The 56,328-nt window shown below is 57.0% G+C and carries 56 protein-coding genes, 1 other RNA gene and 1 other annotated feature (2 of these 58 only partly in view); of the genes, 27 read left to right on the top strand and 30 right to left on the bottom strand.

Annotated features, from left to right (window positions below):
* The 7 genes from sufS to EnteroDNA1_RS01420 form a co-directional block, all read right to left on the bottom strand.
* Positions 1–363, bottom strand: the 5' end (the start) of a protein-coding gene (sufS, locus tag EnteroDNA1_RS01450; protein ID WP_069302693.1) for a cysteine desulfurase SufS. 858 nt of this gene lie to the left of the window's left edge; only the first 363 of its 1,221 coding nucleotides appear in the window; its start codon is at positions 361–363; its stop codon lies beyond the left edge, outside the window.
* A complete protein-coding gene (gene sufD, locus EnteroDNA1_RS01445) occupies positions 360–1,631 on the bottom strand; it encodes a Fe-S cluster assembly protein SufD (protein ID WP_069302692.1) in 1,272 nt (423 codons plus the stop codon). The genes sufS and sufD overlap by 4 nt, the downstream gene beginning before the upstream one ends.
* Entirely contained in the window at positions 1,606–2,352 is a 747-nt protein-coding gene (gene sufC / locus EnteroDNA1_RS01440) for a Fe-S cluster assembly ATPase SufC (protein ID WP_033145303.1), read from the bottom strand. The genes sufD and sufC overlap by 26 nt, the downstream gene beginning before the upstream one ends.
* Before the next feature lie 9 nt (positions 2,353–2,361).
* Complete coding sequence (gene sufB / locus EnteroDNA1_RS01435) at positions 2,362–3,852, bottom strand: Fe-S cluster assembly protein SufB (protein ID WP_023335409.1); 1,491 nt, start codon at positions 3,850–3,852, stop codon at positions 2,362–2,364.
* Between the two features lie 8 nt (positions 3,853–3,860).
* Positions 3,861–4,229 carry a Fe-S cluster assembly scaffold SufA gene (gene sufA / locus EnteroDNA1_RS01430; protein ID WP_033145301.1) on the bottom strand — a complete coding sequence of 123 codons (369 nt, stop codon included), beginning with the start codon at positions 4,227–4,229 and terminating at the stop codon, positions 3,861–3,863.
* Between the two features lie 313 nt (positions 4,230–4,542).
* Positions 4,543–5,271 carry a MerR family transcriptional regulator gene (locus EnteroDNA1_RS01425; RefSeq protein WP_033145300.1) on the bottom strand — a complete coding sequence of 243 codons (729 nt, stop codon included), beginning with the start codon at positions 5,269–5,271 and terminating at the stop codon, positions 4,543–4,545.
* A gap of 188 nt (positions 5,272–5,459) precedes the next feature.
* Positions 5,460–6,680 carry a diguanylate phosphodiesterase gene (locus EnteroDNA1_RS01420; RefSeq protein ID WP_064672337.1) on the bottom strand — a complete coding sequence of 407 codons (1,221 nt, stop codon included), beginning with the start codon at positions 6,678–6,680 and terminating at the stop codon, positions 5,460–5,462.
* 336 nt (positions 6,681–7,016) lie between these two features.
* Between EnteroDNA1_RS01420 and ycgZ the strand changes: the two genes are divergently transcribed.
* From ycgZ to fdhF, 4 genes are all read left to right on the top strand, one after another.
* Positions 7,017–7,256 carry a regulatory protein YcgZ gene (ycgZ, locus tag EnteroDNA1_RS01415; RefSeq protein WP_029739771.1) on the top strand — a complete coding sequence of 80 codons (240 nt, stop codon included), beginning with the start codon at positions 7,017–7,019 and terminating at the stop codon, positions 7,254–7,256.
* Between the two features lie 4 nt (positions 7,257–7,260).
* Positions 7,261–7,581 (top strand): hypothetical protein, encoded by a 321-nt coding sequence (locus EnteroDNA1_RS01410; RefSeq protein WP_029739770.1) that lies wholly within the window; start codon positions 7,261–7,263, stop codon positions 7,579–7,581.
* A gap of 29 nt (positions 7,582–7,610) precedes the next feature.
* Positions 7,611–7,889 carry a biofilm/acid-resistance regulator YmgB/AriR gene (locus EnteroDNA1_RS01405; protein ID WP_048977426.1) on the top strand — a complete coding sequence of 93 codons (279 nt, stop codon included), beginning with the start codon at positions 7,611–7,613 and terminating at the stop codon, positions 7,887–7,889.
* A gap of 191 nt (positions 7,890–8,080) precedes the next feature.
* Positions 8,081–10,231 (top strand): formate dehydrogenase subunit alpha, encoded by a 2,151-nt coding sequence (gene fdhF / locus EnteroDNA1_RS01400; RefSeq protein WP_069302691.1) that lies wholly within the window; start codon positions 8,081–8,083, stop codon positions 10,229–10,231.
* Between the two features lie 88 nt (positions 10,232–10,319).
* On the opposite strand, the gene EnteroDNA1_RS01395 is transcribed toward fdhF, so the two are convergent.
* From EnteroDNA1_RS01395 to ydiJ, 3 genes are all read right to left on the bottom strand, one after another.
* A complete protein-coding gene (locus tag EnteroDNA1_RS01395; protein ID WP_003857766.1) occupies positions 10,320–10,514 on the bottom strand; it encodes a YdiH family protein in 195 nt (64 codons plus the stop codon).
* Between the two features lie 85 nt (positions 10,515–10,599).
* Entirely contained in the window at positions 10,600–11,010 is a 411-nt protein-coding gene (menI, locus tag EnteroDNA1_RS01390) for a 1,4-dihydroxy-2-naphthoyl-CoA hydrolase (RefSeq protein ID WP_048979481.1), read from the bottom strand.
* On the bottom strand, positions 11,007–14,063 hold the full coding sequence (ydiJ, locus tag EnteroDNA1_RS01385) for a D-2-hydroxyglutarate dehydrogenase YdiJ (protein ID WP_064672335.1): 3,057 nt from the start codon (positions 14,061–14,063) through the stop codon (positions 11,007–11,009). The genes menI and ydiJ overlap by 4 nt, the downstream gene beginning before the upstream one ends.
* A gap of 199 nt (positions 14,064–14,262) precedes the next feature.
* Here ydiJ and ydiK point away from each other — a divergent pair, with 199 nt between their 5' ends.
* Both ydiK and rprA read left to right on the top strand, forming a co-directional pair.
* Entirely contained in the window at positions 14,263–15,378 is a 1,116-nt protein-coding gene (ydiK, locus tag EnteroDNA1_RS01380; protein WP_064672334.1) for an AI-2E family transporter YdiK, read from the top strand.
* Between the two features lie 209 nt (positions 15,379–15,587).
* An RNA gene (gene rprA / locus EnteroDNA1_RS01375) (antisense sRNA RprA) lies at positions 15,588–15,695 on the top strand.
* A 5-nt stretch (positions 15,696–15,700) separates the two neighbouring features.
* Here the strand turns inward: rprA and EnteroDNA1_RS01370 are convergent.
* The 3 genes from EnteroDNA1_RS01370 to ppsA all read right to left on the bottom strand — a co-directional run bounded on the left by EnteroDNA1_RS01370 (position 15,701) and on the right by ppsA (position 22,092).
* Positions 15,701–18,076 carry a glycoside hydrolase family 3 N-terminal domain-containing protein gene (locus EnteroDNA1_RS01370; RefSeq protein ID WP_069302690.1) on the bottom strand — a complete coding sequence of 792 codons (2,376 nt, stop codon included), beginning with the start codon at positions 18,074–18,076 and terminating at the stop codon, positions 15,701–15,703.
* A gap of 3 nt (positions 18,077–18,079) precedes the next feature.
* A complete protein-coding gene (locus EnteroDNA1_RS01365) occupies positions 18,080–19,480 on the bottom strand; it encodes an MFS transporter (RefSeq protein WP_033145293.1) in 1,401 nt (466 codons plus the stop codon).
* Positions 19,481–19,713: 233 nt separating this feature from the next.
* Positions 19,714–22,092 carry a phosphoenolpyruvate synthase gene (ppsA, locus tag EnteroDNA1_RS01360; protein WP_023311316.1) on the bottom strand — a complete coding sequence of 793 codons (2,379 nt, stop codon included), beginning with the start codon at positions 22,090–22,092 and terminating at the stop codon, positions 19,714–19,716.
* Positions 22,093–22,427: 335 nt separating this feature from the next.
* On the opposite strand from ppsA, the gene ppsR reads away from it, so the two are divergent.
* From ppsR to EnteroDNA1_RS01320, 8 genes are all read left to right on the top strand, one after another.
* On the top strand, positions 22,428–23,261 hold the full coding sequence (gene ppsR, locus EnteroDNA1_RS01355; RefSeq protein ID WP_023311315.1) for a posphoenolpyruvate synthetase regulatory kinase/phosphorylase PpsR: 834 nt from the start codon (positions 22,428–22,430) through the stop codon (positions 23,259–23,261).
* Positions 23,262–23,413: 152 nt separating this feature from the next.
* Positions 23,414–24,460: a 3-deoxy-7-phosphoheptulonate synthase AroH gene (gene aroH, locus EnteroDNA1_RS01350; RefSeq protein ID WP_033145292.1), complete on the top strand. Its 1,047-nt coding sequence runs from the start codon at positions 23,414–23,416 to the stop codon at positions 24,458–24,460.
* Positions 24,461–24,669: 209 nt separating this feature from the next.
* Complete coding sequence (gene hemP / locus EnteroDNA1_RS01345) at positions 24,670–24,852, top strand: hemin uptake protein HemP (protein WP_033145291.1); 183 nt, start codon at positions 24,670–24,672, stop codon at positions 24,850–24,852.
* Between the two features lie 77 nt (positions 24,853–24,929).
* On the top strand, positions 24,930–26,912 hold the full coding sequence (locus EnteroDNA1_RS01340; RefSeq protein ID WP_049015958.1) for a TonB-dependent hemoglobin/transferrin/lactoferrin family receptor: 1,983 nt from the start codon (positions 24,930–24,932) through the stop codon (positions 26,910–26,912).
* A gap of 35 nt (positions 26,913–26,947) precedes the next feature.
* Positions 26,948–27,976 carry a hematinate-forming heme oxygenase ChuS gene (chuS, locus tag EnteroDNA1_RS01335; RefSeq protein WP_069302689.1) on the top strand — a complete coding sequence of 343 codons (1,029 nt, stop codon included), beginning with the start codon at positions 26,948–26,950 and terminating at the stop codon, positions 27,974–27,976.
* Entirely contained in the window at positions 27,973–28,794 is an 822-nt protein-coding gene (locus EnteroDNA1_RS01330; RefSeq protein ID WP_069302688.1) for a heme/hemin ABC transporter substrate-binding protein, read from the top strand. Before chuS ends, EnteroDNA1_RS01330 begins: the two co-directional genes overlap by 4 nt.
* A complete protein-coding gene (locus EnteroDNA1_RS01325; RefSeq protein ID WP_064672330.1) occupies positions 28,794–29,786 on the top strand; it encodes a FecCD family ABC transporter permease in 993 nt (330 codons plus the stop codon). The genes EnteroDNA1_RS01330 and EnteroDNA1_RS01325 overlap by 1 nt, the downstream gene beginning before the upstream one ends.
* Entirely contained in the window at positions 29,779–30,558 is a 780-nt protein-coding gene (locus EnteroDNA1_RS01320) for a heme ABC transporter ATP-binding protein (RefSeq protein WP_069302687.1), read from the top strand. Before EnteroDNA1_RS01325 ends, EnteroDNA1_RS01320 begins: the two co-directional genes overlap by 8 nt.
* Here EnteroDNA1_RS01320 and EnteroDNA1_RS01315 read toward each other — a convergent pair.
* Entirely contained in the window at positions 30,525–31,448 is a 924-nt protein-coding gene (locus EnteroDNA1_RS01315; RefSeq protein ID WP_033145286.1) for a LysR family transcriptional regulator, read from the bottom strand. The two genes, EnteroDNA1_RS01320 and EnteroDNA1_RS01315, sit on opposite strands and share 34 nt — an antisense overlap.
* A 140-nt stretch (positions 31,449–31,588) precedes the next feature.
* On the opposite strand from EnteroDNA1_RS01315, the gene EnteroDNA1_RS01310 reads away from it, so the two are divergent.
* From EnteroDNA1_RS01310 to EnteroDNA1_RS01290, 5 genes are read left to right on the top strand one after another with little or no spacing between them, the layout of a single operon-like run.
* Positions 31,589–32,296 carry a CoA transferase subunit A gene (locus EnteroDNA1_RS01310; protein WP_069302686.1) on the top strand — a complete coding sequence of 236 codons (708 nt, stop codon included), beginning with the start codon at positions 31,589–31,591 and terminating at the stop codon, positions 32,294–32,296.
* A gap of 2 nt (positions 32,297–32,298) precedes the next feature.
* Entirely contained in the window at positions 32,299–32,955 is a 657-nt protein-coding gene (locus EnteroDNA1_RS01305) for a CoA transferase subunit B (RefSeq protein ID WP_039262087.1), read from the top strand.
* 9 nt (positions 32,956–32,964) lie between these two features.
* Positions 32,965–34,146, top strand: a complete 1,182-nt coding sequence (locus EnteroDNA1_RS01300) for an acetyl-CoA C-acetyltransferase (protein ID WP_069302685.1) — start codon at positions 32,965–32,967, stop codon at positions 34,144–34,146.
* Positions 34,147–34,190: 44 nt separating this feature from the next.
* Positions 34,191–35,582 (top strand): GntP family permease, encoded by a 1,392-nt coding sequence (locus EnteroDNA1_RS01295; RefSeq protein WP_048979470.1) that lies wholly within the window; start codon positions 34,191–34,193, stop codon positions 35,580–35,582.
* A gap of 10 nt (positions 35,583–35,592) precedes the next feature.
* A complete protein-coding gene (locus EnteroDNA1_RS01290) occupies positions 35,593–36,363 on the top strand; it encodes a 3-hydroxybutyrate dehydrogenase (RefSeq protein WP_039262084.1) in 771 nt (256 codons plus the stop codon).
* Between the two features lie 40 nt (positions 36,364–36,403).
* On the opposite strand, the gene selO is transcribed toward EnteroDNA1_RS01290, so the two are convergent.
* From selO to thrS, 14 genes are all read right to left on the bottom strand, one after another.
* Complete coding sequence (gene selO, locus EnteroDNA1_RS01285; protein ID WP_069302684.1) at positions 36,404–37,846, bottom strand: protein adenylyltransferase SelO; 1,443 nt, start codon at positions 37,844–37,846, stop codon at positions 36,404–36,406.
* Between the two features lie 61 nt (positions 37,847–37,907).
* Entirely contained in the window at positions 37,908–38,624 is a 717-nt protein-coding gene (locus tag EnteroDNA1_RS01280; RefSeq protein ID WP_032657851.1) for an EAL domain-containing protein, read from the bottom strand.
* Positions 38,625–38,918: 294 nt separating this feature from the next.
* Positions 38,919–39,383, bottom strand: a complete 465-nt coding sequence (locus tag EnteroDNA1_RS01275; RefSeq protein ID WP_069302683.1) for an NlpC/P60 family protein — start codon at positions 39,381–39,383, stop codon at positions 38,919–38,921.
* 74 nt (positions 39,384–39,457) lie between these two features.
* Positions 39,458–40,213 (bottom strand): vitamin B12 ABC transporter ATP-binding protein BtuD, encoded by a 756-nt coding sequence (btuD, locus tag EnteroDNA1_RS01270; RefSeq protein WP_069302682.1) that lies wholly within the window; start codon positions 40,211–40,213, stop codon positions 39,458–39,460.
* Entirely contained in the window at positions 40,213–40,764 is a 552-nt protein-coding gene (locus tag EnteroDNA1_RS01265) for a glutathione peroxidase (RefSeq protein ID WP_033145278.1), read from the bottom strand. Before EnteroDNA1_RS01265 ends, btuD begins: the two co-directional genes overlap by 1 nt.
* 34 nt (positions 40,765–40,798) lie before the next feature.
* The gene (btuC, locus tag EnteroDNA1_RS01260; protein ID WP_069302681.1) at positions 40,799–41,779 is read right to left on the bottom strand and encodes a vitamin B12 ABC transporter permease BtuC; all 981 of its coding nucleotides are present in this window, start codon (positions 41,777–41,779) and stop codon (positions 40,799–40,801) included.
* A 103-nt stretch (positions 41,780–41,882) separates the two neighbouring features.
* Positions 41,883–42,182, bottom strand: a complete 300-nt coding sequence (ihfA, locus tag EnteroDNA1_RS01255) for an integration host factor subunit alpha (protein WP_003857805.1) — start codon at positions 42,180–42,182, stop codon at positions 41,883–41,885.
* Between the two features lie 4 nt (positions 42,183–42,186).
* Positions 42,187–44,574 carry a phenylalanine--tRNA ligase subunit beta gene (pheT, locus tag EnteroDNA1_RS01250; protein ID WP_058840787.1) on the bottom strand — a complete coding sequence of 796 codons (2,388 nt, stop codon included), beginning with the start codon at positions 44,572–44,574 and terminating at the stop codon, positions 42,187–42,189.
* Positions 44,575–44,589: 15 nt separating this feature from the next.
* Positions 44,590–45,573: a phenylalanine--tRNA ligase subunit alpha gene (gene pheS / locus EnteroDNA1_RS01245; protein ID WP_069302680.1), complete on the bottom strand. Its 984-nt coding sequence runs from the start codon at positions 45,571–45,573 to the stop codon at positions 44,590–44,592.
* A gap of 62 nt (positions 45,574–45,635) precedes the next feature.
* Positions 45,636–45,760: a sequence feature (Phe leader region), on the bottom strand.
* Complete coding sequence (gene pheM, locus EnteroDNA1_RS22265) at positions 45,711–45,755, bottom strand: pheST operon leader peptide PheM (RefSeq protein ID WP_001386830.1); 45 nt, start codon at positions 45,753–45,755, stop codon at positions 45,711–45,713. (Overlaps the previous feature by 45 nt.)
* A gap of 117 nt (positions 45,761–45,877) precedes the next feature.
* Entirely contained in the window at positions 45,878–46,234 is a 357-nt protein-coding gene (gene rplT / locus EnteroDNA1_RS01240; protein WP_000124850.1) for a 50S ribosomal protein L20, read from the bottom strand.
* A gap of 50 nt (positions 46,235–46,284) precedes the next feature.
* On the bottom strand, positions 46,285–46,482 hold the full coding sequence (gene rpmI / locus EnteroDNA1_RS01235) for a 50S ribosomal protein L35 (protein WP_003030583.1): 198 nt from the start codon (positions 46,480–46,482) through the stop codon (positions 46,285–46,287).
* 97 nt (positions 46,483–46,579) lie between these two features.
* Positions 46,580–47,122, bottom strand: coding sequence for a translation initiation factor IF-3 (gene infC / locus EnteroDNA1_RS01230; RefSeq protein ID WP_014069901.1), 543 nt, complete (start codon positions 47,120–47,122; stop codon positions 46,580–46,582).
* A 3-nt stretch (positions 47,123–47,125) separates the two neighbouring features.
* Positions 47,126–49,054, bottom strand: a complete 1,929-nt coding sequence (gene thrS, locus EnteroDNA1_RS01225; protein ID WP_008500657.1) for a threonine--tRNA ligase — start codon at positions 49,052–49,054, stop codon at positions 47,126–47,128.
* Between the two features lie 142 nt (positions 49,055–49,196).
* On the opposite strand from thrS, the gene yncL reads away from it, so the two are divergent.
* Complete coding sequence (yncL, locus tag EnteroDNA1_RS22635; protein ID WP_083239539.1) at positions 49,197–49,469, top strand: stress response membrane protein YncL; 273 nt, start codon at positions 49,197–49,199, stop codon at positions 49,467–49,469.
* A gap of 98 nt (positions 49,470–49,567) precedes the next feature.
* The gene (gene yniD, locus EnteroDNA1_RS22255; RefSeq protein ID WP_008500658.1) at positions 49,568–49,675 is read left to right on the top strand and encodes a small membrane protein YniD; all 108 of its coding nucleotides are present in this window, start codon (positions 49,568–49,570) and stop codon (positions 49,673–49,675) included.
* 80 nt (positions 49,676–49,755) lie between these two features.
* Here the strand turns inward: yniD and EnteroDNA1_RS01215 are convergent, their stop codons facing one another.
* The gene (locus EnteroDNA1_RS01215) at positions 49,756–50,514 is read right to left on the bottom strand and encodes a DUF481 domain-containing protein (RefSeq protein ID WP_069302678.1); all 759 of its coding nucleotides are present in this window, start codon (positions 50,512–50,514) and stop codon (positions 49,756–49,758) included.
* Between the two features lie 295 nt (positions 50,515–50,809).
* On the opposite strand from EnteroDNA1_RS01215, the gene pfkB reads away from it, so the two are divergent.
* The 3 genes from pfkB to EnteroDNA1_RS01200 all read left to right on the top strand — a co-directional run bounded on the left by pfkB (position 50,810) and on the right by EnteroDNA1_RS01200 (position 53,105).
* Positions 50,810–51,742, top strand: coding sequence for a 6-phosphofructokinase II (gene pfkB / locus EnteroDNA1_RS01210; protein WP_069302677.1), 933 nt, complete (start codon positions 50,810–50,812; stop codon positions 51,740–51,742).
* 106 nt (positions 51,743–51,848) lie between these two features.
* The gene (ghoS, locus tag EnteroDNA1_RS01205) at positions 51,849–52,139 is read left to right on the top strand and encodes a type V toxin-antitoxin system endoribonuclease antitoxin GhoS (protein ID WP_033145271.1); all 291 of its coding nucleotides are present in this window, start codon (positions 51,849–51,851) and stop codon (positions 52,137–52,139) included.
* A 105-nt stretch (positions 52,140–52,244) separates the two neighbouring features.
* On the top strand, positions 52,245–53,105 hold the full coding sequence (locus EnteroDNA1_RS01200) for a fructosamine kinase family protein (protein WP_029740438.1): 861 nt from the start codon (positions 52,245–52,247) through the stop codon (positions 53,103–53,105).
* 36 nt (positions 53,106–53,141) lie between these two features.
* On the opposite strand, the gene EnteroDNA1_RS01195 is transcribed toward EnteroDNA1_RS01200, so the two are convergent.
* Positions 53,142–53,678 (bottom strand): YniB family protein, encoded by a 537-nt coding sequence (locus EnteroDNA1_RS01195; RefSeq protein ID WP_023311291.1) that lies wholly within the window; start codon positions 53,676–53,678, stop codon positions 53,142–53,144.
* Between the two features lie 148 nt (positions 53,679–53,826).
* Here EnteroDNA1_RS01195 and hxpB point away from each other — a divergent pair, with 148 nt between their 5' ends.
* The 3 genes from hxpB to tcyP form a co-directional block, all read left to right on the top strand.
* Complete coding sequence (hxpB, locus tag EnteroDNA1_RS01190; protein WP_069302676.1) at positions 53,827–54,498, top strand: hexitol phosphatase HxpB; 672 nt, start codon at positions 53,827–53,829, stop codon at positions 54,496–54,498.
* A gap of 101 nt (positions 54,499–54,599) precedes the next feature.
* Positions 54,600–55,190, top strand: a complete 591-nt coding sequence (locus tag EnteroDNA1_RS01185; protein ID WP_014883483.1) for a metal-dependent hydrolase — start codon at positions 54,600–54,602, stop codon at positions 55,188–55,190.
* A gap of 127 nt (positions 55,191–55,317) precedes the next feature.
* A protein-coding gene (gene tcyP, locus EnteroDNA1_RS01180; RefSeq protein WP_008500667.1) for a cystine/sulfocysteine:cation symporter crosses the window boundary here: on the top strand, positions 55,318–56,328 show its 5' portion. It continues 381 nt past the right edge of the window; only the first 1,011 of its 1,392 coding nucleotides appear in the window; it begins with the start codon at positions 55,318–55,320; its stop codon lies beyond the right edge, outside the window.

Here is a 56,328-nt window from a genome sequence, read left to right as displayed (position 1 = left end):
CATCTGGGTGATGATAATGTTATCCCCCGCGTGGACCTGCGCGTTGCCCCAGCTGTTAGCGACAAGGTTGATCCCTTCGGTGGTTCCGCGCACGAAGACCAGCTCCTCAGGCGATTTTGCATTGAGGAAGGCGGCAATTTGCGTGCGCACGTTTTCCATACGCTGGGTCGCCTCGGCGCTCAGGGTATGAATACCGCGATGCACGGCGGCGTAGCCGTGGCGATAAAACTCGGCTTCCGCATCCACGACCGGGTTAGGCTTCTGCGCGCTGGCCGCGCTGTCCAGATAGGCCAGAGGAAGACCGTTTACTTCACGGGTCAGAACCGGAAAATCTGCCCGTACTTTCTCGACGGGAAAACTCATGCTTCGCCTCCAGGCAGACGCTGACCGATACGCGCCAGCACCTGCTGTTTCAACTGACCATCGTTCAGCGCTTCCGTCAGTTCGGCGGCAAACGCATAGATAATCATTTTCTGCGCCGCCTGCTGGTCGATACCGCGGGAACGCAGGTAGAACATCTGCTCGTCGTCGATGCGCCCGACCGTCGCACCGTGGCTGCACTTCACGTCGTCGGCGTAGATCTCCAGCTGCGGTTTGGTGTCCACTTCCGCCAGGCGACCTAACAGCAGATTGTTGTTGGTCATCTGCCCGTCCGTTTTAATGGCGTGCTGCGCCACGTTAATCAGTCCGTTAAATACCGCGCGCCCTTTATCACTCACGATAGTTTTGTGCAGCTGGCGGCTGTTGCAGTAACCTTTGTTGTGCTCCAGCCAGGTGCGCGTGTCGCACACTTCAGATTTAACCGGCATCGCCAGGCTGTTGATGCGCAGCGTGGTGTTTTCACCGTTAAGCTGCGTGCTGGTGTTGTGGCGCAGCACCGACCCGCCGAGCAGGAAGCTATGGCTGTACGATGCGGCATCCGGACCCAGCACAATGTCGTTATGGGCAAAGTGGTGGCTCTGCGGGTTCTCAAACGCCAGCTTGACGTGGTGAAGCTGGGCATTGGCGGCTACGTTCATCGTCAGACGCGATCCGGTAAAGTGGCGCGTCTCGTTGAGGCTGACGTAATGTTCGATTACCGTGGCCTCCGCCCCCTCCGCCAGCTCAAGATGGTGGCGATAGTGCGCGGTGTTGATTTCGTCGCCGTCCAGCCCCTGGGTGATGTGCATCAGCAGCAGCGGTTTTGCCGGACGCTGGTTACGCTTCACGGAGATATGCGTCACGCTGCGGGCCAGGCTCTCGGTCAGGTGGAGGAAAACCTCAGGCTGAACCGGGGCGCTCAGGGGCTGGCGATCGTCGTTTATCTCAATCTCAAATCCGCTCCCCTGAAGGGCGTCGCTCAGCTCCGGACGGAACTCACCGTCGACAAACACCAGGCGCACGGCATCCACGTTTACGGCCAGCGCGTCACGCTGCGCCGGGGTGAGATCCGCCAGACGGGTCACAAAATCGGCGTTCAGCAGGCCATCAAGCGGGGTGTATTTCCAGTTCTCATGCTTACGCGTCGGCAGGCCGAGACGCAGCATCTGCTGCAGATGCTGCTGCGCCTGCTCAGAGCGCGTGCCGCCCTGGGCTTCAAACAGCCGGTGCCACTGCTGGAGCGCATTACTGCTGTTCGGTAAGCCAGCCATAGCCCTGCTCCTCCAGTTGTTTAACCAGCGTGAAATCACCGGATTTCACAATACGCCCCTGGTAAAGCACGTGGACGTAATCCGGCTTGATGTAGTCCAGAATGCGCTGGTAGTGGGTGACGATAATGAACGAACGCTTGCCGTCGCGCAGGGAATTCACGCCGTCAGCGACAATCTTCAGGGCGTCGATATCCAGACCGGAGTCGGTCTCATCCAGAATGCACAGCTCGGGCTCCAGCACCGCCATCTGCAGAATGTCGTTACGCTTTTTCTCGCCGCCGGAAAAGCCAACGTTCACCGAACGGGTCAGCAGATCTTCCGGCATCTTCAGCAGCTTGATCTTCTCTTCCATCAGGTCCTGGAAGTCAAAGCGATCCAGCGCCTCCAGGCCGCGATACTTGCGCACCGCATTCAGCGCCGTCTGCAGGAAGAACTGGTTGCTGACGCCCGGAATTTCGACCGGGTACTGGAAAGCCATGAAGATGCCCTCTCCCGCGCGGTCTTCGGGCGACATCTCAAGCAGATCTTTGCCGTTAAACTCCACCGAGCCGTGGGTTACCTCATAATCTTCGCGCCCCGCCAGCGTCGCAGACAGCGTACTTTTTCCGGAGCCGTTCGGCCCCATGATGGCGTGAACTTCGCCCGGCCTGACGTCAAAATTGAGGCCACGCAGGATGGCTTTGTCTTCTACGCTAACCTGTAAATCTTTAATGCTTAACATGTGCTTTCCTTAACCGACGCTGTGTTCAAGACTAATGGCGAGGAGTTTCTGGGCTTCAACGGCAAATTCCAGCGGCAGTTCAGAGAACACGTCCTTACAGAAGCCGTTAACGATCATCGAGATGGCGTCTTCTTCACTGATCCCGCGCTGCAGGCAGTAGAAAAGCTGATCTTCCCCAATCCGCGACGTCGTCGCCTCGTGCTCAAGCTGGGCCGTGTTGTTACGGCACTCGACGTACGGGAAGGTATGCGCCCCGCAGTCTGCGCCAATCAGCATCGAGTCACACTGGGTAAAGTTTCGCGCATTGGTGGCCGTCGGCATGATTTTCACCAGCCCGCGATAGCTGTTCTGGCTATGCCCGGCAGAGATCCCTTTCGAGATGATGGTTGATTTGGTGTTTTTACCGATGTGGATCATCTTGGTGCCGGTATCGGCCTGCTGATGGCCGCTGGTCAGCGCCACCGAGTAAAACTCGCCGATGGAGTTATCCCCGCGCAGAATGCAGCTCGGGTATTTCCAGGTGATGGCAGAGCCGGTTTCAGACTGGGTCCACGACATCTTGCTGTTTTCGCCTTCGCACAGCGCGCGCTTGGTGACGAAGTTCAGGATACCGCCGGTATTGCCGTCGCCCGGGAACCAGTTTTGCACCGTGGAGTATTTCACCTCGGCATCTTTGTGGATGATGACCTCCACCACCGCCGCGTGCAGCTGGTAGCTGTCGCGAACCGGGGCGGAGCACCCTTCGATATAGCTGACGTAGCTGCCTTCATCCGCAACCAGAATCGTGCGTTCGAACTGGCCGGTTTTTTCGGCGTTGATACGGAAATAGGTGGACAGCTCCATCGGGCAGCGCACGCCTTTCGGCACATAGATAAAGGTGCCGTCAGAGGCTACCGCCGCGTTGAGCGCCGCAAAGAAGTTGTCGTTAGAAGGCACCACGGTCCCAATGTATTTTTTCACCAGTTCCGGATGATCGTGAATCGCTTCGCCGAAGGAGCAGAAAATGATCCCCTGCTCTGCCAGCTTCTCGCGGTAGGTGGTCGCCACCGAGACGGAGTCGAAAATGGCGTCCACCGCCACCTCTTTCCCCTCACGCACGGGCACGCCAAGCTGGTTAAAGGCTTCTTCCACCTCTTTGCTGAGGAAACTGTTCTCCGCACCGGTTTGCTGCACCGCGCCGGGCTGCGAGGCGCAGGTATCGTCACAGCTGCCGCAGGAGGGCGCAGAATAGTAGCTGTAATCCTGATAGTTCAGCTTGTCGTAGTGCGCTTTCAGCCAGTGCGGTTCTTCCATCTCCAGCCAGGCGCGGAAGGCGCTCAGGCGGAACTCCAGCATCCACTCGGGCTCGTTGCGTTTCGCCGAGATCGCCCGCACGACATCTTCGTTGATGCCTTTCGCCAGCTCATCGGTCTGCAGCTGGGTGAAGAACCCCTCTTTATAGTTGAGGTGCCCACCGCCCCAGGTATTTACTTCACTCGTTGCTTCAGTATTACGAGACATAGTACCGCCTATACCCCAAAGCTTTCGCCGCAGCCGCATTCGTTCTGGGCTTTCGGGTTATGAAATTTGAATAACTGGTTTAAGCCTTCGCGGACGTAGTCCACTTCGGTGCCGTCAATAAACGGCATGGCCTGCAGCGCGACGTACAGCTTCGCGCCGTCAGTCTCGAACACCAGGTCATCTTTCTCGGGTTCGGTGACGGTATCGAGCACGTAGCCGAAACCCGCGCAGCCGGTCTGTTTGACGCCTAAACGCACGCCAAGGATCTCGGGCTTTTTCGCCACCAGATCGTGAATATGTGCCGCCGCCGCTGGCGTGAGCGTTAAGCCGCGCCAGGCAAAATCGGCAGGATTAAAGGTTTCTGAATGCAGTTCCATAGGTCCACCTCATCTGATAAGCCATCAGGGCATAACACCATGTTAGTGATAACGATTATCACTTCAACCCTCTGTCAGCAGGGGCATTCGGCTAAACCGCCCTTTTTGCCTACTTTTATTAAGCATAGACCCTGTGAGAGGATGCAGTCAGGATGGATGTATTTGTTCAATGCATTGATTAATAATGCATTTCGTCGCGGCATTTATGACAGGGAAGAGAAAAGTAAAATATGCATCGGAAATGCCTATTTTTGAGATAGCTTTTGCTCAGAAAATGACAAAAACAAAAAAAGGCCCTCAAGGCCTCTGTTAATCAGTGATGAAATGAGACAGCAAACCCCTGTTCACGCCAGTGGTCGAGCTGTTCCTGCTGGCGAGGCGTTGGGGATTTCCCCGTCCAGACGAAGATTTTTTGCCCAGGGAACAGTTCAGGACGCGGCGAATCAATAGGTTCCGCCAGGACGTCAATGTGCCATCCCTTCTGCGATAAGCGCGCGGCTTCCAGCCACAGGTGGGTGCGGTCATCGCATTCCCAGCCAATCAGGAGGGCGTCTTTACCAGCTTTTTTGCGGGATTCCGCCAGGCTTGCAATCGCGAATTCGATCAGGACGCCGTCAAACAGGCTCGCCATGTGGCGCACGGTGTTTTGATCCTGATTCATGCGCTGACGAACGGGAGAAATAATATTGTCAATCAGCGCATCTATCGCGTGATCGCGGCGGAATTCGCCCATTTTGGCGCGCAGCTTTGCCGGGCTGGCGTAACGCAGAACGGTCATCATCTCTTCCTGGAACGAGACCCAGTTGCCCTGAGTCAATACTTCTTTGTTTTCCAGCAAGGCTTTGACTTTTCCGACCGAGACGCCGCTTTTCATCAGGCGCTTGATCTCTTCTATGCGGAGGATATCTTCATCGTCAAACTGACGATGACCCCCTTCGCTGCGCTGCGGCTTCAACAATCCATAACGGCGCTGCCAGGCACGCAGCGTAACGGGGTTGATACCGCATCGTTCGGCCACTTCGCCGATACTGTAATAGGCCATTAACTCCCTCACGCTCAGAACTTCCATACCTAACTGCACCAACCTTATCAGATTGTACACACCATTTGTATAACTAAGACCGCATTTTGCTCAGGTGAATGGGCTACTCCTCCCTTCACCTGTTAATACATTGTTGTATAAAAATTACCATTCGTACAGTTAACTCTGCCGTAATGTGTACAGCTTTATCAGAAGTCGAACTTTTTCTCCGGCCACGCAATCGCGGGAATACCGCCGTGTCGCGGGCTGGCAAAAAGATGTCCCTGGAACTGGGAAATCCCGGCGGATTCCAGCCACATCCACTCTTCAGCCTTCTCTACTCCTACCGCGCAGAACTGGATCTCAAGCGAGGAGCAGCATTTAATAATCGCCTGAATAATGGCCTGTCGGGGGCCACTTTTATGCACGTTCGCGACCAGATCGCGATTAATCTTAATTCTGTCCGGCTGGAACTGCGCCAGCAGCTGCAGCCCGGCAAAACCGGCGCCAAAGTGATCGATCGTCACGCTGATACCCGCGCTTTTTAACTGCCTGACCGAATCCGTGAATTCATCAAAACGGGAAATGGCTTCGCTCTCGGTGAACTCCACCACAATTTGCTCGGGTACAAACCCATTTGCTTCAATCGCGGTGAGCAGGAAATCCACGGCGTTGGGAATGTTGACCAGCGTCATGGGCCGCAGGTTGAGGGATAACGTCTGATCCTGTAGCCCCAGCGCGCTGGCCATGGAGAGCGCCACCTGCTTGCTGTGTAAATCAGAGGCGTACACCTCGTCACGCGGCAGATTAGCAAAGTAATCTCCCGGTGCGCCGCCGTCAGGCGTGCGGAGAAGCGCCTCCCAGGAGACGACCTGCTGCATAAACGGATCGACTATCGGCTGGAACGCAAAGCTGCAATCCGCCCCTTTCGCGACCACTTCGGGCTGCGCGGACAGGCGCGTTTCTTCGCGAACGAACTCCCAGGAATCCGCAGGCGGCAATTCAAAATAGTTCGCTTTTTCCGTGGCCTCGACAAAGGTGCGGAAAAACTGCAGCGGGCGGTCATTATACGTCAGCTGATAGCGTGTCGTCCCCCTGTTGAGCACCTGCTGCAGCACTTCTTCCCTGTCGAAGTGGCGCAAATCAAAAAGCTCCATGCCCACGTTGCCAAAACGCCGGACAGGTCCATGATCGCGCATCAGCTCCACCACGTTATGGTGGCGCGGGTCGCTGCAGATCTGCTCATAGATAGCAGAGACGTGTTCCACTGGCCCTTCAAGCAGCTGAAAAAAATGTGTGCCGTTAAACAGCAGGATCCCCGTGACATTGGATTGCCGGTTTTTACTATTTGCTGCAGCGACCATGGCTTCCAGCGCTTTCACTGGAACGTCCTCGCAGATATGGCTGCGGTAAATGATGGTTGTGAGCATGCGATTCCTGGGGTTAGGGTTTTGGCCACAAAAAGGTGGATAAGTATCATTTATAGCACATTCATTGCCTGACAAATAATTTACATCTCAATCATTTACGGCAGTTAATGAAACATTTTTCTGCGCTGTACAACTTACCAGTGTCAGACCTTTTTGTACAATATATCCTGTAATATTACCGGTTCATACCAACTAATTAACCACCTGAAAATAAAGCAATTTATAAAATATATCATAAAAATATTAAAAATCTGTACATTTTAAGTGTACAGATTTAAGAATTGTGTATACCTTAATTGTAACGTTAGTGATTACAAAATTTTACAGGAGCGAAACATGCAGCAGAAAGGTTACGCCACAGATTCCGCAGCAGCGATCGCACAGTACTTCGAAAAGGCGGCGCTTCCTACTCAGCAGGAGACGCTGGGCCAGGTGGTTGTCGAAATCCTCAGCGACGGGCGAAACCTGAATCGCAAATCGCTCTGTACCAAACTGCTCAGCCGCCTCGAAAGGGCCGATGGTCCGGAAGAGGAAGAGCACTACCACATGCTGCTTGGTCTGCTCTTCGAACGGTAACGTGATGAATAGCAGTGACGCAGACCGACTGATCGACACGCTTATCGGTGAAGCCGTTCTCTCTCTTCTGAAAGAGCGGGGGCCAGTAACAACCGAAGGATTGCTGCAGCGTCTGCGGGTCATGAAAGAACATGAAAAGGATCCCCGGCGGCGGGAGACACTTGCGGTGGTGATTGCCGAGATCGGCTCAAACAGCATCGCCTTTAAACGTCGCAGAACCGCGCAAGGACGAACGAACAGAGAGGGACCTCTCAACGATAACAGAGACAATGTAGTGCCTTTATTTGGAAGTGGAAAACCGTCCGACCCCAAAAAAATACATTGACTGCAATTTAACAGCTACGGTGAGAACAAATGAGACAAAATATTCAGCTTCAACCCGAATACCACTCTGCTTTTTTAGACAGTGCGCTGGCGGAATATTTCCGTCATGCAGGCGATCGTTTTGCTGAAGAGTCCGCTATTTTTTCTACTGCAGTACGCTGTGTTCTGGCCTCCGAAGGCCATCTGTCCAACAAAGCGATAATCCTCTGGCTCATTCAGACGCTGGAAGCGACCCACGATGTTGTCCAGGCGGATGTAATTCGCAAGACGCTGGAAATTGTCGTAGGCTACACCATGGACGACCTGTAATTTCACGGCTACTCATCCTGCTTTCGTGTCATCGTCAAAACTGACGAATGTTCTGACGATGACACGCGTCTTTCCCGCTTAACACCCTGTTAAATCAGCAAAGCCAACCTGGCACGGTTCCTGCTTACCTCTGCTTACGGGACTGGGTTTTCCAGTCAACTTTGCTTCATTTCTTAACAGGTCTGTTATTGATGAAAAAGATCGCCAGCGTCTGCCCCTACTGCGGTGCAGGCTGTAAATTAAACCTTGTCGTTGAAAATAACCGTATCATCCGTGCCGAAGCCGCAGAAGGCGTCACAAACCAGGGCACCCTGTGTCTGAAAGGCTTTTACGGCTGGGACTTCCTCAACGATACCCGTCTGCTCACCCCGCGCCTGACCCAGCCGATGATCCGCTACCATAAAGGCGAGGCATTCACTCCCGTTACCTGGGAAGAGGCTATCCGCTACACCGCGCACAAACTCAGCAGCATTAAAGCGCAGCACGGGCCGCGGTCGATCATGACCACAGGATCCTCTCGCGGAACCGGCAATGAAACAAACTATGTGATGCAAAAATTTGCCCGCGCGGTGCTTAACACCAACAACGTGGACTGCTGCGCGCGCGTTTGTCACGGCCCTTCCGTGGCCGGTTTACAGGAAACGCTCGGCAACGGGGCGATGAGCAACTCAATCAACGATATTGAAAACTCAAAATGCCTGCTGGTGTTTGGCTATAACTGCGCGGACTCCCACCCTATCGTCGCCCGACGCGTGCTGAAAGCGCGGGAAAACGGCGCAAAAATTATCGTCTGCGATCCGCGGCGCATTGAAACGGCGCGCATCGCCGACCAGCATCTGCAGCTGAAAAACGGCAGCAACATGGCGCTGGTAAACGCCTTTGGCTACGTGCTGCTGGAAGAGGAGCTCTACGACAAAAGCTACGTGGCGCGCTTTACCGAGGGGCTTGAGGCCTATCGCCAGACGGTGAAAGACTATGCGCCGGAGAAGGTTGAGCATCTTACCGGCATTCCCGCCCGCGACGTTCGCCAGGCGATGCGCACCTTCGCGGCGGCCCCTTCCGCCACCGTGATGTGGGGGATGGGCGTGACCCAGTTTGGTCAGGCCGTGGATGTGGTCAAAGGGCTTTCCAGCCTGGCGCTGCTGACCGGCAACCTCGGGCGCCCTGCCGTCGGCGTCGGTCCCGTGCGCGGGCAAAACAACGTTCAGGGCGCCTGCGATATGGGCGTTCTGCCAAATATGTTCCCCGGCTATCAGGATGTGACCGATCCGGCGGTCAGGCAGAAGTTTGCCGATGCCTGGGGAATTGACGCCAATAAAATGGACGATCGGGTCGGGACGCGCATTACCGAGGTGCCTCATCTGGCGCTGGAAGGCAAGGTCAAGGCCTACTACATCATGGGGGAAGATCCGCTTCAGACCGAAGCCGATCTCGGTCTCGTTCGCAGCGGTTTTGAGGCGCTCGACTTTGTGGTGGTTCAGGACATCTTTATGACCAAAACGGCAGAAGTGGCGGACGTTCTGCTTCCTGCCACCTCCTGGGGTGAACACGGCGGCGTCTTTACCTGTGCCGATCGCGGATTCCAGCGTTTTGGCAAAGCCATTGAGGCCAGCGGCAACGTGAAGCGCGACTGGGAGATTATCAGCCTGCTCGCCACCGAGATGGGCTACCCGATGCATTATGACTCCAACCAGCAGATCTGGGACGAGATGCGCGAGCTGTGCCCTCTCTTCTACGGCGTGACGTATGAAAAAATGGGCGAGATGGGCCACGTGCAGTGGCCGTGCCCGACGCTGGATCATCCGGGAACGCCGTACCTGTACAAAGACAATCAGTTCGACACCCCAACCGGTAAAGGGCAGCTCTTTGCCGCCCCGTGGCGCGCGCCGGCGGAAACTCCGGACGCGGATTTCCCGCTGGTGCTGTGTACGGTCCGTGAAGTGGGGCACTACTCCTGCCGCTCGATGACCGGGAACTGCGCCGCGCTGCAAAGCCTGGCCGATGAACCGGGCCGGGTGCAAATGAACCCTGCCGATGCGGAAAAGCTGGGCATCAAGGAGGGCCAGCTGGTCTGGGTGCGTTCGCGTCGCGGCAAAGTGATTACCCGCGCCAGCATTAGCGAGCGTATCAACGCCGGGGCGGTCTACATGACCTATCAGTGGTGGATTGGCGCCTGCAACGAGCTAACCCAGGATAATCTCGATCCCATCTCAAAAACGCCGGAAACGAAGTATTGCGCGGTGCAGCTGGAGGCGATTGAGGACCAGCGCTGGGCGGAGGATTTTGCGGCGTCGGCGTATCAGTCCATGAAGTCGCGGCTGATCAACGCCGTCAATGTCTGAGGAAAATATCGGGTGGCGTCACCGCCGCCCGATACTGAATTTCAGACACAAAAAAGGCCGCACTCGCGGCCCTTTTATTCTCATGTACTCAATGGACGTGAACGCCCAACCGCCAGGCAAAATAGATCTCTTCTTTCAGTTCATTCGAAGAGAGCGCCAGCAAATCTGTAAATTCCAGCTCAAGCTGTTTCAGCTTTTTCAGGTACTGCGCCGGAGACAGGTTGCTCTTATCGCGACGTAAATATTCAATTGCCAGCTGTGTTGGGGTTATTTCAGTATCCATGATGTCCTCGCTTATGTACAAAACCTGACCAGTATATCACAACAGACTGGCTAGTTTTTGACCAAAGGCAAAACATCTGAAAACTTTACACAACCGCCGTGGTCAGCCGCGACGAGCAGCACAGGCGATCCTGCTCATCGAGAATATCTATCTGCCACACCTGATGGCGGCTTCCGGCGTGCAGCGCGCGGCAAACACCGCGCACGCGCCCGCTGCGCACCGAGCGAATGTGGTTAGCATTCACCTCAAGTCCAACAACCTTCTGCTCCCCGTCGGTACAGAGATACCCCGCCACCGAGCCCAGCGTTTCGGCCAGCACGACGGAGGCCCCGCCGTGCAATAAACCAAACGGCTGGTGGGTGCGACTATCGACGGGCATGGTGGCCTCAATTTCATCGTCGCCAATGCGGATGAACTGGATATCCAGCAGCCCCACCATATTCCCCTCGCCCATGGCGTTCAGCGCCTGCAGCGTCACGGCACGTTTCCAGATCATCCAATTATCTCCAGTAAAGCCTGCAATGGGTGACGCACACCGTTACCTTCTACCCGTTTTACCTGGCTGCGGCAGGAGTAGCCCGTCGCCAGACAGCGGTTTCGCGGCAAACGCTGCATCGCCTGATGCCAGGACAGCTCATAGATGCCGAGCGAGTTGGCGTGGTTTTTCACTTCGTGTCCGTAGGTTCCGGCCATCCCGCAGCAGCCTACGTTGACGCTCTCCAGCTTCGCACCGAAGCGGGCAAAAACGGACGCCCACTGCGCGGGGGCACCCGGCAGCGCGGTCACTTCCGTGCAGTGGCCGAACAGATACCACGGTTCACCGCTGACGTCCTGAACGGCTTTATCTGCCAGCGCCACCGGAAGCCACTCGTGCACCAGCATGACGTTGAAATCGCCGCGCTTATCGCCCAGCGTCTGCTTGTATTCATCGCGATAGCAAAGCACCAGCGCCGGATCGACGCCGACCATCGGTATCCCGAGTTGCGCCACGCGGTTTAAGAAGTCAGACGTTTTCTGCGCGGTCTTCGCAAATCGGTTCAGGAAACCTTTAATGTGCTGCGCCTTGCCGTTGGGAGAGAACGGCAGCACAACCGGCTGGTAGCCCACTTTCTCCGCCAGACGGACAAAATCGGCCACGACCTGCGCATCGTAGTAGCTAGTGAACGGATCCTGCACCACCAGCACCATACTGGCTTTTTGCTCCGGAGCGAGCGCCTCCAGCTGTTCCAGAGTCATGTTCGCCGAACGGTGACCGACGAGCTGGCGCTGCAGAGACGGGACCGACAGCAGCGGCAGATCGACCATGCCGATGTGTTTTTCGGAGAGCTTGCGCACCAGCGGCTGGTTGATAAAGAAGTTGAAGGTCTTTGGCGCACGCGCCATCAGCGGCGCGTAGCTTTCCACCGTCGCCACCAGATGGTCGCGCACCGGGCGGAGGTATCGGGTGTGGTAAAGCTGCAGGAAACGCGAGCGGAATTCCGGCACGTCGATTTTAATCGGGCACTGGGTGGAGCAGGCTTTACAGGCCAGACAGCCGGACATCGCCTCTTTCACCTCATGGGAGAAATCATACTCGCCCTTGTTGGCATGCCAGCTGTTGCGGGTGCGCTCAATCAGCGAGCGCAGGCTGGCCCGTTTTTCCGGCAGCTCCTGCTCCAGCTTGAGCGGATCCACCCCGCGGTCGGCCAGCAAACGCAGCCACTCGCGCACCAGCGTCGCCCGCCCTTTCGGCGAGTGAATACGGTTGCTGGTGATTTTCATCGACGGGCACATCGGGCTTTTCACATCAAAGTTAAAGCACAGGCCATTGCCGTTGCACTCCATCGCGCCGCGCCAGGACGAGCGCACCGCAATCGGGATCTGCCTGTCGTACGTGCCGCGCTTGACGGCATCCACCTGCAGCATCGGGGCATCAACACCCTCAGGCGGGCAGATTTTACCCGGGTTGAGGCGGTTATGCGGGTCGAAAGCCGCTTTCACCTTACGCAATTCCGCGTAGAGCTGTTCGCCGAAGAATGCCGGGCTGTACTCCGCGCGGAACCCTTTCCCGTGCTCCCCCCACAGCAGACCGCCGTATTTGGCGGTTAAGGCCACCACGTCGTCGGAGATCTGCTTCATCAGGATCTCCTGCTGCGGGTCGCACATGTCCAGCGCCGGACGCACGTGCAGTACCCCGGCGTCGACGTGGCCGAACATGCCATAGCTCAGGCCGTGGCTGTCCAGCAAGGCGCGAAACTCCACGATGTAATCCGCCAGATGCTCGGGCGGCACGCAGGTATCTTCGGCAAAGGGAATGGGCTTCGCCGCCCCTTTCGCATTGCCGAGCAGGCCCACGGCTTTTTTACGCATCGCATAGATACGCTCAATCCCGGCCAGATCGTTACAGAGCTGCCAGCCGATCACGCCGCCTTCACCCTGCGCAATCAGCTCGTCCAGACGCTGGCAGAGCGTGGTCACCTGGCTCTCAATCAGCTCCGCATCATCGCCGGCAAATTCCACAATGTTGAGACCGAGCATCTCTTTGTCCGGCACGTCGGTAATGAGGTCGCTTACGGAGTGCCAGACAATATCTTCCCGGGCAAGATTGAGCACCTTAGAGTCGACGGTTTCCACCGACAGCGCCTGCGCTTGCACCATAAACGGCGCATTGCGCAGCGCGGAGTCGAAGGAGTCATATTTGACGTTCACCAGACGGCGCACTTTCGGCAACCGGGTGATATCCAGCCGCGCTTCGGTAATAAACGCCAGCGTTCCTTCGGAGCCGGTCAGCACGCGGGTTAAATCAAACTGGGTCAGGTCATCGTTAAAGACGTGACGCAGATCGTAACCGGTCAGGAAGCGGTTCAGCTTGGGGAATTTATCGAGAATAAGCTGGCGGTTGTCGCGGCAGCGTTCCAGCACGGTGCGATAGATGCGCCCGCTGGCGGTGTTGTCTTTGCCCAGCGTTTCCGCCAGTTCGACCGGCATCGGCTGGGTATCGAGAATATCGCCGCCCAGCAGCACCGCACGCACGCCCAGCACGTGATCGGAGGTTTTACCGTAGACCAGCGAGCCCTGCCCGGAGGCATCCGTGTTAATCATCCCGCCAAGGGTCGCGCGGTTGCTGGTGGAAAGCTCGGGGGCAAAAAAGTAACCGTAAGGCTTGAGATACTGATTAAGCTGATCTTTGATGACGCCCGCTTCGACCCGCACCCACCCCTCTTCCGGGTTGATCTCAATGATGCGGTTCATATAGCGCGACATATCAACAATGATGCCCTGGTTCAGCGCCTGACCGTTGGTTCCGGTGCCGCCGCCGCGCGGCGTGAAGACCAGCGAGGCAAACCGCTCCTGCGTGGCCAGCCGGGCGATAAGCGCGACGTCGGCCGTTGAACGGGGGAAAACCACGGCATCGGGAAGAAGCTGGTAGATACTGTTATCGGTCGCCATCGTCAGCCTGTCGGCATAGTTCGTGGCGGTATCACCTGTAAAACCCTGTTGCTCCAGTGCCTGCAAAAAATTAAGCACCAGCTGAACGACGCCAGGTGCCTGAGAAATCTGTGGGATCATGACTGTCGACCCTAATTAGAGTTGTATGAAATCGTTTGCGTGTATCTTAAAAGTTTTATCACATTTTTTTCTTATAATCTCTGCTGAATTACAGGCAGAATTCGCCTGTTAAAAACCGCTGAGATCATTAATGATTAAAGAGACGCGGTTTTCCGTTCCCGCCAGTCGTACTGGCGTTCTTTTAAGGAAAGTTTCATTTATGGTCAATGTTCGCCAGCCCAGGGATGTTGCGCAAATTTTGCTGTCGGTGCTGTTTCTGGCCCTCATGATTATTGCGTGTCTGTGGATTGTTCAACCCTTTATTCTCGGCTTTGCGTGGGCTGCGACCGTTGTCGTGGCCACGTGGCCTTTGCTGCTGCGCTTGCAGAAGCTGCTGTTTGGCCGCCGCGGGCTCGCCGTGCTGGTCATGACGCTCCTGCTGTTCCTGCTGTTTATCATTCCGATTGCCCTGCTGGTAAATAGCCTGGTGGATTCCAGTGGCCCGGTTATTCGCGCCATTAGTAGCGGCGACCTGACGCTGCCGGATCTCGCCTGGCTGAACAGCATTCCGCTGGTGGGCGCCAAACTCTACAGCGGCTGGCATAGCCTGCTGGAGATGGGCGGCAGCGCGCTGATGGCAAAAGTCCGCCCGTATATTGGCACCACCACCACCTGGTTTGTCGGGCAAGCGGCGCATATCGGCCGCTTTATGATGCACTGTACCCTGATGCTGCTCTTCAGCGCCCTGCTCTACTGGCGCGGCGAGCAGGTGGCTTTAGGCGTTCGTCACTTTGCCACCCGCCTGGCGGGCAAACGCGGTGACGCGGCGGTGCTGCTGGCCGCGCAGGCCGTGCGCGCGGTTGCGCTGGGCGTGGTGGTCACCGCGCTGGTGCAGGCGGTGCTGGGCGGGATCGGTCTGGCGATTTCCGGCGTACCGTACGCCACCGTGTTCACCGTGGTCATGCTGATGACCTGTCTTGCGCAACTGGGACCTCTGCTGGTGCTGGTTCCCAGCATTATCTGGCTCTACTGGACGGGCGATACCACGTGGGGAACGGTGCTGCTGGTCTGGAGCTGCGTGGTCGGCACCATGGATAACGTGATTCGTCCGATCCTCATCCGCATGGGCGCAGACCTGCCGCTGATCCTGATCCTCTCCGGGGTCATTGGCGGATTGATTGCCTTTGGCATGATTGGCCTGTTCATCGGCCCGGTGCTGCTCGCCGTCACCTGGCGTCTGTTCTCTGCCTGGGTGCATGAAATTCCGCCGCCGGGAACTGACCCGGACGTGATTTTGAGCGAACTGGAAGAGCTGGAAGAGAAGAACACGCATTAAGGTATGCTGCCGGGTGGCGTTAACGCTCACCCGGCCTACACTTTCCCGCATGATACTTAAACACTGCTAAAGTATTTATTCGTTGCTCACTGGTCAGACCCGCCTTTTCAGCAGTAAGTCTGCTAATAACCTCAAGAATTCTTTACGTCTCTTTAACTATTGAGACGAATCCGATCGACGCTAAATAACACAATGCCTACTATTAGCACACGGTTATAAATCAACACCTTGATTTATAAGCATGGAAATCCCCTGAGTGAAACAACGAATTGCTGTGTGTAGTCTTTGCCCATCTCCCACGATGGGCTTTTTTTTATTCTGACTACGCGCGTTGAACCTCACAGGTACTGAGCATCCGCCACTCAGCCGGCAACACCCGCGTTTCCCCTGTCGCATTGACCATCACCGTCTCGCGGATATCCGCCGACGATGCGCCAACCTGCAGCTCAAACTCGCCCGGCTCGACGATGCGTTTTCCGTCGCGACGGGTGAAGTTGAACATCTCAACCGGCAGCGTGAAGGTGAGCGTGGCGGTTTCTCCCGGCGAGAGCGTGACGCGCTGGAAGGCCTTCAGCTCCTGAAGCGGCCGCACCTGCGTGGCGACCTTATCCCTGACGTAAACCTGCACCACCTCGCTGCCGCTGCGCTCTCCGGTATTGGTGATATCCACGCTCAGCCTCACCTCACCGTCGACCGGTACGCTGCTTTCGGCGACGCGGACAGCGCCCCAGCTAAACGTCGTCCAGCCGAGGCCGAAGCCAAACGGGTAACGTGAGCCGAAATGGAACGCAAACGGCGTGCCGCCGCTTTTGAGCTTGTGATTGTAGTAATACGGCATCGCACCGGCGCTTTTCGGTACGCTCACCACCAGACGACCCTGCGGCTCCGCACGCCCGGTTAACACGTCCGCAATCGCCCAGCCCCCTTCCTGCCCCGGCGCCCAGGCCATCATCAGCGCCGCGACCTTATCTTCCAGACCCTGCAGGTTGTATGGACGCCCCCCGGTCATCACCACAATCACCGGTTTACCGGTGGCGACCAGCGCTTCCAGCAGCTGTTGCTGCACGCCCGGCAGGTTCAGGGAATCGGTATCGGAACCTTCCCCCACGGTACCGCTCTGGAACAGCCCGGCGAGATCGCCCACGCAGGCCACCACCACGTCACTCTCCTGCGCGGCGTTCACGGCCTCGGGGATCGGGGCGGTACTTAGTGAAACCGGCGACTGCTGCATCGGTTTGCCGCCGCTGTCGCCAGGGAAGACCGGCGCGCCCGCCATCCGTTTTTCGATGATGTGGCACCCTTTGGCATAGCGGACGTTCGATGCACCGAGATACTGCTCCAGCGCCGCGCGCGGGGTCGTGACCTGCGAGGTCTCTTCCACCATATCGCTGATGATCAAATGCACCGGGAAGCTGTAGCCGCTGAGTAATGCCAGCGGATCGTCTGCCGTCGGCCCCACTACCGCCACGCGGGGTTTGCCCCCGAGCGGTAAAATGCCGTTGTTTTCCAGCAGCGTGATCGATTTCGTCGCCACCTCCCGCGCGGCCTGGCGGGTCATATCGTTTTGCAGATCGATACCGTTTTCATCCGCGTACGGCTTTTCAAACAGGCCAAGGCGGAATTTTTCCGTCAGCGTACGCGCCACGATCTCGTCGACCTTCGCCATAGAGATCAGCCCGCGCTCTACCGCTTCCGCCAGATGCCGCGCGCAGTCGTCTTTCGGCAGCTCAACGTCCAGCCCGGCGTTGAACGCCAGCGCAGCAGATTCGGCCGCATCGTGGGAAATCCCATGGTGCTGGTGCAGCAGGCTTACGCCGCCGTAGTCCGCGACAATAATCCCGTCGAACCCCCACTGCTCTCGCAGGACGGTGGTCAACAGGAAGCTGTCGCTGTGCCCCGGCTGGTTATCAATATCGTGGTACGCGGGCATCACCGAACCGGCGTTTGCCAGCTTGACCGCCATTTCGAACGGCAGCAGGAAGGTGTCGTTCAGCTCGCTGAACCCCAGGTGGACCGGCGCATGGTTGCGCGCTCCTTCGCTGAACGAATGCCCCACGTAATGCTTGAGCGTCGCCAGCAGATCGCGCTTATCGCCCTGTAAGCCCTTCACGTAGGCGGTCGCCATTACGCCCACCAGCCAGGGATCCTCCCCGAAGGTCTCTTCCGTTCGCCCCCAGCGCACGTCGCGGGATACGTCCAGCACCGGTGCCAGCCCCTGCTGGCAGCCGACGGAGCGCGCCTCTTTGCCAATCTGCTCTGCCGCCCGCTGCACCAGCTCCGGATCCCAGGTCGAACCGTAGTTCAATGACGACGGGAACAGAGTAGCATCTTTGCACAGCAGCCCCACCAGACACTCTTCATGGAACAGCGCCGGGATGCCGAGCCGCGTCTCTTCCATCATAATGCGCTGCAGGCGGTTCGCCGCGCGCACGCCGGTCTTCGCGTCAACGATGTGGGTGCCCAGCGGCCGCGTGATCTGCCCGACGCCGAGCTTCAGCCGTTCGCTGAGCGCAGCCTGCTCGCTCACGCCGGCGAATTCGTCACTCAGATCGCTGCGCTCGCGGTGGTTACCGTTTTCATCGAGGATCAGCCAGTACGCGTGCATCTGGGCGAACTTCTCTTCCGGGGTCATGCGCGCCAGTAAATCGGCGACGCGCTCGTGCACGGGACGTCCCGCGTCCTTATAGATAGTCGTCATGTTTTACTCCTGTAGTGCGGAAGGGGTTGCCGGGCGAAGCTGCCCCGCTTCGGGTCTGACTTCACGCTTGCTGGCCAGCTCCCTGGCGATGGAATCCACCAGCCGGCTGTTGAGTTTGTAGATAGCAAGCAGCGCGACCATGCAGAGGAACAGCGCGCAAGGGATAAGGGTGAACAGCGCGTTGATGGTCGAGAGAACGCCTGGCGCCTGGGTTGCCTGGCCCGGGGCGTAATCCACCATGCCAAGCACCCAGCCGACGACCGCCCCACCCAGCGCCAGGCCAAACTTGATGGCAAACAGCGCGGTGGAGAAGACCAGCCCGTCCAGACGACGACCGCTGCGGTGCTCTTCGTAGTCGACCACATCGGAGAACATGGTCCACTGCAGCGGCGTGGTGAGGTTTTGAATAAAGCTAAAGACGATGTTAAGGCCAAAGATTAGCCACACCTGTGAAGGAGGCAGGAAGAAAATCAGCGCGCCGAAGATAACGAAGGAGATAATCGTCCACTGGTAGGCGCGCACGCGGTCAAATTTTCCCAGCAGCCGTTCAGATAATAATGCGCCGCTTAAGGAGGCCACCATGCCGGAAACAATAAAGGCAAAAACCAGATCCGGGCGCAGCAGCACATAGTTCACGTAATACATGGTGGCGGAACCGCGCGTCACCACCGCCGTTAACAGCAAAATATTAAACAGAAACACAATCCGCCACTGGCTGTTCCCGGCCAGCAGTTTTAAATCGGTGAGCATGGAGCCGGAGGTATCATTGCGCGGAGAATAACGCTCGCGGGTCATCAGGAAACAGCAGAAGAACAGCACAATTCCCAGCAGACCCATCAGGCTCATGGCATAGAAATAGCCTTTCTGCACGTTGCCCTGGCCTAACAGTGAGACCAGCGGCAGGGCAATAACCGTCACGATCAGCCCGCCGATAAACGACAGGCCAAAGCGCCACGACTGCAGAGAATGACGCTCGCGCGGGTCCAGCGTCAGCGCGCCGGGCATGGCGCAGTAAGGCACGTTAATCGCGGAGTAAATCAGGCTTAAAATCGCGTAGGTCACGCAGGCGTAAACGATTTTTGCCGTCGGCCCAACGTCCGGCACATAGAAGGTAATGAGGCAGCTCACGCCAAACGGGATAGCAAACCACAGCAGCCAGGGACGGAAACGTCCGTGACGCGTCCGGGTGCGGTCAACCAGTGCGCCAATGCACGGGTCGACAAACGCATCGACCACGCGCACCACTAAAAACATGGTGCCCATAATCGCGGCGGGCAGCCCAAATACGTCTGTATAAAAATAAGCGAGAAATAAGGTTGCCGTTTGCCAGACCAGCGCGCTGGCCATATCGCCTAAGCCATAACCTATTTTATCTTTGGTACGCAATACAGAGGAGAGAGTCATTGTTATTTGCCTTTTTATCAGGTTAAAACGTATTTCAACCAGTTGCGCATCTTCTTAAGGGAAATGCGCAGTAAGGCTCAAGTATTAGCAACGGTTTGCGCGCTAACAATTGTCTAAATTGACAGACAAATTATGATATTTGGTTTTTTACTTTATTTGTGATGGGGAGCAAATAAGAAATGAAATAAAAAAGGCGAGGAATAATATCCTCGCCTTTTCGGGTCAGCGTGGCGTTACTTGTTCAGTTCCGCCAGGCTCAGCCAGGTTTGCACCACGGTGTCCGGGTTCAGGGACAGGCTATCGATCCCCTCTTCCATCAGCCATGCGGCAAAGTCTTCATGGTCGGATGGACCCTGACCGCAGATCCCGACGTATTTACCCTGCTTCTTCGCCGCGCGGATGGACATGGAGAGCAGCGCTTTCACCGCCTCGTTGCGCTCGTCGAACAGCTCGGAGACCACGCCGGAGTCGCGGTCCAGACCCAGCGTCAGCTGCGTCATGTCGTTCGAGCCGATAGAGAAGCCGTCGAAGTGCTCCAGGAACTGCTCGGCCAGCAGGGCGTTGGACGGGATTTCGCACATCATGATGATCTTCAGCCCGTTCTCGCCGCGCTTCAGACCCTGACGCGCAAGCTCGTCCACCACCGCTTTCGCCTGATCCACGGTACGCACGAACGGGATCATGATTTCAACGTTGGTCAGCCCCATGTCGTTGCGCACGCGTTTCACCGCCTCACACTCCAGCGCGAAGCAGTCGCGGAAGCTGTCGGACACGTAGCGTCCGGCCCCGCGGAAGCCCAGCATCGGGTTCTCTTCTTCCGGCTCGTAGCGCTCGCCGCCTACCAGGTTGGCGTATTCGTTAGACTTAAAGTCAGACAGACGCACGATCACGCGTTTCGGATAGAAGGCGGCGCCCAGCGTCGCGATCCCTTCGGTCAGACGGCCGACGTAGAACTCTTTTGGTGAGTCGTAGCCTTTCATCATCTCGCGGATTTCGTTCTGCAGCTTCGGATCCTGGTCGTCAAACTCCAGCAGCGCGCGCGGGTGAACGCCGATCATACGGTTGATGATAAATTCCAGACGCGCCAGGCCAACGCCTTCGTTCGGCAGGCAGGCGAAGTCAAACGCGCGGTCCGGGTTGCCGACGTTCATCATGATCTTCAGCGGCAGGTCCGGCATGGTATCCACACTGGAGCTCTTCACGCTGAAGTCGAGGATATCGGCGTAGACGTAGCCGGTATCGCCTTCGGCACAGGAGACGGTCACGTTCTGCCCGTCCTTCATGCGTTCGGTGGCGTCACCGCAGCCGACAACCGCGGGAATGCCCAGCTCGCGGGCAATGATCGCCGCGTGGCAGGTACGACCGCCGCGGTTGGTGACGATAGCCGCCGCTTTCTTCATGATCGGTTCCCAGTCCGGGTCGGTCATGTCGGTCACCAGCACGTCGCCTGGCTCAATACGGTTCATCTCGCTGATGTCGTGGATCACTTTGACCGGACCGGCACCGATGCGGTGACCGATGGCGCGGCCTTCCGCCACGATTTTACCCTGCGCGTGCAGCGTATAACGCTCCATCACCTGACCGCGCGAGCGGACGGTTTCCGGACGCGCCTGCACGATAAACAGCTTGCCGGTGTTACCGTCTTTTGCCCATTCGATGTCCATCGGACGGCCGTAGTGTTTTTCGATCTGCACCGCCTGCTTCGCCAGTTCCTGCACTTCGGCGTCGGTCAGGGAGAAGCGGTCGCGCTGCTCCTGCGGTACATCTTCAATTTTAACCTGCTTGCCATGCTCCTGGGTCGGGGCATAGATCATGCGGATTTTTTTCGAGCCCATGGTGCGGCGCACCACCGCCGGACGGCCAGCGGCCAGCGTTGGCTTGTGGACGTAAAATTCGTCAGGGTTTACCGCGCCCTGCACCACCATCTCACCCAGCCCCCACGCGGAGGTGATAAACACCACCTGGTCGAAGCCGGATTCGGTATCAATGGAGAACATCACGCCGGATGAGCCCACGTCCGAGCGCACCATGCGCTGCACGCCAGCAGAGAGCGCCACGCCGCGATGGTCGTAGCCCTGGTGCACGCGATAGGAGATGGCGCGATCGTTGAACAGGGAAGCAAACACGTGCTTCACCGCCACCAGCACCGCATCGTAACCCTGGACGTTCAGGAAGGTTTCCTGCTGCCCGGCAAACGAGGCGTCCGGCATATCTTCTGCGGTCGCAGAGGAACGTACGGCAAAGGAGGCCTGCGCATCGTCAGCTGAGAGCTGGTTGTACGCGTCGTGAATGGCTTTTTCCAGTTCCGGCTGGAAAGGTGTGTCGATGATCCACTGGCGGATCTGCGCCCCGGCTTTGGCAAGCTCGGTTACGTCATCAATATCCGTTTTATCCAGCAGGTCGTAAATGCGCTGGTTAACACCGCTCTGGTCTAAAAACAGGTTAAAGGCATCGGCGGTGGTGGCAAACCCGTTCGGTACGGAGACACCCATACCCGACAGATTTGTAATCATTTCACCCAGGGAGGCATTTTTGCCCCCAACTCTGTCTACATCATTCATGCCGAGTTGGTTATACCAAAGCACCAGCGGTGACGAGCCATTGTTGGACATCGAAACAATCCTTTTGTGATATTTGATCGGAGTAAGTAACACCTGACTACGTATTTATACTGGCATATTTATTTCCGCTAAAAAAACGGTGAATCGTGTAAGCAATTTAAAATTTCAACTTTTCGGATACTTTCCCATCAACGATTAACCCGATGATTCCTCTATATTCAGCCAGAAACCCCAAAAATAAAGTCGCTATTTGAAAAATGAAATCCACTTTTCAGGAAAATCAAAAATAGTGTTTCATTCATAATTAGGATAAGTTCTTTGCTGTGTAATTTACTTTTTTAATTTATGCTTTCAGACAATTAGGTCTGATATTCAGGGTGAGTAAAATGGATAGTGCTGTCGATCGCCACGTTTTTTATATTTCTGATGGTACGGCGATCACCGCCGAGGTGCTGGGCCACGCGGTGATGTCGCAGTTTCCCGTCTCGATTAACAGCATCACGCTGCCGTTTGTCGAAAACGAGAGCCGCGCCAAAGCGGTGAAGGACCAGATTGACGCCATCTACCAGCAGACCGGCGTCCGCCCGCTGGTGTTCTACTCTATCGTGATCCCCGAGATTCGCTCCATCATTCTGCAAAGTGAAGGCTTCTGCCAGGATATCGTGCAGGCGCTGGTGGCGCCGCTGCAGAGCGAGCTTAAGCTCGACCCGACCCCGATTGCCCACCGAACCCACGGGCTGAACCCCGGCAACCTGACCAAGTACGACGCGCGTATCGCCGCTATCGACTACACCCTGGCCCACGACGACGGTATTTCGCTGCGAAATCTCGACCAGGCGCAGGTGATCCTGCTTGGCGTGTCGCGCTGCGGCAAAACCCCGACCAGCCTTTATCTGGCGATGCAGTTTGGCATTCGCGCCGCAAACTACCCGTTTATCGCCGACGATATGGATAACCTGGTGCTGCCCGCCGCCCTTAAGCCGCTGCAGCACAAGCTGTTCGGCCTGACGATCAACCCTGAACGCCTTGCGGCCATCCGCGAGGAGCGTCGCGAGAACAGCCGCTACGCCTCCATGCGCCAGTGCCGGATGGAGGTCTCCGAAGTGGAAGCGCTGTACCGCAAAAATCAGATCCCGTGGCTGAACAGCACCAACTATTCGGTTGAAGAAATTGCCACCAAAATTCTCGACATTATGGGGCTTAATCGCCGCATGTACTAATATGCTAGTACATTAGCTCAGATTCAGGTATCATCACCTGCAACCACGGGGCGGTGTCGCCCCGAACTTGAAATCAGCAGGGATTGGTTTAAGGTGATGCCCATCACTTCCCGGTAGTCTGCCGATGAAGCAAAAATTTTCTGAGACATTCCATGAATAAAACCGATGAACTCCGCACTGCGCGCATTGACAGCCTGGTCACGCCGGCTGAACTGGCACAGCGGCATCCCGTTTCCGCCGCCGTCGCGGAACATGTGACGGCCTCCCGCCGCCGCATTGAAAAAATCCTGAACGGTGAAGACAAACGTCTTCTGGTGGTGATTGGGCCTTGCTCCATCCACGATCTGGATGCCGCGATGGATTATGCAAAACGACTCCAGGGACTGCGGGATAAGTACCAGCATCGCCTTGAGATCGTGATGCGCACCTACTTTGAAAAACCACGCACCGTGGTGGGCTGGAAAGGCCTGATTTCCGACCCTGACCTCAACGGCAGCTATCGCGTTAACCACGGCATCGAGCTGGCGCGGAAGCTGCTTTTACAGGTCAACGAGCTGGGCGTTCCGACGGCGACCGAGTTTCTCGATATGGTGACCGGGCAGTTTATCGCCGATCTGATCAGCTGGGGCGCGATTGGCGCGCGCACCACCGAAAGCCAGATCCACCGTGAGATGGCCTCTGCCCTCTCCTGCCCGGTCGGCTTTAAAAACGGGACCGATGGCAACACCCGTATCGCGGTTGATGCCATCCGCGCTGCCCGTGCCAGCCACATGTTCCTGTCGCCGGACAAGAGCGGTCATATGACCATCTACCAGACCAGCGGTAACCCTTACGGGCATATCATTATGCGCGGCGGGAAGAAACCCAATTACCATGCCCAGGATATTGCGGCGGCCTGCGAAACGCTGGCCGAGTTCGACCTGCCGGAACATCTGGTGGTGGATTTCAGCCACGGCAACTGCCAGAAGCAGCATCGCCGCCAGCTGGACGTCTGCGATGAGATCTGTCAGCAGATCCGCAGCGGCTCGACCGCCGTTGCAGGGATTATGGCTGAGAGCTTTATCAAAGAAGGCACGCAGAAAATCGTTGCCGGACAGCAGATGGTTTACGGCCAGTCGATCACCGACCCGTGCCTGAGCTGGGAAGACAGCGAACTGCTGCTGGAAAAGCTGGCAGCTGCGGTAGATTCTCGCTTCTGATGTTATTGTCGGGTGGCGCTGCGCTTACCCGACCTACGATTGTGCCCTTCTCCCTCTCCCTGTGGGAGAGGGTCGGAGTGAGGGCATCAGACCGCACCTCACCCCCAAATTTGATCCCCTCACCCTTTTTTCACAAAAATGCTTGCCGTCAATTTGCACTTTATTGATAATGATTATCATTGTTACATTGATTGCCATTTATAAACATTATGTCACGTACGGATAACAGCGCGGCAACGCCAGAAAAAACACACACAGCGCCAGCCCCCGCCGAGCGTCGCATTGACAGCAAAACCCTCCTCGGCGATGAGGGACGGGTCATTATCGAGCATGACGGACAGCGCTATCTTCTGCGCCAGACCCATGCCGGAAAACTGATCCTCACAAAATAAACAACACCTAAAAATACGCCAGCCACCCAGGTGATACCCAGGCAGCCAGCGCTTTTCACTTCTTATGGAGAGTTGCTATGCCACACCTGCCTTCCGCATCTTTACGTCCGTCACTTCTGGCGCTGGCGATTGCCAGTACCCTACCGGGCGTCGCGTTCGCCGCCACAGACGACATTACCGTCACCGCCACGGGCAACGCCCGCAGCACCTTTGAAGCGCCCATGATGGTAAGCGTAATTGACGCCAGCGCGCCGGAGAAACAAACCGCAAGCTCGGCGGCCGACCTGCTGCGTAACGTCCCCGGTCTGACGCTGGACGGCACTGGGCGCACTAACGGGCAGGACGTCAACCTGCGCGGCTATGACCGTCGCGGCGTGCTGGTGCTGGTTGACGGCGTGCGTCAGGGCACCGACACCGGTCACCTGAACAGCACCTTTCTCGATCCCGCGCTAATCAAACGTATCGAGGTGGTCCGCGGCCCGTCGGCCCTGCTGTACGGTAGCGGCGCGCTGGGCGGCGTGATCTCTTATGACACCGCCGATGCCAACGATCTGCTCGAACCGGGTAAAAACAGCGGCTACCGCGTGTTTGGAACGGGCGCAACGGGCGATCATAGCCTCGGGATGGGGGCCAGCGCCTACGGCCGCACCGATACGCTTGACGGTCTGGTCTCCTGGTCCAGCCGGGATCGCGGTGATGTCCGCCAGAGCGACGGTGCAACCGCGCCTAACGACGAATCCATCAACAACATGCTGGCGAAAGGCAGCTGGAAAATCGACCCCGCCCAGACCCTGAGCGGCTCCCTGCGCTACTACAACAACGCCGCTCAGGAGCCGAAAAACCCGCAAACCACCGGGGCGGACAGCAGTAACCCGATGACCGACCGCTCCACCATCCAGCGCGATGCGCAGGTTGGCTACCACATTTCACCGGAAGGGTACGACTGGCTGGACGCCGACGCGAAGGTCTACTGGTCCGAAGCGCGCATTAATGCCCAGAACGTCGACGGTAGCGGTGAGTTCCGCAAGCAGACCACCAAAGGCGGCAAGGTGGAAAACCGCACCCGTCTGTTCAGCGACACCTTTGCAGCACACCTTCTGACCTACGGCGGGGAATACTATCGTCAGGAGCAGCATCCGGGCGGGGCAACCACCGGCTTCCCGGACGCGAAAATCGACTTCAGCTCCGGCTGGCTGCAGGATGAGATCACCCTGCGCGATCTGCCTGTTACCCTGCTGGGCGGCACGCGCTATGACAGCTACCGCGGCAGCAGCGACGGCTACAAAGATGTGGATGCAGACAAGTGGTCATCCCGCGCCGGGTTAACCATCAGCCCAACCGACTGGCTGATGCTGTTTGGCTCTTACGCGCAGGCCTTCCGCGCGCCGACCATGGGCGAAATGTATAACGACGCCAAACACTTCTCCATTGGCCGCTTCTATACCAACTACTGGGTGCCAAACCCGAACCTGCGCCCGGAAACCAACGAAACGCAGGAGTTTGGTTTTGGCCTGCGCTTTGACAATCTGATGCTTGCCAACGATGCGCTGGAGTTTAAAGCCAGCTATTTCGACACCAAAGCCAAAGACTATATCTCCACCACCGTCGATTTTGCCGCCGCGACCACCATGTCGTACAACGTTCCGAACGCCAAAATCTGGGGTTGGGATATGATGGCAAAATACTCGGCCGATCTCTTCAGCCTCGATCTGGCCTACAACCGCACGCGCGGGAAAGACACCGATACGGGCGAGTACATCTCCAGCATTAACCCGGACACCGTCACCAGCAAGCTGGATATCCCGGTGGCGCAAAGCGGGTTCTCCGTCGGCTGGATCGGTACTTTTGTCGATCGCTCAACGCATATCAGCGGCAGCTACAGCAAGCAGCCGGGCTATGCGGTCAACGATTTCTACGTGAGCTACAAAGGCCAGGAGCGGCTCAAAGGCGTGACCACTACGCTGGTGCTGGGCAACGCCTTTGACAAAGCGTACTGGTCACCTCAGGGCATTCCGCAGGACGGTCGTAACGGCAAGATTTTCGTAAGCTATCAGTGGTAATTCCCTTCGGGGCAACTATTCAGAAGGAAGAGACAATGAATCACTACACGCGCTGGCTTGAGCTAAAAGAAGCCAATCCGGGTATGTACGCGCGCGACGTCGCGGGGTTAATGAACATCAGTGAAGCAGAGCTGACCTTTGCCCGCGTAGGTCACGACGCCTGGCGACTGCGCGGTGAAATCCGCGAGATCCTGGGCGCGCTGGAGGCGGTGGGCGAAACCAAATGTATCTGCCGCAACGAATACGCCGTACACGAGCAGGTCGGGAGATTTACCAACCAGCACCTGAACGGCCACGCCGGGCTGGTGCTGAACCCGCGCGCGCTGGATCTGCGCCTGTTCCTCAACCAGTGGTCGAGCGTGTTTCACATCAGTGAAGCCACCGCACGCGGCGAGCGGCAGAGCATTCAGTTCTTCGATCACCAGGGCGATGCCCTGCTGAAGGTCTACGCCACGGACAACACCGACGTTTCCGCCTGGGGCGACGTGCTGACCCGCTTTATCTTTGCCGACAACCCGCCGCTGGCGTTGAGGATAGCCGATGCTCCGGCTCATGCAGAAAACGCAAATGCCGCTCTCGTGGATAACGAGTGGCGCGCCATGACCGACGTTCATCAGTTCTTCAGCCTGCTCAAGCGCCATAACCTCAGCCGCCAGCAGGCGTTTCGCCTGGTGGGTGACGATCTGGCCTGCCGGGTAGAAAACACCGCGCTGGCGCAGCTCCTGGAGACGGCGCGTCGGGACGGTAACGAAATCATGGTCTTCGTCGGCAACCGCGGCTGCGTGCAGATCTTCACCGGCGCGGTGGAAAAGCTGGTGCCAATGAAAGGCTGGCTGAACGTCTTTAACCCAACCTTTACCCTGCATCTGCTTGAAGGATCCATTGCGGAAACGTGGGTCACGCGCAAGCCGACGGCTGACGGGCATGTCACCAGCCTGGAGCTGTTTGCCGCCGACGGAACGCAAATCGCCCAGCTGTACGGCCAGCGTACGGAAGGCGAACCGGAGCAGAGCCAGTGGCGCAGCCAGATTGACTCCTTAACGGCGAAAGGGCTGGCCGCATGAAACGGTGGCTTGCCCTGCTTAGCGCCCTGCCCCTGCTGGCGTCTGCGGCGCCGCAGGAGAAAATCGTTACCCTCGGCGGCGACGTCACCGAGATTGTCTACGCTCTCGGCGCGGCGCCCTCGCTGGTGGCCCGCGACAGCACCAGCCAGTGGCCGCAGGCGGCGAATTCGCTGCCTGACGTGGGCTATCTGCGCCAGCTCAATGCGGAAGGGATCTTATCCATGCGCCCCACGCTGGTGCTGGCCAGCGCTCAGGCGCAGCCGTCTCTGGCGCTAAAGCAGGTTGAGCAAAGCCACGTCAGGGTGATCGCTGTTCCTGCCAGTAACGACCTGAACGTCATTGACGAAAAGGTGCGGATCGTCGCTGAAGCGACGCACCGCGAGGTCGAGGGGGAGGTCCTGCGCAGCACGCTGCGCCAGGCACTGTCGGCGCTTCCCGCGTCGCCGCTCAATAAGCGGGTACTGTTTATTCTCAACCACGGCGGGATGACCGCCATGGCCGCCGGACAACAGACCGGCGCGGATGCTGCCATTCGTGCGGCGGGGCTGCAGAACGCGATGCAGGGGTTTACCCTCTATCAGCCGCTGTCTCAGGAAGGCACGATAGCCAGCCAACCCGATCTGGTGGTGATTTCTCAGGACGGTCTCAAAGCCCTGGGCGGTGAAGCGAATCTGTGGACGCTGCCCGGCCTGGCGCAAACCCCGGCGGGACGGAACAAGCAGGTGCTGGCGATTGACGATATGGCGCTGCTGGGCTTCAGCGTGCGAACGCCGGAAGCCATCCAGCAGCTGCGTGCCAAAGCGGAGCTGCTGCCCTGATGTCCCGGCGGATCGCCTTATCGTTATGGATGCTGACCGCGATCCTGACCATCATGACGCTCGCAGCGACCGGGGTTGGGGCATTACATCTGCCGATCAGCCTGCTGTGGAACGGCACCGACGAGGCACTGCGTCAAATCTGGCTGACGATCCGCCTGCCTCGCGTGCTGCTGGCGCTGGCGATCGGCGGTTCACTGGCGCTGGCGGGCTGCGTGATGCAGGGGCTGTTTCGAAATCCGCTGGCGGACCCGGGACTGCTCGGCATCAGCAGCGGCGCGGCGCTCGCCGTTGCGCTGTGGGTGGTTCTTCCGCTCTCGCTGCCTGCACTGGTGATGCTGTATGCCCCGATGCTGGCGGCGTTTCTCGGCGCGCTGGCCGCCACCTTCGTGATTTTCCTGCTCAGCCGACAGCGTGACGCTTCCCTGTCGCGCCTGCTGCTGGTGGGAATTGCCATCAACGCCCTGTGCGGCGCGGCCGTCGGGGTGCTGTCATGGCTCAGCAATGATGCCCAGCTTCGCCAGCTTTCACTCTGGGGAATGGGCAGCCTCGGCCAGGCGCAGTGGTCAACGCTGCTGGCCGTCGCGTCGCTGATGGTTCCCACCGCGCTCGCGATCTGGCGTCTGGCAGGCGCCCTCAACCTGCTGCAGCTGGGCGACGAAGAGGCACATTACCTCGGCGTGGAGGTTGCCGCCGTGCAGCGGATCCTGCTGTTGTGCAGCGCCCTGCTGGTGGCCGCCGCCGTTGCGGTCAGCGGCGTGATCGGCTTTGTCGGCCTGGTGGTGCCGCACCTGGTGCGCATGTGGCTGGGAGCCGACCACCGGGCCGTGCTCCCCGGCTCGGTGCTGGCCGGCGCGTTGCTTCTGCTGGTTGCCGATACGCTGGCGCGCAGCCTGGTCGCACCGGCGGAAATGCCGGTCGGCTTACTGACCAGCCTTCTCGGCGCGCCGTGGTTTCTGTGGCTTATCTTTCGTCGCGGAGGTGCGCATGGCTGAACGCTATTGTGCTGAAAACCTTGTTTTTCGCGCCGGACAACGCACGCTGATTGACGACGTGTCGCTGACCTTATCTCAGGGCGAGCTGGTGGCGCTGATTGGCCCCAACGGCGCCGGGAAATCAACGCTGTTGCGGCTGCTGACCGGCTACCTTAAACCTGCGGGCGGACGGTGCAGCCTGGCGGGCACACCGCTTGCGGCCTGGCAGCCGCACAGGCTTTCCCGCTACCGGGCGGTAATGCGCCAGAACACGCAGCTCGGATTTGACTGGCCGGTTGAGGCGGTCGTCGGTATGGGGCGAGCGCCCTGGACCCGCACGCCTGAAGCGACGGTTATTGAGGAGGTCATGGCCGTCACCGGCTGTTTACCGCTGGCGGGCAGGCAGTTTGCCGCACTCTCCGGCGGCGAGCAGCAGCGCATCCAGCTCGCCCGCGCGCTGGCTCAGCTTTGGTGCGACGGCGCGCCGCGCGGCTGGCTGTTCCTTGATGAACCCACGTCTGCGATGGATCTCTATCACCAGCAGCATCTGCTGCGCCTGCTGAAATCCCTGACCCGTCGGGGTCATCTGCACGTTTGCGCGGTGCTGCACGACCTTAATCTGGCGGCGCTGTGGGCGGACCGCATCCTGCTGCTGCATGACGGCAGAATCGTGTCCCAGGGAGCACCGGAAACCGTTTTGCAGGCCGACGCGCTGGCGCGCTGGTACGGCGCGCAGGTTATCGTCGGCAGGCATCCGGCTCACGCCGCGCCGCAGGTGTTTCTCGCCCCCTGATTGGGCTGGTAAAAATCTTTCAGCGTTTCCAGCAGGGCATGCGCCGCTTTAGAGAGCTGCGTGTGCCCTGGATGGATCGCTCCAATGCACTTTTCTATCGGCGGGTTATCCAGCGGAATACAGACCGCGCCCAGCGCCGTCATCTGCGCCTCGCAGAGCGCCGGAACGGCGCTGCCGCCCAGCCCGCTCGCGACCATTCGCCCGACCGTCACCAGCTGATGACTCTCCAGCGCCACGTCCAGCTTTCTGCCGCTTCGCGCCAGCTCCTCCTCCATCATCAGACGTACCGCCGAAGGGCGCTGCAGGGTGATGAAATCCAGCGTCAGCAGCTCTTCCCATGACAGGCGCTTCTTGCCTGCCAGCGAGGAATCTTTCGGCACAATGGCAACAAACCTGTCGAGGCCCAGCGGGGTAAACAGCAGGTTGTGCGTTGGCGCGGGCTCAAAGGCGATGCCCATCTCGACCCGCCCTTCCCGCACCATCTCTATCACCTGCTCGTTAATGACATCATGCACGGTGACGTTGATCCCGGCATGGCGATCGCGAAACGCTTTTAGCACCTCGGGCAGGACATTCGCGGCAAACGACGGCATGGCCGCGACCGAGATTTTACCGCGCTGCAGGGTAAAGCACTGGTGCATCGCCTCTTCGACGTTATCCCAGTCAGCAAGCAGCTGACGCGCCATCGGCAAAAACGTCTCCCCCTCCTGCGTCAGCGCGACCTTGCGCGTGCTCCGCTGCAGCAGCGGTCCGCCGAGCGCATCCTCCAGCGCTTTAATCGTCAGGCTCAGGGCCGGCTGGGAAAGATTCAGCCGTTCGCTGGCGTGCGCGAAATTGAGAGTGTGAGCTACCGCTAAAAACGCGCGTAACTGTTTGACACTCATTCTCATTTTTCATCCTGTTAACTAATTGAAAAAATTTAGTTAACAGGAAATTAATAAAAAAACCAAATGAGTGGGTCACAAATTCAAAATTAACAAATGAGTCGCCGCCCCTAATGATACCGGCACGGATAACGGGAGGGATAACTATGGCGGGACTGGACAAGCGCGTCGGCAGCTATGCGCAGGCGCTGGATGGGCTGACGGACGGAATGACCTTGCTGGCGGGCGGCTTCGGCCTGTGCGGGATTCCGGAGAACCTGATTGCAGAGGTCAGACGCCGTCAGGTGAAAGATCTGACGGTGGTATCAAACAACTGCGGCGTGGACGGTTTCGGTCTCGGGATACTGCTCGAAACGCGGCAGGTTCGCAAAGTGGTGGCCTCTTACGTCGGCGAGAACGCCCTGTTCGAGCGGCAGGTGCTGAGCGGCGAACTGGAGATTGAACTCACGCCTCAGGGCACGCTGGCGGAAAAGGTGCGCGCGGGCGGCGCGGGCATTCCGGCATTTTACACGGCCACCGGCTACGGCACGCCCGTGGTTGCCGGCAAAGACGTGCGCCAGTTTTCGGGGAAGCACTACATCCTTGAAGAGGCCATTACCGGCGATTTCGCGCTCATTAAGGGCTGGAAAGCGGACTGGTACGGCAACGTTGTCTATCGGCATACCGCGCAAAATTTTAATCCGCTGATGGCAACGGCGGGCCGGATAACGGTCGTCGAGGTGGAAGAGATAGTTCCCCCGGGCGAGCTGCCCCCGTCGGCCATTCATACCCCGGGAATTTACGTCGACAGGCTGATTGTCGGCCAGTTTGAAAAACGCATTGAACAGCGCACCCTGCGCGCGGAAGGAGTCTGACGATGTTAACCCGTGAACAGATGGCCATGCGCGTCGCCCGCGAGCTGCGCGACGGGTATTACGTCAACCTGGGGATCGGCATCCCTACCCTGGTGGCGAACTACATTCCGGACGGGATGGATGTGATGCTCCAGTCAGAAAACGGACTGCTGGGGATGGGGGCTTTTCCTGACGAGCAGAGCCTTGACGCCGACATGATCAACGCCGGTAAACAGACCGTGACCGCGCGCACCGGCGCGGCCATTTTCGACTCGGCCCAGTCGTTTGCCATGATCCGCGGCGGTCATGTGGATCTGACCGTACTGGGCGCGTTTGAAGTGGACGTCGAGGGCAATATCGCCTCGTGGATGATCCCCGGAAAGATGGTGAAGGGCATGGGCGGCGCGATGGATCTCGTCGCCGGGGCGCAGAACATCATTGTGGTGATGACCCACGCCTCGAAAAGCGGTGAGTCTAAGCTGCTGCCGCGCTGCACGCTGCCGCTCACGGGCGCGGGCTGTATCCGTCGGGTCCTCACCGACCTCGCATTACTGGAGATCGAGGACGGCGCGTTCATCCTGCGGGAATACGCCCCCGGCGTCAGCATCGACGAAATTGCGGCTAAGACAGCCGGGAAAATGATTGTGGCGGACAACGTTCGCGAGATGCGCTTCAACTGAGGACTCACGATGAAAGAAGTCATAATTGTCGGGGCAACGCGAACCCCCATTGGCAGTTTTCGCGGCTCGCTATCGTCCCTTTCAGCGGTTGAGCTGGGGGCCGTCGCGGTGCGGCACCTGCTGGAGAACAGCGATCTTCGCGAAGAACAGGTAGATGAACTGATTTTCGGACAGGTGCTGACGGCGGGATGCGGGCAAAACCCGGCGCGTCAGACGGCCATCACCGCCGGATTACCCGTCAGCACGCCGGCGACAACGGTCAACCTGGTGTGCGGCGCGGGCCTAAAAGCGGTGCAGCTCGCCGCGCAGGCGATCCGCTGCGGCGACGCGAACGTGGCCATCGCTGGCGGTCAGGAGAGCATGAGCAACGCCCCCTATCTGCTGGACGGCGCGCGTTCAGGGCTGCGTTTTGGCCATACGGGACTGCAGGACAGCATGCTTACCGACGGTCTGTGGGACGCGTTCAACGATTATCACATGGGGATCACCGCTGAAAACGTCGCCCGGGAGAATGCCATTTCCCGCGAGCAGCAGGACGCCTTCGCCGCCCGGTCGCAGCAAAAAGCGGCCTTTGCCATCGAAGCGGGTCGGTTTGACGCCGAGATAGCGCCGGTGACGGTAAAACAGGGCAAAAAACCGCCGGTTATCGTCAGCCGTGACGAACAGCCCCGGCCTGGCACCACCGCTGAGCAGCTGGCGCAGCTGCGCCCCGCCTTTCTGCAGGCGGAAGGCACGGTGACGGCCGGAAATGCGTCAACGCTCAACGACGGTGCCGCCGCGGTGCTGCTGATGAGCGACGAAAAGGCGAGGGAGAGCGGTTTGCCGATCCTCGGTCGCATCGTGAGCTACGCCGTGACGGGCGTTGACCCGTCGGTAATGGGCATCGGACCGGTCAGCGCCTGCCGGACGGCGCTGGCGAGGGCGGGCTGGACGCTCGATGACGTGGATCTCGTTGAAGCCAATGAAGCCTTTGCCGCCCAGGCGCTGGCGGTAGGCAAGCAGCTCGGCTGGGATGAGCGCAGGGTGAACGTTAACGGCGGCGCTATCGCCCTGGGTCATCCAATTGGCGCCTCCGGCTGCCGCATCCTCGTGACGCTGTTGTACGAAATGCAGCGCCGTGACGTCAAAAAAGGGCTCGTCACCCTGTGCGTGGGCGGCGGGCAAGGCATTGCTCTGACCGTCGAGCGTTAAGCATCTCGTTGATACCCGAATAATAATTAAAGTGAGGAGTCGTAATGAGCGTGTTAATTGCCCTGGCGGCGCTGGCGCTGCTGATGCTGGCGGCCTATCGCGGATACAGCGTTATTTTGTTTGCGCCGATTGCGGCGCTCGGCGCCGTGCTGCTGACCGATCCGGGTGCCGTCGGCCCGACGTTTACCGGCCTGTTTATGGAAAAGATGGTGGGCTTCGTCAAGCTCTACTTCCCGGTGTTCCTGCTGGGGGCCGTTTTCGGCAAGCTGATTGAGCTTTCCGGTTTCTCACGATCTATCGTCGCGGCCGCGATTCAGATCCTCGGTCGTCGCCACGCCATTCCGGTGATCGTCCTGGTGTGTGCGCTGCTAACCTACGGCGGCGTTTCACTGTTCGTGGTGGCGTTTGCAGTGTATCCGTTTGCCGCGGAACTGTTCCGCCAGAGCGGCATCCCCAAGCGGCTGATCCCGGCCACCGTGGCGCTGGGCGCGTTTTCGTTTACCATGGACGCCCTGCCCGGCACGCCGCAGATCCAGAATATCATCCCCACCAGCTTCTTTGGCACAAACGCCTGGGCCGCGCCGTGGCTGGGGCTTATTGGCTCTCTGTTTATTATCGTCTTTGGCCTGCTCTGGCTGGAGCGCCAGCGTCGTAAGGCGTTCAATAACAACGAGGGCTACGGCACGGATCTGAAAAATGAACCCGAGACGCCGGATAACATTAACCTTCCGCACCCGCTGATTGCTATCTCCCCGCTGCTGGTGGTGGGCATACTGAACCTGCTTTTTACCCGCTGGATCCCCGGCTGGTACGGTACGACCCACGAGCTTACCCTGCCCGGACTGGCGAAACCGATTGTGACCGAGGTGGGAAAGATCACCGCCATCTGGGCCGTGGAAGCGGCGCTGATCTCCGGTATCGTGCTGGTGCTGATTTTTGGCTTTCGCAATATCCGGGGGCGTCTGGCTGAAGGCAGCCGGACCGCGGTGAGCGGCGCCATTCTGGCGGCGATGAATACCGCCTCTGAGTACGGTTTCGGCGCGGTTATCGCCGCCCTGCCCGGGTTCCTGGTGTTATCCAAAGCGCTGGCGGCCATCCCCAATCCGCTGCTGAATGAGGCCATCAGCGTGACGGTGCTCGCGGGGATCACCGGCTCGGCGTCCGGGGGGATGAGTATTGCCCTCGCCGCCATGTCAGACTCGTTTATCGCCGCCGCCCACGCCGCCAATATCCCGCTTGAGGTGCTGCACCGCGTGGCCTCGATGGCGAGCGGGGGGATGGATACCCTTCCCCATAACGGCGCGGTGATTACCCTGCTGGCGATTACCGGCCTGAGCCATCGTCAGGCCTACGGCGGCATTTTCGCTATCACCCTCATTAAAAGTCTGGCAGTGCTTTTTGTCATTGCCGTGTTCTATCTGACCGGCATTGTGTAAGGAGAGAAAGATGAATCTGAACGGTAAGACCGCGCTGGTAACGGGCTCGACCAGCGGCATTGGACTTGGGATCGCCCGCGTGCTGGCGAAGGCCGGGGCGCAGCTGATCCTCAACGGTTTCGGCGACAGCGAATCAGCAAGAGAAGAGATTGCGCAGCTGGGCAAAAAGCCGGGCTATCACGATGCGGATCTGCGTGACGTGCTGCAAATTGAAGCCATGATGCGCTACGCCGAATCGCAGTTCGGCGGCGTGGACATTCTTGTCAACAACGCCGGGATACAGCATGTCGCCCCGGTTGACGCGTTTCCGGTGGAGAAATGGAACGACATTATCGCCATTAATCTCTCCTCGGTATTTCACACCAGCCGGCTGGCGCTGCCAGCCATGCGCGAGAAAAACTGGGGGCGCATCATCAATATCGCCTCCGTTCACGGGCTGGTCGCGTCAAAAGAGAAGTCAGCCTACGTGGCCGCCAAGCATGGCGTAGTGGGCTTTACGAAATCGCTGGCGCTGGAAACCGCCCGCACCGGTATTACCGCCAATACCATCTGCCCCGGCTGGGTACTGACGCCGCTGGTGCAACAGCAAATCGACCAGCGCATCGCTGAAGGCGTCCCGCCGGAGCAGGCTCGCGATCGGCTTCTGGCAGAGAAACAGCCTTCGGGCGAGTTTGTTACCCCGGAGCAGCTGGGTGAACTGGCGCTGTTTTTGTGCAGCGAGGGCGCCGTGAACGTTCGCGGCGCCGCGTGGAATATGGATGGCGGCTGGGTTGCGCAGTAATTTTTGCCGGGTAAGGCGACGCCGCCACCCGGCAAAATCGCTAGCTTGAACAGCTGACCTCCAGCCGCTTGCCCCAGTCAGGCGGGCGGCTGACGTAGTCATCATCCCGGTCGGCAAACGGCGTGCGCAACGCCAGATGCAGGCGGTGTAGCTCGTCATACTCCCCCTGATCTGCCTGCTCAATCGCCCGCTGCGCCAGCCAGTTGCGCAACACCATCGCGGGATTTGTCGCGTTCATCTGCGTCTGGCGGGTAGTGTCGTCCACCTGCTCCTGCTGCAGCCGCGCGCGGTAAGTGGCAAACCAGTCGTCAAACGCCTGTCTGTCAATAAACTCGTCGCGCAGCGGCGAGGCCGCACTGTGCTGCTCCGTCTGGCCCAGCATCCGGAAGGTACGGGTATAATCGCTGCCCTCGCGCGCCATGAGGGCAAACAGACCGTTGAGGATGTCGTTATCGCCCCTCTCCTGCGTCATCAGCCCCAGCTTGTTGCGCATCAGCGAGCCGTATTCTCGCAGCAATATGTCCTGATAGCTGTCGAGCGCATCATTGAGGGCATCTACGTCGATGAACGGCGACAGGGTTTGCGCAAGCCGCTGCAGGTTCCACAGGCCAACCGCGGGCTGATTATCAAAGCTGTAACGTCCCTGATAGTCGGAGTGGTTGCAGATATAGCCAGGCTGATAATCGTCCAGGAAACCAAACGGACCGTAATCAAAGGTCAGCCCGAGGATCGACATGTTGTCCGTATTCATGACGCCATGCGCAAAGCCCACCGTTTGCCAGCGGGCAATCAGGCTTGCGGTACGGGCAACCACATCCCTGAACCAGAGAACGTATTTATCCGCCTCGTCCTGCAAATGCGCCCAGTGGTGACGAATGGCAAAGTCAGCCAGCTGGCGAACTTTCTCCGGCTCGCGGCGATAGTAAAAGTGCTCGAAATGACCAAAGCGCAAATGGCTTTGCGCAATACGCATCAGCATTGCCCCTTTTTCCACCGTTTCGCGCGCTACCGTCGTATCGCTGGTGACAATCGACAGCGCGCGCGTAGTGGGAATCCCCAGGGCGTGCATCGCTTCGGACGCCAGGCACTCGCGAATCGTTGAACGCAGCACCGCGCGCCCGTCGCCCATTCGCGAATAGGGAGTAAGACCCGCCCCTTTCAGGTGCCAGTCAACCGTCTCCCCGTTGGGAAGCCGTTGTTCGCCGAGCAGGATCCCCCTGCCGTCGCCAAGCTGTCCCGCCCAGACGCCAAACTGATGTCCGCTATAGACCTGAGCCAGAGGTTGCATCCCGGCGAGAAGCGTTTCCCCGCCCCAGACGCCTGCGCCTTCTGAAGGCTGAAACAGCTCAGGCGGAATGGCCAGCTCTTCTGCCAGCAAATCGTTATGCCAGATAAGGCGTGAATTTTGTAACGGTGTTGGTTTGAGTGCGGTGTAAAAGCCAGGCAACTCGTCATGCCAGTGAGCAGTAAAAGACAGGGTCATAAGTCCTCCTGCTTTTAGTGTAGAGGGTTTACCCGGACTTAAACACGGGCGAAAGCAAGGGTTATCGCTGCTGAACCAGCGATGTAACGTGCTCCGCAGAGACGGCTGGCCAGAGTGCGCCCTGCATGGCGCCAAAATTGAAGGACAAAACGCGTTGCAACAGGCCGTGGTCGTCAATGCCCGAGACGATCACTGACTGACAGTGCGGTGTGATTTGCCAGAGGATGGCGCGCATAAAGGGCTCAAAAGAGAGCTCCGGGGCACGCTGCTGAATGAAGCCTTTGTCGAGAATAACCCGTTTAAATAATCCATCATAGACCGCTTTGAGCGATGCGGCACCTGCGCCAAAGTTTGCCAGGACCAACGGGAAATGGATTGCCATTCTCGCCAGCTGCAGATCGTCCTTTCCGTTATTTAAACCTGGATAATTCTCATTAACAGTAAACTCAAGAAACGGGTAACGCTCAAGGATTGAAACAGCGTTTCCATTACTTAATAAAAATTCAACTATTGCAGGTGTAATATTGATCCATGCAATTAACTGATGCTGAATAAAAAACAGTTTACAGGTATCAAGCAATTGCAATTTTTCGTTAAACAGCACTAACTCTTCAGCTGCTGAAAGCCGAGGGATAACGAGCTCAGTGGGGATCCGCACATCGCTGCCGACGCCAGTAAAGTTAACCAGAACCTCTAAACCTTTAAGCTCCCCTGCACTATTACGAGCAGGCAGAAGCAGCAGTTCAGACTGGTAAGCATTATCTAGCGTAATAATCATTGCACTCGCTCCGCATTAAAGATGAGAGAGGACATCCTGGAGCAATTGCCGACACAATTCCACTGTCTTGATTTTAATAAGATTAATTTCATTAGTTCCGTATTTATTTTCAGATTTATCCCTGAATCTAAAATAATTTTATCCTGGTTGCCGAATAATAGCCAGTTTTAGATAAAACAGACACATGCAGGATTCGCTAATTTTAGATAAATTTAACTTTAAGCATCTTATTTGAGAAAAAACGGCATGATTTATTAGAGACCATGCCGTCATAAGAGAAGTGTCTGACAAAGACTATATACGTCGTGCCTGCCAGAAATTTTTACGCCAGTAAACATTATCAAGAGAAGAGCGCATCACCCCGCGGCTTGTCGAGGCGTGAATGAACTGATTGTCTGTATCATATATGCCCACATGAAGACCGCTTTCACCCGATCCGGTTTTGAAGAAAACTAGGTCCCCGGGGAGAAGATCGCTTTTATCAATTTCAGTGCCAATTTCGGCCTGCTTGCGCGTTTCGCGCGGAAGCTGTAAATCAAACTTGTCGCGGAACGTCATCAGAACGAAGCCGGAACAATCTACGCCGCCGCGGCTCATTCCGCCGTAGCGATAAGGCGTGCCGCGCCAGTTGCTCAGCTGATCGTTGAGGCTGGCAATGACGGTGATCGAATCTGAAAGCCGTGGGTTAGGCGGCGGCGCACGATGGCTACTGCATCCCGCAAGAAAAAGTGCGGCCATCAGGAGAAACCAGAATCGCATTTTCAGACGAATCCTCTGCTTTTTTTGTTCTTTTCGTAATTTAGCGTGCAATTGTGCTAAGAGGCAAGAAACGGTTACGTCTGCCCGGTAGAAATCAGCATCTTATGTCCCTCAATATCCAGCCTGCGGAACGACATGTTGTACGCGCGGGCAAGATGGGGAGGCGTAAGAACCCGATCCCGCGCGCCGCTGGCGATCATCTTTCCCTGCGACAGCAGCCACACCCGGTGGGCATGACGCAGGGTGTGATTGAGGTCATGACTGCTCATCACCACGCCGATACCTTTTCGGCTCAGGGCGCTTAACAGCGTATCCAGTGCCGCCTGCTGCGCCACGTCCAGACCGCTCATGGGTTCATCGAGGAGCAGCATTCTCCCGTGAGGATTACCTGCCGGGTGGATCTGAAGAATGACGGCCGCCAGGCGCACCCGCTGCCACTCTCCGCCGGAAAGCTGGCTGGCGTGCCGGGACAGTTTATCTTCCAGCCCCAGGGCCGCGGCAACGTCCGTCAGCAGTGCCGTCTGTTGTTTGTCGTGCAAATGCAGCATCAGATAGTGCCAGACCGGCATCGCAAAGGGCGGCACCTGCTGCTGCACGAGGTAACTGCGCCGGTGCGCCAGCGAGACCGGTGACCAGTCGGCGAGCGTATGCTCCAGCAGCGTTATCTGCCCTTCTCCGACGGTCATGCCTGCCATCCTTGCCAGCAGCGTGCTCTTCCCTGCACCGTTTGGCCCGACAAGATGCAGGATTTCTCCCGCATTGATGGTACCGGTTATCGGCTCCAGACGTCCCCGCTCGGCAACGTCCGTGAGCTGCATCAGCAACGACATTATTTCGCCAGCGCCAGCTTGATCGATTCCATGACGATCGGATCCTCAGGGGTCATATCCGGCGAAAAACGCTGAACGACCTGGCCGTCGCGGCCAATCAGGAATTTTTCAAAATTCCACAGGATATCGTCCGGGTAAAGCGGCGCGCGGCCTTTGCTGGCCATGCGTTCATAAAAACCGCTTCCTTCCGGCGCAACGGCCTTCGGCGCGGCAGCGATCAGCTTCGCATACAGAGGATGGCGGTCTTCGCCGTTGACATCGATTTTGCTGAACATCGGGAACGTCACGCCATAGGTGGTGCTGCAGAAGGTTTTAATCTCCTCTTCGCTGCCCGGCTCCTGGCCCAGGAACTGGTTGCACGGGAAGCCCAGCACGGTGAAACCGTCTTTCTCCCAGGCCTTCTGAATGTTCTCCAGCTGTTCGTACTGCGGCGTCAGGCCACATTTGGATGCCACGTTGACGATAAGCAGCACGTTGCATTTGTAGCCTTCCAGCGTGGTGTTATCGCCATCAATGGTGGTCACTTCAGTATTCAGGATGTCTGACTGCATAGCATTCCCTCAGGTTGTCTTACGGCTTGTTGAATTAACGTCCAGCTTTTAATAGTAGCCAGATAAATACCGGCGCGCCCAGCGTGGCGGTCACCACGCCAATCGGCAGCTCTGCGGCCGTCAGGGCAAGCCGGGCGATGATATCAGCCACCAGCAGCGTGACGGCCCCGGCAACCGCCGAGGCCGGAAGCAGGGTCCGATGGTCCGTGAGGCCACACAGACGCAGCATATGCGGAATAACCAGCCCGATAAAACCGATCGCGCCCGCCAGAGCCACGCTGACGCCGACCAGCCAGCCAATGACGATCACCAGCACATTACGCCAGAACCCAATCGGCATGCCGAGCTGGCGGGCAGAGGTTTCACCCAGCGCGAGCATATTCAGCGGCTGCGCCTGCAGGGCCGCCCAGACGATGACCGGTACCAGCAGCGCCATCAGCCAGCCCTGGTGCCAGTCAACGCCGCCAAAACCGCCCATCATCCAGTACATCAGCTGACGCAAGTCAAAGGATGTTGAGAAGTAGACCGCCCAGGTCATCAGCGCGCTGCAGATGATCCCCAGCGCCACGCCGGCAAGCAGCAGACGGCTGGTCGATAAGTGCCGTCTGGCGAAACGAAGAAGGATCGCGGTGATTAGCAGCGCGCCGAGGATAGCGCTCAGGCTAATACTCCATCCGGAGAGTTCTCCTCCGCCGAACATTACCGCCGCAATCAGGCCTACGCCTGCGCCGTTTGACACGCCGAGCAGCCCGGGCTCCGCCAGAGGGTTATCAAACAACGCCTGCATTATGGTGCCGCACAGCGCCAGCGCGGCGCCGACCAGAACCACCGCGACGGTGCGCGGCAGGCGAATTTGCCAGACGAAGAGCTGTCCGTCCGGCCCCCACCAGCTTTCAGGCCCGATCCATCTGTCGCCCGCGCAGAGGCTCACGCCTGCGGCGACAATGAGCATCAGCACCAGCAAAAGCAGGTGACGCCGATCGGAACGGTGCTGGTGATGGGCATAATCAAGCATGGGTACGGTTTTAGTAGCGAGAGATGTAATTGATTTTACGGCGGGTTTGCCGGAGAGCGCAAAGAAAAAAGGCCGCGTGGGCGGCCTTTTTAGTTAGTTCATATTACTCTGCTTTGGGCGTTGCGTTTTCGACACGGCTTTTCAACTTCTGGCCGGGTCTGAAGGTCACCACGCGGCGGGCTGTAATGGGAATATCTTCCCCCGTCTTCGGGTTGCGGCCCGGACGTTGGTTTTTGTCTCGCAAATCAAAATTGCCAAAACCGGAGAGTTTTACCTGCTCACCATTTTCCAGAGCACGACGGATCTCTTCGAAAAACAGCTCTACCAGCTCTTTGGCATCCCGTTTGCTAAGCCCAAGCTTATCAAACAGATATTCTGACATTTCAGCTTTTGTAAGCGCCATAGGTTCAATCCCTCAATGATGCCTGGAATCGCTCTTTTAATGCCTCTACACATTTGGCGACGGTAGCGGCAATCTCCTCTTCTTCGAGTGTACGGCTGGTATCCTGAAGGATAAGGCTAATAGCGAGGCTCTTGAAACCTTCTGCTACGCCCTTGCCGCGGTACACGTCAAATAAGTTTACGCCAACTACCTGATTTACGCCAACTTTCTTACATTCGGCCAAAATATCTGCTGCAGGCACATTTTCCGCGACCACAACCGCGATATCACGGCGGTTTGCCGGGAAGCGGGAGACGTCCTGAGCCTGAGGAATAACACGGTCAGCCACCGGGTTCCATTCCAGCTCGAACACGATGGTACGGCCGTTCAGGTCCAGCTTACGCTCCAGCTCAGGGTGAACAACCCCAATAAAACCAACGCGTTTGCCGTCTAAATAGATAGCTGCGCTCTGGCCCGGATGCAGAGCCGGGATAGCTTCTGCGCGGAATTCAATTTCAGATAATTTACCGGTCAGATCCAGAATCGCTTCCAGATCGCCCTTCATATCGTAGAAATCAACCGTGCCTTTTGCCAGGTCCCAGTGCTCTTCATAGCGGTTGCCGCTGATGGCGCCAGCCAGCATGAGATCCTGACGGATGCCTAAATTTGCCTGATTATCCGGTACAAAGCGCAAACCGCTTTCGAAAATTCGCACGCGGTTTTGCTGGCGATTCTGGTTATAAACGACAGTGCCCAGCAGGCCCGTCCACAGAGACAGACGCATCGCGGACATTTCGCTGGAAATTGGGCTTGGCAGGATCAGCGCCTCCTGACCCGGGTGGATCAGCTGCTGCAGCTTTGGATCAACGAAGCTGTAGGTGATCACTTCCTGGTAGCCTTTGTCGTTCAGCATGGTTTTCACGCGCTTCAGGGACAGGTCGGCTTCGCGGTGGGTGCCCATCACCAGACCTGCCTGGACAGGCTCGTCAGGGATGTTGTTGTAGCCGTAAACGCGGGCCACTTCTTCCACCAGATCTTCTTCAATTTCCATGTCGAAACGCCATGATGGCGCAACGGCTTTCCATTCGTCCTGGCCTTCGGTTACTTCACAGCCCAGACGTTTCAGGATGTCGGTTACCTGCGCATCGGCAACGTGGTGACCAATCAGGCGATCCAGCTTGCTGCGGCGCAGGGTGATGGTCGCACGCTTCGGCAGCGTCGCTTCGTTGGTGACGTCGATAACCGGGCCCGCTTCACCGCCGCAGATGTCGATCAGCAGGCGGGTCGCACGTTCCATCGCTTTGTACTGCAGCGCCGGGTCAACGCCGCGCTCGTAGCGGTGAGAGGCATCGGTATGCAGGCCGTGACGGCGTGCGCGACCGGTGATGGAGAGCGGGCTGAAGAACGCGCATTCCAGCAGGACGTTTTGCGTCTCGTCGTTGACGCCTGAGTGCTCGCCACCGAAGATACCGCCCATTGCCAGCGCTTTGCTGTGGTCAGCAATCACCAGGGTGTCGGCGTTCAGTTTAGCTTCGCTGCCGTCCAGCAGAACCAGGGTTTCGCCCTCTTTCGCCATGCGCACAACGATGCCGCCGTCGATACGGTCTTTATCGAACGCGTGCATTGGCTGGCCCAGCTCCAGCAGAACGTAGTTGGTCACGTCAACCACGGCGTCGATAGAGCGGATACCGCAGCGGCGCAGCTTCTCTTTCATCCACAGCGGAGTTGGCGCTTTCACGTTGATGCCTTTCACCACACGGCCGAGGTAGCGCGGGCAAGCATCCGCAGCGTCAACCTGAATAGGCAGCACGTCACTGATGGTCGCTTCAACCGGCGCAATGTCCGGCGCGTTCAGCTCAGTCTGGTTCAGCACGGCCACGTCGCGCGCCACGCCGATGATACCTAAGCAGTCGGCACGGTTTGGCGTGACGCTGATTTCGATAGTGTTGTCATCAAGCTTCAGGTATTCACGGATATCGGTGCCGATTGGCGCATCCAGCGGCAGCTCGATAATGCCGTTGTGATCGTCGGAAATACCCAGCTCGGAGAAGGAGCACAGCATGCCTTCAGACGGCTCACCGCGCAGCTTAGCCGCTTTAATTTTGAAATCACCCGGCAGCACCGCACCGACGGTCGCCACGGCCACCTTCAGGCCCTGACGGCAGTTTGGCGCACCGCAGACGATATCCAGCAGACGGTCACCGCCCACGTTTACTTTTGTTACGCGCAGTTTGTCAGCGTTGGGGTGCTGGCCGCACTCGACCACTTCGCCGACAACCACGCCGCTGAAGGCACCGGAAACCGGCTCAACGCCGTCCACTTCCAGACCCGCCATGGTGATCTGGTTAGAAAGCGCGTCGCTGTCCAGCGTGGTGTTTACCCACTCGCGTAACCACAGTTCACTGAATTTCATTGTTCTGTCCTGCCCTTATTTAAACTGTTTGAGGAAACGCAGATCGTTTTCGAAGAATGCACGTAAGTCGGTCACGCCGTAACGCAGCATAGTCAGACGCTCCATGCCCATGCCGAAGGCAAAGCCGGAGTAAACTTCCGGATCGATACCCACGTTGCGCAGCACGTTTGGATGCACCATGCCGCAGCCCAGCACTTCCAGCCATTTGCCGTTTTTACCCATCACGTCAACTTCCGCAGACGGTTCGGTGAACGGGAAGTAGGACGGACGGAAACGAACCTGCAGATCTTCCTCAAAGAAGTTGTTCAGGAAATCGTGCAGCGTGCCCTTCAGGTTGGTGAAGCTGATGTTTTTATCAACAATCAGACCTTCCATCTGGTGGAACATTGGGGTGTGGGTCTGATCGTAGTCGTTACGATAGACGCGGCCCGGCGCGATAATGCGGATTGGCGGCGCCTGATCCTTCATGGTACGGATCTGAACGCCGGAGGTCTGAGTACGCAGCAGACGCGTAGCGTCGAACCAGAAAGTGTCGTGGTCAGCGCGTGCCGGATGATGGCCAGGAATGTTCAGGGCGTCGAAGTTGTGGTAATCATCTTCGATTTCCGGGCCAGTCGCCACGGTAAAGCCGAGCTCACCGAAGAAACTTTCAATGCGATCGATGGTGCGGGTAACCGGGTGCAGACCACCGTTTTCGATGCGGCGACCCGGCAGAGAAACGTCGATCGTCTCTGCGGCCAGACGCGCATTCAGCACCGCGCTTTCCAGCTCGGCTTTGCGCGCGTTCATCGCCTGTTGTACCTGCTCTTTGGCTTCGTTAATCACCGCACCCGCTGCCGGGCGTTCTTCTGGCGGCAGCTCACGCAGGGTTGTCATCTGAAGGGTCAGGTGCCCTTTCTTCCCAAGATATTCGACGCGGACATTGTCTAACGCGGCAACATCTGAGGCCTGATTAATGGCGGCTGTTGCACTGGCAACCAGCTCTGCGAGATGTGACATGATTTTCCTCATTATGTCGGTGCAGACACCGATTTGGTGGAGTTATTCTCTCAAATTCAGGCACAAAAAAAGCCTCCATCGGGAGGCTTATCTGGCGCTGTTTTTCGTTTCATCTTTCACGCGCTAGCCTCCTGAAATCAGGTGCTAAAGTAAAAGAAGAAGCGGAAAATAGCAGCATTCATGCTTGCGTTACCTTGTCTGGTAAAAACCGTTAAGACCTTATTGAAAAGCCTGGACGGATAAATGTCAATCTTCTGATGGTGTTAAATGAAAAGAGGGAGCAAAGCCCCCTCTCTCAACTGGCTTATGCCAGTGCTGCTTTCGCTTTTTCGACCAGAGCGGTGAACGCTACTTTGTCGAATACTGCGATGTCAGCCAGGATCTTACGGTCGATTTCAACAGAGGCTTTTTTCAGGCCGTTGATGAATTTGCTGTAAGAAATACCGTTCTGACGTGCTGCTGCGTTGATACGCGCAATCCACAGTTGACGGAACTGACGCTTACGCTGACGACGGTCACGGTAAGCGTACTGACCTGCTTTGATAACAGCCTGGAAGGCAACGCGGTATACGCGTGAACGCGCACCGTAGTAGCCTTTAGCTTGTTTCAAAATTTTCTTGTGACGTGCACGTGCAATTACACCACGTTTTACGCGAGCCATATGTGCTCTCCTGTATCTATATTCTTAGTAAAAAATTAAACGTTAACGGCTTATGCGTACGGCAGGCACGCGATAACCAGACCCAGATCGCCTTTAGAAACGAGGCCTTTTGGACGCAGGTGACGTTTACGCTTAGTAGATTTTTTGGTCAGAATATGACGCAGGTTTGCGTGCTTACGCTTAAATCCACCACCACCGGTTTTTTTGAAGCGCTTAGCAGCACCGCGTACGGTCTTAATTTTTGGCATCTTAATAACTTCCACTTCGCATTGTTAAATAAACGAAACATAGGCGAACAAAACCTATGAAACCCGAAGGCTCCACAGATTTTGCTGCTTGAAGGCCTTACTGTTTCTTCTTAGGAGCGAGCACCATGATCATCTGGCGGCCTTCGATCTTCGTAGGGAAGGATTCGACTACTGCCAGTTCACTCAGATCGTCACGGACGCGGTTAAGCACTTCCATACCAATCTGTTGGTGGGCCATCTCACGACCGCGGAAACGCAGTGTGATCTTGGCCTTATCGCCATCTTCCAGAAAGCGAATCAGGCTGCGGAGTTTTACCTGATAATCGCCATCGTCGGTACCAGGACGGAATTTGATTTCCTTAACCTGGATAACTTTTTGCTTCTTCTTCTGTTCCTTAGAAGACTTACTCTTTTCATAAAGGAACTTGCCGTAGTCCATGATACGACAAACTGGCGGTTCGGCGTTAGGGCTGATTTCAACTAAATCTACTCCAGCTTCTTCAGCTTTTTCGATCGCTTCTCTCAGACTCACAATCCCCAGTGGTTCACCTTCAAGATCTGTTAAGCGAACTTCCTGGGCGCGAATCTCGCCATTGATACGATTCGGACGTGCCGTTTGAACTCGTTTTCCGCCTTTAATACCTTATTCCTCCAGTTGTTGAAGACTGCGGCTGCGAATCTCTTGTTGCAGCTTCTCAATCACTTCACTTACGTCCAGGCTGCCCAGGTCTTTACCACGGCGGGTGCGAACGGCAACTTTGCCTGCTTCCACCTCTTTATCACCACAGACCAACATATACGGGACACGACGTAAAGTGTGCTCGCGGATTTTAAAGCCAATCTTCTCATTTCTCAAGTCTGCTTTTACGCGAATGCCCGCATTTTGTAGTTTCTGCGTCAATTCTTTAACGTAATCCGCCTGAGAATCGGTAATGTTCATCACCACGACCTGCACTGGCGCAAGCCAGGTTGGGAAGAAGCCGGCGAACTCTTCGGTCAGGATGCCGATGAAGCGCTCCAGAGAACCGAGAATTGCACGGTGAATCATTACCGGTACCTGACGCTCGTTGTCTTCGCCAACATAAGAGGCGCTTAAACGCTGCGGCAGGGAGAAGTCCAGCTGTACAGTACCGCACTGCCATGCGCGATCGAGGCAGTCATACAGGGTAAATTCAATTTTCGGACCGTAGAATGCGCCCTCGCCCAGCTGGTATTCGAACGGAATGCCGTTCTCTTCCAGCGCCACGGCGAGATCCGCTTCTGCGCGATCCCATGTCTCATCGCTGCCGATACGTTTTTCCGGACGCGTTGAGAGTTTGACCACGATCTTCTCGAAGCCAAAGGTGCTGTACATATCGTAGACCATACGAATACAGGCGTTAACTTCGTCACGGACCTGATCTTCAGTACAGAAGATATGCGCATCATCCTGAGTAAAGCCACGAACGCGCATCAGACCGTGCAGCGCACCTGATGGCTCGTTACGGTGGCAGCTACCGAACTCAGCCATACGCAGCGGCAGGTCGCGGTAGGATTTCAGACCCTGGTTGAAGATCTGAACGTGGCCCGGGCAGTTCATTGGCTTGATGCAGTATTCACGGTTCTCTGACGAGGTGGTGAACATCGCATCTTTGTAGTTGTCCCAGTGGCCGGTTTTTTCCCACAGCACACGGTCCATCATGAACGGGCCTTTCACTTCCTGATACTGGTACTCTTTCAGCTTGGAGCGTACGAAAGTTTCCAGTTCACGGAAGATGGTCCAGCCGTCGTTATGCCAGAACACCATGCCCGGCGCTTCTTCCTGCATGTGGTACAGGTCAAGCTGCTTACCGATTTTACGGTGGTCACGCTTCGCCGCCTCTTCCAGGCGCAGCAGGTACGCGTTCAGGGCTTTTTTATCGGCCCACGCGGTACCATAGATACGCTGCAACATCTTGTTGTTGCTGTCGCCACGCCAGTAGGCGCCTGCGATCTTCATCAGCTTAAAGTGATGACAGAAGCGCATGTTCGGCACGTGCGGTCCACGGCACATGTCGACGTATTCTTCGTGATGGTACAAGCCAGGCTTGTCATCATGCGAAATGTTTTCGTCAAGAATAGAGACCTTGTAGCTCTCGCCGCGCTTCACGAAGGTTTCACGCGCTTCGTGCCAGCTGACTTTCTTCTTGATGACGTCATAGTTCGTTTCGGCGAGCTCGTGCATACGTTTTTCGAGCGCGTCGATATCTTCCTGAGTCAGGGTGTGGTCAAGGTCAACGTCGTAGTAGAAACCATTGTCGATAACCGGACCGATCGCCATTTTGGTGTTTGGCCACAGCTGTTTGATGGCATGGCCTAACAGGTGCGCGCAGGAGTGACGAATGATCTCCAGACCTTCTTCGTCTTTCGCGGTGATGATTGCAAGCGTCGCATCGTTTTCGATCAGATCGGAAGCATCCACCAGCTCACCGTTAACGCGGCCAGCGATAGTCGCTTTCGCGAGGCCAGGACCAATGTCCAAGGCAACATCCATTGGGCTAACAGCACGGTCGAAATGGCGTTGGCTGCCATCAGGAAGAGTAATTACAGGCATTTTATATCCTTATTTGCAGTGATGCCCCACACATAAGAGCATATACAAAGAAAATAATCGTGATTTGACAATAGATTACGAAACCATCTGACCAACAATCGTCAAATTGGTTCGTCATCATTCACCAGCCGAATTCAGATTAATGCGGATTTACGGCAAGCGACGTAATGTTAACACTAACGGCAAGGAGATTGCACCCTCTGCGGCCAGATTGATGGGCTGGCACTTTCGCACGAATTTGCAGGTTGCTTCTCCCCTGCGCTCGCATTTCAAAGATGCTGGGCTACTCTTGAACAGGTCTTTAAACCCAAAGGTGCATACCATGAACGTATCCAGTAGAACGGTTGTGATATTGAACATCCTTTCCGCCACAGGTTTATTGTTAATTCTCGCCGAACGATTCCACTGGTTCTGAGCCGAACCCTGCGCTGGCATAACCCAATCGATCCTGAGAAGGGGCATATTTCGGCCCTGTTTGGTAGACTGGGGATATCAACCAACAAGGATTAGGTTATGCCAACTAAACGATTTGCCGTAAAACACTGGAAAATGGTGCTGGTGCTGATTGCCATCTGCGGCGCAATGCTGCTACTCCGATGGGCGGCAATGATTTGGGGCTAGGGGCGAAGACAAGTCATCAGAAGGGACGTCAAAAGACCGCAGACAATAAACGGGCCGACATCGTCATCGGCCCGCTTTTATTACATTCTATAACCCAGTGAAACCGTGGTTCTGCGGTCGGTATGATCCGGTGCAGATTCTGGTGGTGAAGAGTTCCAGGTCACGTTGTAGGCGACTTTCAGGCCAAAGTGTTCGTTGATAGACACGTTCAGCGCCGTCTCAGAGTTCAGCGTCGTATCGTCGGCACCAAATACAGAAACACCCTGGGTAAATTTGGTGTTGTCAGTCATCTGCCAGGCATAGGTACCGGAAGCGTAACCGAGCGGTTGGGTTTTGGTATCGCCATTGGTGTACTCGTCATAACGCACACCCGGACCGAATTCAAAACGGAAGCTGTGTACCGGACCGTTCAGGAACTGGCGACCATAACCGGCGGTGAATACATCGCGCTGGCGATAACCGTTGTACCGGTCGGTTAACCAGCTTGCCTGACCAAACAGGTAGTCATAGTCGGTCATGTTGTAACGGCTACGTCCGCCTACCGCATACTTCTCGGAAGAACGTTCGTCGTTAGCGGAAGTGTTGCTGGCATTACCCCACAGAGACCAGGCGGTGGTATTACCGTACCAGGTGAGCGTACTGTCCGCCGTCAGAGAAGAGCTTTTCGTGTTACCGGATTGTGCCAGGTATCCGGCGTTCAGGTTACCTTCAAACGGTTTTTTCGCGGTGGAAGGATCGTCCATGACAGTAAAAACGGTATCATCAGCGGTCGCGTTCATAGCCGCAAACACGCCACCCGCCAGCATCAGTGCAGCGGGCACTGTCTTTAAAAGCTTCATTTTATTAAGGAGTCCGTACAACAAAAAAAGAGACCACACGGTCCCGGAATCTTTCTTGAGGATCAATGACAAGGCGTCCAGAGAAAGGTAACAAATTATAAAAAGCCGCAAATAACATAGCAATGTTTTCTTATTTCATTTTTTGAATAAGAACGATCTCAAAAAGCGTTTTATTTTATATATCCCCCGCCTCACTTTTCGTCAGTATTCATATTTAAAATCATACTGTTATTTACATTGCCTTCCTGACAAATGGTGCCAGGCTAATAAGAACCCATGCTAAAAGGAGGTAATGATGGTTTCTATTTATACTCTGACGCTCTCCCCTTCCCTGGATTCCGCCACCCTGACGCCGCAGATTTACCCGGAAGGTAAATTGCGCTGCAGCGCCCCGGTCTTTGAGCCCGGCGGCGGCGGGATCAACGTGGCGCGCGCCATTACACACCTCGGCGGCAAAGCCACGGCCATTTTCCCCGCAGGCGGTGCCACCGGTGAACACCTGGTCTCTCTGCTGGCCGATGAACAGGTGGCCGTAGACACCGTCGAGGCGAAAGACTGGACGCGGCAAAACCTGCATGTCCACGTAGAATCCAGCGGCGAGCAGTACCGTTTTGTCATGCCGGGCGCGAAACTCAGCGATGACGAGTTTCGTCAGCTTGAAGAGAAAGTGCTGACAATAGAAAGCGGCGCGCTGCTGGTGATAAGCGGCAGCCTGCCGCCCGGCGTAAGCACGGAAAAATTAACGGCGCTGATTCAGGCCGCGCAGCAGCGCGGTATCCGCTGCATAGTCGACAGCAGCGGCGAAGCCCTGCAGGCGGCCCTGGTGCCGGGCAATCTGGAGCTGGTCAAACCCAACCAGAAAGAGTTAAGCGCGCTGGTCAACCGCGAACTGACGCAGCCTGATGATGTGCGCACCGCCGCGCAGGAGCTGGTGCGCAGCGGCAAAGCGCGGCGCGTAGTCGTCTCCCTTGGCCCTCAGGGGGCGCTGGCAGTCGATGAATCGTCGTCCGTTCAGGTTGTCCCACCGCCGATGAAGAGCCAGAGCACGGTTGGCGCGGGCGATAGCATGGTGGGTGCGATGACGCTAAAACTGGCGCAGGGCGCGTCTCTGCTCGAGATGACACGCTACGGCGTGGCGGCGGGTAGTGCCGCAACCATCAACCAGGGCACGCGTCTCTGTTCGCTCGCCGATACGCAAAAAATCGTCGATTACCTGTCCCGAAATTAACCCCTGTTCCCCTTCGTCGTTACGGAGGGGAATGTCGTCTCTGAGTCGCCAAACGCAAACTATCGACTATGCTAAGAAAACTTCCATGATAACAATGAGGTGAATAATGAGCAGTGGTGACATCACACGCTACGTCGTGACCATCAACCTTCATGAAGCATCGCTGACCGAGCTGAATGAGCTCAACAATGCTTTCACCCGGGCTAATTTTCTCCTCACGCTGACGGATGACGAGGGCAACATTCATGATTTAGGCACCCTGACATTTGGTCTGATTGGCGCCCTGAGCCAGGAAGAGGTTCATGCGCTGGCCGCCAGTCTGGTGGAGAGCGTGACCGACAAGCCTGCCGAAATTGACGTGGATACCTGGGAAAGCTGGCGGAAAAAAGAACAATAAGTGCGCTGTATGAATTTAAACCGCTCAGGTGTGCGTTAGTTCGTATTTTTTTACCGCAGTTATGCGCTAACTTTATGATCTGGCAGACAACATGGGAGAGACAACATGTGGCAGGCTATCAGTCATCTTTTACGTGAGCAGCTGGGTGAAGGTGAAATTGAACTGCGTAACGAACTGCCAGGCGGTGAGATCCACGCCGCGTGGCATTTACGCTACGCAGGGCGCGATCTCTTCGTTAAATGCGATGAGCGAGAGCTGCTTCCAATATTTACCGCCGAAGCCGACCAGCTGGAGCTGTTGTCCCGCAGTAAAACGGTCACGGTCCCGCAGGTTCTGGCCGTGGGGAGCGACCGCGACTACAGCTTCCTGGTAATGGAATATCTCCCCGCCCGCCCGCTGGATGCCCATAATGCGTTCATCCTTGGCCAACAGTTAGCGCGCCTGCATCAATGGAGCGACCAGCCGCAGTTTGGTCTCGACTTTGACAACGATCTCTCCACCACGCCACAGCCCAATGCCTGGCAGCGTCGCTGGTCGACATTTTTTGCCGAGCAGCGCATTGGCTGGCAGCTTGAGCTGGCCGCCGAGAAAGGGCTGGAATTTGGCAATATTGACGCCATCGTCGAGCATGTTCAACAGCGTCTGGCATCCCACCAGCCTCAGGCGTCTCTGCTTCACGGCGATTTGTGGTCCAATAACTGCGCGCTGGGTCCCAACGGCCCGTACATCTTTGACCCGGCCTGCTACTGGGGTGACAGAGAGTGCGATCTTGCCATGCTGCCGCTTCATCCTGAGCAGCCGCCGCAAATATACGACGGATACCAGTCTGTTTCCCCTCTCCCGCCCGGTTTCCTCGACCGCCAGCCGGTGTATCAGCTTTATACGCTGATGAACCGGGCCATTCTTTTTGGCGGAGAACACCTTGTTAACGCGCAGCGGGCACTCGAGCGTATGCTTGCCGCCTGAGAAGATAACGGGTGGCCTTGCCGCCACCCTTATCGCTTACAGAAAACCGAGCAGTGAGAAGAAGAAGTATCCCGCCACAATGATAATCACGGGAAGGATATAGAGCGGGAAAATTTGCAGGAAAATGGTGTGACGCGGCACAACAATGCGGGATTCAATCTGCTCCCGACTCATTCCTTCCGGGCCTTTGGCCTGCTCCAGAATCAACTGATCCTCAACGCCTTCGCGTAAAAAGCGCGTCTGGCGACTCATTCTCGCGCCAGAGGCCTGTAATGCCAGCGCGACAAAGATCAGGGCATATATCACCCAAAAGCCGATATTCAGCTGTTGATGAAAATCCGGGGTGGGTGAGTTAAACCAGAAGACATTCAAAAATGGCGTATTAAAACGCATCATCTCAATCATGACATGAGCGAAATCAAGCATTACCGCATTGATACCCGGCTGTTTTTCGCTGTGGTCGTACATAAATTTGAGTACAGAAATCAGCGTAGAAATGACGGCAGGAATAAAAATCACCCAGCCAGCAATACGTTTTAAGACCGCAATGCGTCCAGCTTGTTGATACGTCATCAGTTCCTCTTCATAAAGACGCGTTATTTGTGCCTAAGTCTACCTGCTGGTCATCAATTTCGCCCGCTCTTTAAAAGCAATATGCTAAATTGCAGAGTGTGCTTAGCACGTATCGTCTGTCGAACACCCTGGATAAGGAGACGTTGTGATGTCGACACCGCGCCAAATTCTTGCCGCAATTTTTGACATGGATGGATTACTGATCGATTCCGAACCGCTGTGGGATCGCGCCGAACTGGATGTGATGGCCAGCCTGGGCGTGGATATCAGCCGCCGTAATGAACTTCCCGATACGCTGGGCCTGCGCATCGATATGGTGGTTGACCTGTGGTTTGCCCAACAGCCGTGGGTAGGTCCCAATCGCGATGAGGTGACCGCACGCATTATCAGCCGCGCCATTTCTCTGGTGGAAGAGAACCGGCCGCTGCTGCCCGGCGTACGTGAGGCCGTCGCGCTGTGTAAAGCCCAGGGGCTGAAGGTTGGCCTGGCCTCGGCCTCACCGCTGCATATGCTGGAAAAAGTGCTCACGATGTTTGAACTGCGCGACAGTTTCGACGCGCTGGCGTCCGCTGAAAAATTGCCTTACAGCAAGCCGCACCCGCAGGTCTATCTGGACTGCGCCGTAAAGCTGGGCCTGGATCCCCTCAACTGCGTTGCGCTGGAAGATTCCGTTAACGGTATGGTGGCGTCGAAGGCTGCACGGATGCGCTCCATTGTGGTGCCCGCTGAAGAAGGCCGTCACGACCCCCGGTTTGCCCTCGCCGACGTGAAGCTTAACTCGCTGGCAGAACTCACGGCGCATCATCTGCAGGGCGGTTAACGCCCTTCTCCGGTTTGTGACAAACAGTTACACCGTCACCTCTTCCGCCTACTGTATAAAAACCCTATACTGTATGAATTGACAGTTTTGTGGGTTTTATCATGACGGCGGAAGGCCACCTGCTTTTTTCTATTGCGTGCGCAGTATTTGCCAAAAACGCTGAACTCACCCCCGTGCTGGCACAGGGGGACTGGTGGCATATTGTCCCTTCCGCCGTATTGACCTGTCTGCTGCCCGACATTGACCACCCCAAGTCCTTCCTCGGACAACGCCTGAAGTGGGTGTCGAAACCCATCGCCCGCGCGTTCGGCCATCGGGGGTTTACGCACAGCTTGCTGGCCGTGTTTGGCCTGCTGACGCTTTTCTATTTGAAGGTGCCCGAAAGCTGGATAGTCCCCGCCGATGCCATCCAGGGGATGGTGCTGGGCTATTTAAGCCATATTCTCGCCGATATGCTGACGCCTGCGGGCGTGCCGCTGCTTTGGCCCTGCCGCTGGCGCTTCCGTTTTCCGATCCTCGCCCCGCAGAAAGGGAACCAGCTTGAGCGCGTATTGTGCATGGCGCTATTTGCTTACGCCGTCTGGATGCCGCAAACCTTGCCCGAAAACAGTGCAGTTCGCTGGTCATCCCAGATGATTAATTCGCTGCAATTTCAGTTCAATCGCTTTATTCATCACCAGATTGAACAGTAAACCAACAAAATTATCCTATTTGTCATAACCCATTCCATTTGGATATAAGCGCTACATCACACTTCTGCTAACCTTCCGCCAACAGGATCGGTAAAAACCGACCCAATAATAAATCAGGAGAACGGGGATGAATTTTCCACTCATCGCGAACGTCGTTGTGTTCGTTGTATTGCTATTGCTTCTCGCGCAGGCGCGCCACAAACAGTGGAGCCTGGCGAAAAAAGTGCTGGTTGGTCTGGCCATGGGTGTCGTATTTGGTCTGGCATTACAGGCAATTTATGGCTCCGATAATCCAGTTCTGAAAGATTCTATTCAGTGGTTCAACATCGTCGGTAACGGCTATGTTCAGCTGCTGCAGATGATCGTTATGCCGCTGGTGTTCGCCTCTATTCTGAGCGCCGTTGCCCGCCTGCATAACGCCACTCAGCTGGGAAAAATCAGCTTCCTGACCATTGGTACGCTGCTGTTCACCACGCTGATTGCCGCGCTGGTGGGTGTGCTGGTCACCAACCTGTTTGGCCTGACCGCAGAAGGTCTGGTTCAGGGTACCGCTGAAACGGCGCGTCTTACCGCGATTCAAACCAACTACGTTGGTAAAGTGGCTGACCTGACCGTGCCGCAGATGGTGCTCTCCTTCATTCCGAAGAACCCGTTTGCTGACCTGACCGGTGCGAGCCCAACCTCGATCATCAGCGTGGTTATTTTCGCCGCGTTCCTGGGCGTAGCGGCGCTGAAGCTGCTGAAAGACGACGCGCCTAAAGGCGAACGCGTGCTGACCGCGATTGATACCCTGCAAAGCTGGGTGATGAAGCTGGTGCGTCTGGTGATGCAGCTGACGCCTTACGGCGTGCTGGCGCTGATGACCAAAGTGGTTGCCGGCTCTAATCTGCAGGACATCATCAAGCTGGGCAGCTTCGTTGTCGCCTCATATCTGGGCCTGGGCATTATGTTCGTGGTGCACGGCATCCTGCTGGGCGTGAACGGCGTCAGCCCGCTGAAATACTTCCGTAAAGTCTGGCCGGTGCTGACCTTTGCCTTCACCAGCCGTTCCAGCGCCGCGTCTATTCCGCTGAATGTTGAAGCGCAAACCCGTCGTCTGGGCGTGCCTGAATCCATCGCCAGCTTCTCTGCCTCCTTT

Origin of the sequence: Enterobacter sp. HK169 (genome assembly GCF_001719105.1) — a bacterium.
GTDB classification, from domain to species: domain Bacteria; phylum Pseudomonadota; class Gammaproteobacteria; order Enterobacterales; family Enterobacteriaceae; genus Enterobacter; species Enterobacter asburiae_B.
The sequence above is the reverse complement of the archived record's forward strand: the minus strand, read 5'-3'. Positions and strand labels throughout refer to the sequence as shown.

Coding starts and splice junctions, on each gene's coding strand:
- sufD (WP_069302692.1), bottom strand. CDS start 1,631: ATGGCTGGCTTACCGAACAGCAGTAATGCGCTCCAGCAGTGGCACCGG.
- sufC (WP_033145303.1), bottom strand. CDS start 2,352: ATGTTAAGCATTAAAGATTTACAGGTTAGCGTAGAAGACAAAGCCATC.
- sufB (WP_023335409.1), bottom strand. CDS start 3,852: ATGTCTCGTAATACTGAAGCAACGAGTGAAGTAAATACCTGGGGCGGT.
- sufA (WP_033145301.1), bottom strand. CDS start 4,229: ATGGAACTGCATTCAGAAACCTTTAATCCTGCCGATTTTGCCTGGCGC.
- EnteroDNA1_RS01425 (WP_033145300.1), bottom strand. CDS start 5,271: ATGGCCTATTACAGTATCGGCGAAGTGGCCGAACGATGCGGTATCAAC.
- EnteroDNA1_RS01420 (WP_064672337.1), bottom strand. CDS start 6,680: ATGCTCACAACCATCATTTACCGCAGCCATATCTGCGAGGACGTTCCA.
- ycgZ (WP_029739771.1), top strand. CDS start 7,017: ATGCAGCAGAAAGGTTACGCCACAGATTCCGCAGCAGCGATCGCACAG.
- EnteroDNA1_RS01410 (WP_029739770.1), top strand. CDS start 7,261: ATGAATAGCAGTGACGCAGACCGACTGATCGACACGCTTATCGGTGAA.
- EnteroDNA1_RS01405 (WP_048977426.1), top strand. CDS start 7,611: ATGAGACAAAATATTCAGCTTCAACCCGAATACCACTCTGCTTTTTTA.
- fdhF (WP_069302691.1), top strand. CDS start 8,081: ATGAAAAAGATCGCCAGCGTCTGCCCCTACTGCGGTGCAGGCTGTAAA.
- EnteroDNA1_RS01395 (WP_003857766.1), bottom strand. CDS start 10,514: ATGGATACTGAAATAACCCCAACACAGCTGGCAATTGAATATTTACGT.
- menI (WP_048979481.1), bottom strand. CDS start 11,010: ATGATCTGGAAACGTGCCGTGACGCTGCAGGCGCTGAACGCCATGGGC.
- ydiJ (WP_064672335.1), bottom strand. CDS start 14,063: ATGATCCCACAGATTTCTCAGGCACCTGGCGTCGTTCAGCTGGTGCTT.
- ydiK (WP_064672334.1), top strand. CDS start 14,263: ATGGTCAATGTTCGCCAGCCCAGGGATGTTGCGCAAATTTTGCTGTCG.
- EnteroDNA1_RS01370 (WP_069302690.1), bottom strand. CDS start 18,076: ATGACGACTATCTATAAGGACGCGGGACGTCCCGTGCACGAGCGCGTC.
- EnteroDNA1_RS01365 (WP_033145293.1), bottom strand. CDS start 19,480: ATGACTCTCTCCTCTGTATTGCGTACCAAAGATAAAATAGGTTATGGC.
- ppsA (WP_023311316.1), bottom strand. CDS start 22,092: ATGTCCAACAATGGCTCGTCACCGCTGGTGCTTTGGTATAACCAACTC.
- ppsR (WP_023311315.1), top strand. CDS start 22,428: ATGGATAGTGCTGTCGATCGCCACGTTTTTTATATTTCTGATGGTACG.
- aroH (WP_033145292.1), top strand. CDS start 23,414: ATGAATAAAACCGATGAACTCCGCACTGCGCGCATTGACAGCCTGGTC.
- hemP (WP_033145291.1), top strand. CDS start 24,670: ATGTCACGTACGGATAACAGCGCGGCAACGCCAGAAAAAACACACACA.
- EnteroDNA1_RS01340 (WP_049015958.1), top strand. CDS start 24,930: ATGCCACACCTGCCTTCCGCATCTTTACGTCCGTCACTTCTGGCGCTG.
- chuS (WP_069302689.1), top strand. CDS start 26,948: ATGAATCACTACACGCGCTGGCTTGAGCTAAAAGAAGCCAATCCGGGT.
- EnteroDNA1_RS01330 (WP_069302688.1), top strand. CDS start 27,973: ATGAAACGGTGGCTTGCCCTGCTTAGCGCCCTGCCCCTGCTGGCGTCT.
- EnteroDNA1_RS01325 (WP_064672330.1), top strand. CDS start 28,794: ATGTCCCGGCGGATCGCCTTATCGTTATGGATGCTGACCGCGATCCTG.
- EnteroDNA1_RS01320 (WP_069302687.1), top strand. CDS start 29,779: ATGGCTGAACGCTATTGTGCTGAAAACCTTGTTTTTCGCGCCGGACAA.
- EnteroDNA1_RS01315 (WP_033145286.1), bottom strand. CDS start 31,448: ATGAGAATGAGTGTCAAACAGTTACGCGCGTTTTTAGCGGTAGCTCAC.
- EnteroDNA1_RS01310 (WP_069302686.1), top strand. CDS start 31,589: ATGGCGGGACTGGACAAGCGCGTCGGCAGCTATGCGCAGGCGCTGGAT.
- EnteroDNA1_RS01305 (WP_039262087.1), top strand. CDS start 32,299: ATGTTAACCCGTGAACAGATGGCCATGCGCGTCGCCCGCGAGCTGCGC.
- EnteroDNA1_RS01300 (WP_069302685.1), top strand. CDS start 32,965: ATGAAAGAAGTCATAATTGTCGGGGCAACGCGAACCCCCATTGGCAGT.
- EnteroDNA1_RS01295 (WP_048979470.1), top strand. CDS start 34,191: ATGAGCGTGTTAATTGCCCTGGCGGCGCTGGCGCTGCTGATGCTGGCG.
- EnteroDNA1_RS01290 (WP_039262084.1), top strand. CDS start 35,593: ATGAATCTGAACGGTAAGACCGCGCTGGTAACGGGCTCGACCAGCGGC.
- selO (WP_069302684.1), bottom strand. CDS start 37,846: ATGACCCTGTCTTTTACTGCTCACTGGCATGACGAGTTGCCTGGCTTT.
- EnteroDNA1_RS01280 (WP_032657851.1), bottom strand. CDS start 38,624: ATGATTATTACGCTAGATAATGCTTACCAGTCTGAACTGCTGCTTCTG.
- EnteroDNA1_RS01275 (WP_069302683.1), bottom strand. CDS start 39,383: ATGCGATTCTGGTTTCTCCTGATGGCCGCACTTTTTCTTGCGGGATGC.
- btuD (WP_069302682.1), bottom strand. CDS start 40,213: ATGTCGTTGCTGATGCAGCTCACGGACGTTGCCGAGCGGGGACGTCTG.
- EnteroDNA1_RS01265 (WP_033145278.1), bottom strand. CDS start 40,764: ATGCAGTCAGACATCCTGAATACTGAAGTGACCACCATTGATGGCGAT.
- btuC (WP_069302681.1), bottom strand. CDS start 41,779: ATGCTTGATTATGCCCATCACCAGCACCGTTCCGATCGGCGTCACCTG.
- ihfA (WP_003857805.1), bottom strand. CDS start 42,182: ATGGCGCTTACAAAAGCTGAAATGTCAGAATATCTGTTTGATAAGCTT.
- pheT (WP_058840787.1), bottom strand. CDS start 44,574: ATGAAATTCAGTGAACTGTGGTTACGCGAGTGGGTAAACACCACGCTG.
- pheS (WP_069302680.1), bottom strand. CDS start 45,573: ATGTCACATCTCGCAGAGCTGGTTGCCAGTGCAACAGCCGCCATTAAT.
- rplT (WP_000124850.1), bottom strand. CDS start 46,234: ATGGCTCGCGTAAAACGTGGTGTAATTGCACGTGCACGTCACAAGAAA.
- rpmI (WP_003030583.1), bottom strand. CDS start 46,482: ATGCCAAAAATTAAGACCGTACGCGGTGCTGCTAAGCGCTTCAAAAAA.
- thrS (WP_008500657.1), bottom strand. CDS start 49,054: ATGCCTGTAATTACTCTTCCTGATGGCAGCCAACGCCATTTCGACCGT.
- yncL (WP_083239539.1), top strand. CDS start 49,197: ATGCGGATTTACGGCAAGCGACGTAATGTTAACACTAACGGCAAGGAG.
- yniD (WP_008500658.1), top strand. CDS start 49,568: ATGCCAACTAAACGATTTGCCGTAAAACACTGGAAAATGGTGCTGGTG.
- EnteroDNA1_RS01215 (WP_069302678.1), bottom strand. CDS start 50,514: ATGAAGCTTTTAAAGACAGTGCCCGCTGCACTGATGCTGGCGGGTGGC.
- pfkB (WP_069302677.1), top strand. CDS start 50,810: ATGGTTTCTATTTATACTCTGACGCTCTCCCCTTCCCTGGATTCCGCC.
- ghoS (WP_033145271.1), top strand. CDS start 51,849: ATGAGCAGTGGTGACATCACACGCTACGTCGTGACCATCAACCTTCAT.
- EnteroDNA1_RS01200 (WP_029740438.1), top strand. CDS start 52,245: ATGTGGCAGGCTATCAGTCATCTTTTACGTGAGCAGCTGGGTGAAGGT.
- EnteroDNA1_RS01195 (WP_023311291.1), bottom strand. CDS start 53,678: ATGACGTATCAACAAGCTGGACGCATTGCGGTCTTAAAACGTATTGCT.
- hxpB (WP_069302676.1), top strand. CDS start 53,827: ATGTCGACACCGCGCCAAATTCTTGCCGCAATTTTTGACATGGATGGA.
- EnteroDNA1_RS01185 (WP_014883483.1), top strand. CDS start 54,600: ATGACGGCGGAAGGCCACCTGCTTTTTTCTATTGCGTGCGCAGTATTT.